This is a genomic window from Amphritea sp. (assembly GCF_016744155.1).
Classification (GTDB): Bacteria; Pseudomonadota; Gammaproteobacteria; order Pseudomonadales; family Balneatricaceae; genus Amphritea.
The window spans coordinates 1-44,690 of sequence record NZ_JADGEW010000031.1 but is presented as its reverse complement, the minus strand read 5'-3'; the positions used below and the strand labels follow the sequence as shown (position 1 = coordinate 44,690).

Sequence of the window (44,690 nt, the reverse complement as noted above, 5' to 3'; positions counted from 1 at the left end):
GGAATCGTTGAATTCGCCCAGGCACTGACCCAGCGCGGTGTTGAGATTCTTTCCACCGGCGGCACATACAAACTGTTAAAAGATAACGATGTACCGGCGATTGAAGTCTCCGATTACACCGGCTTCCCTGAAATGATGGATGGCCGGGTCAAAACCCTGCATCCAAAAATTCACGGTGGAATTCTTGGCCGTCGCGGAACCGATGATACGATCATGAACGAGCATGGCATTACGCCAATCGACATGGTGGTAGTAAATCTGTATCCATTCGAGCAAACCATCGCCCGTCCTGATTGCGATCTGCCTATGGCGATTGAAAATATCGATATCGGCGGCCCAACGATGGTTCGCTCTGCTGCTAAAAACCATAAAGATGTCGCCATCGTTGTTACAGCTAACAACTACGAACGCATTATCGCTGAATTAGATGAGAATAAAGGTCTTACCCATCCGACCCGTTTTGACCTTGCTGTTCAGGCGTTTGAGCACACCGCTGCCTATGACGGCATGATCGCCAACTATCTTGGCGCAATCACCGATGGTTCAGAAGAGGAACCTGCGGATTTCCCTCGTACTTTTAACACTCAGTTTGTTAAAGCACAGGAGATGCGTTATGGCGAAAACCCGCATCAAAAAGCAGCTTTCTACGTTGAAGCAAACCCTGCTGAAGCCAGTGTATCTACTGCCCGTCAACTCCAGGGAAAAGCGCTTTCGTTTAATAATGTTGCCGACACCGATGCAGCACTTGAATGTGTTAAGCCGTTCAAAGAGCCCGCTTGTGTCATCGTTAAGCACGCTAATCCATGCGGCGTAGCCATCGGTGCAGACATTCTGGAAGCGTATAACAAAGCATTCCAAACCGACCCTACTTCAGCCTTTGGCGGCATTATCGCTTTCAACCGTGAACTGGATGCAGCCACTGCTACAGCGATCGTTGCACGTCAGTTTGTTGAAGTCATTATTGCACCAAGTGTCACCCAGGAAGCATCGGATATCGTTGCTGCCAAGCCCAATGTTCGTCTACTGGCATGCGGCGAGTGGTCAACCGATCGTACCGCTCGATTCGATTACAAGCGGGTTAACGGCGGTCTGCTGGTTCAGGATCAGGACCTTGGCATGGTTGATGTCAGCGAACTAAAAGTTGTGACGACTATCCAGCCTACTGAACAGGAGATCCGTGATCTATTGTTTTGCTGGGAAGTTGCTAAGTTTGTTAAATCTAACGCTATTGTCTATGCCAAAAATGGCCAGACTATCGGTGTTGGTGCGGGTCAGATGAGTCGCGTATATAGCGCCAAGATTGCCGGTATCAAAGCCGCCGATGAAGGCCTCGAAGTTGAAGGCTCGGTGATGGCATCAGACGCATTCTTTCCGTTCCGTGATGGCATCGACTCCGCTGCGGCTGCAGGCATCAAAGCGATTATCCAACCGGGTGGTTCAATGCGTGATCAAGAAGTAATTGATGCGGCTAACGAACACGGTATGGCGATGGTATTCACCGGTATGCGTCACTTCCGCCACTAAACGCGGTACACACTGAATGAGCCAGTTAACCTGGCTCTTCTTTTGTCGGACGAAGTCAGGATAAAGGTAGAGATATGAACGTATTAGTAATTGGCTCCGGCGGTCGTGAACACGCATTAGCGTGGCAGGCTGCTCAGGACAGCAAAATCGCTAAAGTATTTGTCGCTCCGGGAAATGCCGGTACTGCGATCGAGCCGAAAGTAGAAAATATTGCCATCGATGTAATGGATCAGGATTCACTGGTCGCTTTTGCCAAAGATAACGATGTGGCTCTGACCATCGTTGGCCCCGAGGCCCCTTTGGTCGAAGGTATTGTTGATCGCTTTCAGAGTGAAGGCCTGCGCTGTTTCGGCCCCTCTAAAGGTGCCGCGCAACTAGAAGGTTCTAAAGCTTTTACTAAAGACTTTCTGGAACGCCAGCAGATTCCAACTGCCGATTACCAAAATTTCACCGAAGTTGAGCCGGCTCTGGCATATCTACAAAAAGTGGGTGCGCCAATTGTAGTAAAAGCAGATGGTCTTGCTGCAGGTAAAGGCGTTATCGTTGCGATGACACTGGAAGAAGCAGAAGAAGCCGTAAAAGACATGCTGGCTGGCAATGCCTTTGGCGAAGCTGGACACCGAGTCGTCATCGAAGAGTTCCTCGATGGCGAAGAAGCTAGCTTTATCGTCATGGTTGACGGCACCAATGTACTTCCTATGGCCACCAGCCAGGACCACAAGCGCATGGGCAACGGCGATACAGGGCTTAATACTGGCGGTATGGGTGCGTATTCTCCCGCCCCGGTGGTTACACCTGAAATCGATCAGCGCATTATGCAAGAGGTTATCCTGCCAACCGTTAAAGGTATGGCTGAGGAAGGTAATACCTATGTTGGATTCCTCTATGCCGGCCTGATGATAATGGCTGACAATACGCCTAAGGTTATTGAATATAACTGCCGCTTCGGTGATCCTGAAACACAGCCTATTATGCTGCGTCTGAAATCAAATATCGCTGAGCTTTGTAATGCAGCGTTGGATGGAAAACTGGATCAGACCACAGCTGACTGGGATTCCCGTTGCGCGGTTGGTGTCGTTCTTGCTGCCGGTGGTTACCCTGGCGACTATGACAAAGGGGATTCTATTAGTCTGCCAACCGAGGTTGCTGAAGGCACCAAAGTATTTCACGCAGGGACAGCTCAGAAAGATGGTCAGATCGTTACCAACGGCGGCCGGGTTCTTTGCGCTACCGCAATGGGAAATACCGTTACAGAAGCTCAACAGCGAGCCTACGACCTGGTTAAGCAGATCGACTGGAATGGCGTTTACTACCGCGATGATATTGCCTACCGGGCGATCGCTCGCGAACAGCAGTAATTAATCTGCCTACCCTTAAAAACAGCCACTTCCGAGTGGCTGTTTTTTTATATGAGGGTTTACCCCGTAAATACTTACGCAATACACGTTTCAAGTTATAATCGCCTCTGACTACAAACTTCAAAGCCTGAATACTCTTGAATGGACACGCCTTCGATGACTAACAACGGTAAAAACTACATGCGTACTGCCATAACCCGTAAACTGACGTTAGCTTTAGCTATCGGTCTGCTTACCGGATCTATGACTGTTAGTGCTGCTGGTCAGCCTGAGATTTTCTGTCAAAGCGCCGGTTCCAAAAATGATTATGACTGCACCAAGAAACCTGATTTTCAGGCAAACCAGGCGGACATTGATTCCAGGCTTAACGCATTGAATAACTGGTTAGAAGATGAAGAACGGGCTTTAAGTACACCATTAGTTTCAGCTGAAAACCCAGACTCGGAAAAACTGAGAAAAAAAATAGAATTTAATTCTCAGCTGTTAGCGACTGAGCTGAAACTGTCGAAAAAATTGCAGAGAAAAGGTGATCTGAAAGGCGCTTTCGATAAGGTAAATAGCTACCTGGCTAGCAATCCAAAAGATCCAAATGGGTGGCTACTGTACGGAATCTCACTGATTAACCAGAACAAACTAGATGAGGCAGCCGATGTATTCAGCCGACTGGTTCAACTCTATCCAGAATCACCTGAACCCTATAACAATCTCGCGGTGGTTCACGCTCGAAAAGGGGAAAATGATAAAGCGGTCGAAGTGCTGTTACAAGCATTTGAAACCCACCCCAGCTACGCCCAAGTGCAGACAAATCTGAAAGCAGTTTACGCAACCCTTGCCACGCAGGCTTACAATCGAGCTCTAAATCTGGATTCAACCACTCAAAGCCGCCGGGCTAATCTGGGCATTCTCGATCAGGTTTATAATCCCGCTCCAACACAAATTATCATAGCGTCTTCGGAACAAACCCCGGCGAAGCCGCCTTCTGTCGTGAGCTCTGAAGCAGCAATAAAAACCTTAGAGAAGCAACCGTCTGAACTTATTATCGAAGAGCGACAGGTATCAGAAGGCAGAGTACCTGCTTTCCAGGTAGTAACAACAGAAGCCAACACGACAATTGAAGCACCAAAGATTGAAACTGCTCCAGTTGCAGCACCTAAGATTGAAACCGCTCCAACGACAGCACCAGCAGTTGTTGCTTCAGCAGACACCCCAGAGCAAAGCGAAGTACAGACAACTTCTGCAACTGAGATTGGCGACACCCCCCTTTTATCTGACAAAGTCCGAAGCGAGCTCCAGCAATTGATCACTAACTGGGCGAGCTCCTGGTCTGCTCAAAATGTGGAAGCCTATCTGGATTTCTATACCGGCGAATACTCTCCCGACCCTCAAGTAACCCACAAACAATGGGAATGGGGTCGCCATAAACGTATAAGCAAGCCCGCTTTCATCAAGATAGAAGTTTCTGATATCTCCCTTGCAGAAGCCGGTAATGGCAGAGTACGCTCTGTCTTCAGTCAGACATATCAGTCTGATACCTATCAGGATAAGGTCTACAAAACGCTGATCCTGGCCCTGGAAAACGGCCAATGGAAAATCACGACTGAATCGACGCTTTAATACCGGCTGACAAGATATAAAAAAACCTCCAAAAGGAGGTTTTTTATATTTTTCTATCTATCACTTATGGCTTTCCTTTCTGCGGAAGCCCCTCATAGGCGATCCGCCAGTTACCCTCTTCATTCACCCAGTATTGCCGTTTAATATCGCTGCCACTGTAATTATCACTCTGATAGTTCTGAATGAAGGTGGCAATAAACATATCCTGGTTATCCGGGTGTTGATAAATACTCAAATTTTCTACATCAACATCAATAAACGACTTACTGCTATTAACGCGACGCTTATGGGTCGCAAACTTCTCAAAGCCCATGTCCCCATTTTTAAACTGCTTAGAATAATGACTCAGATAGTTATCGGTATTTTTACTTTCCCAATCACTGCGCCAATTATCAACAACTTGAGAAAACGCCGTTTTTTTCTGCTTCCAGCTATCCAGTTCGAGCCACTCAAACGAGGTTCCGATCAAAACAGGTGTCGCATTCAGATCGATGATGCCATCCAGCTCGGTAAAATGGTTATTGCTCAAAGACAAACAACCTTCACTCGCCTGAGGGGCTCGGCTAAAGGTATCTTTTGGTGAGCCGTGAACCCAGATTCCACTTCCAGTGTGACCCAATCGCTGATCCCAGGCATTAGGGTAGTTTATAGGCAGTGCCCCGGTACCGTAACGAGGTGGCAACTGATCATCAGTCAAGCGGCCGGTAGTAAAATAGACACCTAGAGGGGTTCTCAGGTCGCCACGCTTAGTCTTTTCAACACCACCCCGACCATAAGAGACGTAATAGTCCTTAATCAGTTTCGGTACACCGGCACTGTTTTCAAACAGGTATAAGCGGGACAGATTTGTATCCACAACAATCACATGCTTCTGCTCTGCAGACATCTGTATCAAACTACCAGGGATGGTATTCGGCTGTGGTGTATAGCGATCGACACTCATGCGAGCACGAGCTTCAGAAATAAGCCCCTGCAAGGTTTTTTTATCGCTTTGGCCATTGTTTCCAACAGCACTCAAAGTGCCGCCCTGAGCCGACATAAGATCCGCATAGATCAGTTGAGCCAACCTGAAATCTGGCTGCTCATCGATCAAAGTGCGTAGCTTAGACATTGCCCCATTCATCTGGTTCTGTTGTAGATCACCCAGGCTTGCCAGTAACAGAGTCTCCTGATCCAGACTCAGTTCGGTATCATCAGCCTGAACATTTAACGCTGTCACTGCACATACAGAAACCAGCAGCGCTCTTATCAACGGCTTTTTAAAGAATAAAAAAGGAGGAGTTTTCATAACTCGGATCGGTAACCTTTAACTACAACAGATTCAGTATGTTCGCCAAATTATACCTATACACTAAGGTTTTGCAGCTCTAATCTGCATTCGGCAACTCATTCTAACCAGATAATGGCCAAGTCACATTAGACTTTATGTTTTTTCCCCGACAAAAGCCTCTATATCAATCACGTTCATCGCTATTAACAACAAAACCTGCCTTTTTAGGCTGGGGCTAGCAAGAATCTGGCTTTATTCAAGGGCAATTTTTTTCACATTTATTTTTAGTGCATACCCCGTTCGGATAGACGTTTTTATCACTGGCCTTACACCCCTTGCAGTTACTGATGATAACGCACTGCAACACAATATATAGGTTACAGAATCGGCCATAATTTTATTTTCAGCCCTCAGAGACCAGCTGAACTTTCTTCAAAGCTGTGCTATCCAAAAGACAGGCTCAAGTAAAAAACTGATCCAAAAGGTCAGCCAAGATAGTAAGACATAGTTATCAGGTAGTTCCAAAGTTTGAAACGCGTACGGAGGATCCCGTCATGTTTAGACAGATGGAAAGCGCCGGTTTGCAGGATCTCCACTTTTGGCAAGATCCCTACTCCGGTTTGCAGGCGATTATCGCCATCCACGACACATTCCGCGGCCCAGCCATTGGCGGTTGCCGTTTTATCAACTATCCGGATACCGCAGCAGCGATCAACGATGCGATCCGTTTGGCAAAAGGAATGAGCTACAAAGCTGCTCTCGCCGGCTTACCCCATGGCGGCGGAAAATCCGTCATTATAAAACCTTCTGGATTGCATAACCGAGATCTATTGATGCAGAGCTTTGGCCGTTTTATTGAAAGCCTGGGTGGACGCTATATCACCGCTATGGATAGCGGCACTCAGATCAGCGACATGGATAACATCGCGCTTTCCACCCGCTACGTAACCTGCACTCAGGATATGGGCGACCCTTCACCTTCAACTGCCCGAGGGGTATTTGCGGGTATCCGAGCCAGCCTTCAATTTCGATTTGGCAGCAGCGAACTGGATAATATTCATATTGCCTTACAGGGACTAGGGCATGTCGGCTGGGCACTGGCAAAACTGCTACATACTGCAGGCGCCCGTCTCAGCGTCACCGACATTGACCCGGAAAAAACCGAACGGGCCAAAGCAGAGCTGGGTGCAGTCGTTGTTTCCCCTAATGAAATCTATGATGTCGATGCCGACATATTTTGCCCTTGCGGACTGGGCGCCATTATCAGCCCCGATACGATTAGTCGCCTTCAGTGCAGCATCGTCGCCGGTTCTGCCAACAATCAATTAGCTGATGACGCCATGGGGGAAGCACTCTATCAACGCGGAATTCTTTATGCACCCGATTATCTAATCAACTCTGGGGGACTGATATTCGTCGCCCTGCAACACGCTCAACACCCTGAGCAGGCGATTCAGCAGAAAGTATCAACGATCTATGATGCCCTGCTTGAGCTATATAAGCATGCCGAAGCAGATCAGCAATCCACCAGCCATATCGCCGATATTCGGGCTGAAGCCATTCTCAGCCAAGCCAGCCTGGAACCTCACCAGGTCGCCTAAGGAGTTCAGTTATGGAAACCGTATTTACCGCCGGAGTCACCTATAACAGCTACCTGTCAGAAACAGGAGAGCCATTACAGTCGTTGCCCAACTGGACAGAACAACCCGATACACTGGTACGTTACTACCGCAATATGGTACTGGCCCGCCAGCTAGACAATAAAATAATCGCCTTGCAACGTACTGGCCAGATAGGCACCTACGCATCACAACTCGGCGCTGAAGCGATTGATATAGTGCTTGGTGAGCTGATGCATAGCGATGATGTGCTGGTGCCCTACTATCGCAACCACGCCTTACAGATGCTCAGAGGCATGTCTATGGCAGATATGCTCAGTTACTGGGGAGGCGATGAACGCGGCAATGCTTCTGTAGCAGCAGGAGAAGATTTCCCTGTCGCCGTGCCTATTGCAACCCAGGCACTGCATGCAACAGGCGTTGCCACAGCATTTAAAATTCGCAATGAGAAACGCGCCGCTGTCACTATCTGTGGCGATGGCGGCACCTCCAAGGGCGATTTTATGGAAGCACTGAATGTAGCCGGCACCTGGCAGCTACCGGTTGTGTTTGTCATCAACAATAACCAGTGGGCGATCTCCGTTCCCCGAAGCTTGCAGTGTGGTGCCCCAACCCTTGCCCAGAAGGCGATCGGCGCGGGTATTCGTGGCGAGCAGGTCGATGGCAACGATGTTATCGCTCTGCATGAATCGATCAGCGAAGCACTTAAGCAGGCCCGGGAAGGGAAAGGAGCGACACTGATTGAAGCAATCAGCTATCGACTCTCAGATCATACAACTGCGGATGATGCGACTCGCTATCGCAGTAATGAAGAGTTGAAAGCGGCCTGGGAGCGAGAACCGATAAAACGACTGCAAACCTTCCTCCACAGCAAGGGATGGTGGGATGAGACACAGGAAACCGCTTGGCATAACGAAGTCGGTCAGATTATTCAGCTAGGGCTTAATGAATATCTCCAACGGCCACCCCAACCGGCATCAGACCTGATCGATTACCTCTACGCGACATTACCTGATGCACTAAAAGAGCAGCGGGAACGCCTGATCCGCAATGCTCAGCCGGGAGGAAATCATCATGAGTAATTCAATAACGATGGTTGAAGCAGTCAACCTTGCCCTGCACTCAGAGATGCAGCGGGACCCATCGGTTGTCATTCTGGGTGAAGATGTGGGTGTTAATGGCGGTGTTTTCCGGGCTACCGTGGGCCTGCGTGATGAGTTTGGCATCAAGCGGGTCTTAGACACACCTTTAGCAGAAACGATGATTGCGGGGCTCTCTGTTGGTATGGCTTCTCAGGGGCTAAAACCGGTGGCAGAGATACAGTTTATGGGCTTTATTCTTCCTGCAATGGAACATATTATCGCCCATGCAGCCCGATTACGTCACCGTACCCGCGGCCGATTAAACTGCCCAATGGTGCTACGTGTACCCTTCGGCGGAGGCATCCATGCGCCGGAGCACCATTCAGAAAGTACTGAAGCCCTGTTCGCTCATATTCCCGGCCTGCGAGTTGTTATTCCCTCCTCTCCCGCGCGGGCTTACGGCCTGTTATTAGCGGCCATTCGCAACCCTGATCCGGTCCTCTTTATGGAGCCCAAAAGGATCTATCGACTTAATGCCCAGCCAGTGGAAGACAGTGGTAAAGCACTGCCGCTGGATACCTGCTACACCCTGAGAGAGGGCGCTGACATTACGCTGATTAGCTGGGGAGCGATGATCAAGGAAACACTAGAGGCCGCCGACAAGCTGGCTGAACAGGCGATCAGTTGCGAGGTGATTGATCTAGTCACCCTTAACCCAATAGACCACAAAACCATCCTGGCGTCAGTAGCCAAAACCGGCCACTGCGTCATCATTCATGAAGCACCAAAAAGCTGTGCCGTCGGGGCCGAAATATCTGCCACTATCGCCGAGCGTGGATTACTCAACCTGCAGGCACCGGTCAACAGAGTGACCGGTTATGACACCGTTATGCCCTACTACCGAATGGAAAACCACTATATGCCCAATACCGCTGACATTATCGATGCGGTAACAAGTACTTTGGAGTTCTCATGAAATATTTCAAGCTACCTGATCTCGGCGAAGGCCTGCCCGAAGCTGAAATTGTTGAATGGATGATCAACGAAGGAGACGCAGTAACAACCGATCAAATCCTCGCTACCGTCGAGACCGCTAAAGCGATTATCGAGATACCCTCCCCCCAAGACGGTGTTATCGCCCACCTCTTCGGACAAGCCGGAGATACTATCCACACCGGAGAACCCCTGCTTGAGTTTGCCGGGGAAGAAGATGACAGCGGAACGGTTGTCGGCGAATTAAAAAAAACATCTGAAGCCACTACTGAAGACCATTTCTTTATCGGCGCCGCGCCCAGTACCCAGGCACACAGTCAGAAAATGACGCCAGCAGTGCGCTCGCTAGCCAATCGCCTTAATGTTGATACCGACAACCTCCAGGGCAGCGGAGGGAATGGCCAGCTAACCCCCGAGGATATTGAACGGCGAGCACGAACCGACCGTACCCATGGCAAGGCTGAACCATTACGAGGGGTACGCAAACAGATGGCACGAAATATGGCACGCGCCCATGCCGAAGTAGTACCTGTCACCCTCAATGAAGATGTTGATATTCACGATTGGGAAGCCAACGAAGATGTCACCATTCGCCTTATCCACGCTATTTCTGCCGGCTGCAAAGCCGAACCGGCGCTGAATACCTGGTTCGATGGGCAGCAGTTGGCGCGAAGAGTGCTATCTCAAATTAATCTGGGTGTCGCCGTTGATACAGAACAGGGGCTATTTGTCCCGGTGGTACGCGATATAGGCAACCGCAGCCTGAGCGACATTCGGGATGGCCTGAATCAACTCCGACAAGATGTTATCAACCGCACCATCCCACCCTCTGAGTTACAGGGCGGCACAATCACCCTGAGTAATTTTGGCACCATTGCCGGCCGATACGCCAGCCCAATCGTAGTGCCACCGACGGTGGCCATTCTGGGTGCGGGAGTGATCCGGGAGCAAGTGGTTCCCGTAGCAGGAGAGATAGCGATTCGAAGGATTTTACCTCTGTCTCTCAGCTTCGATCATCGTGCGACCACTGGCGGCGAAGCTGCACGGTTCATGCGTGCCGTAATAGACGATTTAGCCAGAGAATCAATCAGTTAATCATAATTAAGATCACCAAAGCGAGGATAAAAAAATTCTTAGATTTTCTACAAGCTAGTTAACCATGAACTAAACTTAAAATAGGAATAAAGAGAGAGTAGATGTTATGAGCCCTTAATTAGTTACGGGCACCGAATACAGGAAGCCCGATAGAGTCAGATATTGCAGGAAGGTGGCATATGAGTATTTTTGAAAAGTATAAGGCGCGTTACGACTCCAAGCAGGAAGAGGAATATAGCTTGCAGGAGTATCTGGAAATTTGTAAAAACGATCCCATGGCTTACGCCAGTTCAGCAGAGCGGCTGTTGGCCGCGATTGGTGAACCCGAGATGATCGACACTTCCCGCGACTCTCAACTCAGTAGAATTTTCTCCAACAAAATGATCCGCCGCTACCCTGCTTTCTTCGAATTCTACGGCATGGAAAATGCTATCGAGCAGATAGTTGATTACTTCAAACACGCGGCGCAGGGTCTGGAAGAACGTAAACAGATTCTCTATCTGCTGGGCCCCGTTGGCGGTGGTAAATCATCACTCGCAGAACGACTTAAAGCGTTAATGGAACACATCCCTTTTTATGCCATCAAGGGATCTCCCATTCATGAGTCACCACTGGGACTCTTCAATCCCATTGAGGACGGCACCATTCTCAACGAAGAATACAACATCCCCCTGCGTTATATTAAAGGGCTGATGTCTCCCTGGGCGGTTAAACGACTGCATGAATTTGGTGGCGATATCACCCGGTTTAAAGTGGTAAAACTCTACCCCTCTATTCTCAATCAGATAGCGGTGGCTAAAACGGAACCTGGTGACGAAAACAATCAGGACATATCCAGCCTGGTGGGTAAGGTCGATATCCGAATGTTGGAGGAATTTCCACAACACGATCCCGATGCCTATAGTTTCTCCGGTGCGCTATGCCACGCAAACCAAGGGATGATGGAATTCGTCGAGATGTTCAAGGCACCTATTAAGGTGTTGCACCCTCTACTGACTGCCACTCAGGAAGGCAACTACAACAGTACCGAAGGGATGGCAGCGATCCCCTTTGACGGAATCATCATGGCCCACTCCAACGAATCGGAGTGGCAAACATTTAAGAACAACAAAACCAACGAAGCTTTCATCGACCGGGTCTATATCGTCAAAGTACCTTATTGCATGCGGGTATCTGAAGAGGTCAAAATCTACGAAAAATTGTTGGAAAACAGTTCTCTGAATCAATCGCCCTGCGCACCCGACACACTGAGCATGCTAGCTCAGTTCACAGTGCTCTCACGCTTAAAAGACCCTGAAAACTCTAACATCTATTCAAAAATGCGGATCTACGACGGTGAGAACCTGAAAGATACTGATCCTAAAGCCAAGTCTATGCAGGAATATAAAGACAGCGCAGGTGTCGATGAGGGCATGGAAGGCATCTCAACCCGTTTTGCCTTTAAGATCCTATCTAAAGTATTCAACTTCGACTCAACCGAGATAGCCGCCAACCCAGTACACCTGATGTATGTGCTGGAGCAGCAGATAGAGCAGCAACAGTTCCCACAGGAAACCCACGAGAAGTTGATCGGTTATCTGAAGGAATTTATCTCGCCTAAATATATCGAGTATCTGGGTAAAGAGATTCAAACCGCGTATCTGGAATCCTATTCAGAGTACGGCCAAAACATCTTTGACCGCTATGTCACCTACGCTGATTTTTGGATTCAGGATCAGGAATATCGCGACCCGGATACCGGCGACATCCTCAACCGACAATCAATCAGTGAAGAACTGGAAAAGATAGAGAAGCCAGCCGGCATCAGTAACCCTAAAGACTTCCGTCATGAGATCGTTAACTTTGTGCTACGCGCCAGAGCTGACAATGATGGCAAAAACCCGGCCTGGAACAGCTATGAGAAGATGCGCACAGTGATTGAGAAAAAGATGTTCTCCAACACAGAGGACCTTCTTCCCGTTATCTCCTTCAACCCGAAAGCATCTGCTGAGGACCAGAACAAACACAGCGAGTTTGTGAAACGGATGACCGAACGCGGTTATACCGAGAAGCAGGTTCGATTGCTGTCTGAATGGTACATCAGAGTGCGCAAATCCCAGTAAGGGGTTTGCCAATGTCGGGCCGGAGCAGGAGAGCGCTGTATGAGCTACATCATCGACCGCCGCCTCAACGCAAAGAAAAAGAGCACCGTTAATCGGCAGCGTTTTCTGAGACGTTATAAGAAACATATCAAACGTGCTGTTGAAGAGGCGGTAAACACCCGTAGCATCCGTGATATTGATAAGGGTGGAGAAGTCAGCATCCCCAATAAGGATATTTCTGAACCAGTCTTTCACCACGGGAACGGCGGTATTCGCGAACGGGTCTTCCCCGGTAACAAAGACTTCGTCGTCGGTGATGAGATAAAACGCCCTGAAGGAGGCGGCGGAGGTGGTTCGGGGGAAGGACAAGCCAGTAACCAGGGCGAAGGTGAAGACGAATTTACTTTCCAGATTAATCAGGAAGAGTTTCTCGACTTTATGTTCGAGAATCTTGAGCTGCCAAACATGATCAAAAAGCAGCTAAAGGATGCCACCAGCTTTGAAGTTCGCCGGGCTGGCTTTACCAGTGTGGGTTCACCGGACAAACTTAATGTTGTCAGGTCTCTTAGAGCGGCCAATGCTCGTCGTATCGCTCTGTCAGGCAAAGAGCGACGCAAGATTCGTGAACTAAAGAAAGAGATCAAGACGCTGGAAGGCCTGCTGCCGAATCATGACGCAGTAATACAGATCGCAGCACTCAACGAGGAGATAAAAGCACTTAATAAACGGATCAAACGGATGCCGTTTATTGATGAGTTTGATCTTAAATATAACAATCTGGTACGTACTCCGGTTCCCAGTTCTAAAGCGGTAATGTTCTGTGTCATGGATGTTTCCGGCTCTATGACCCAATCGATCAAAGATATAGCCAAACGTTTCTTTATCCTGCTCTATCTGTTTCTCACCCGTAGCTATAAAAAAATTGAGGTGGTCTTTGTTCGCCATCACACCCACGCTAAAGAGGTCGATGAAGAGGAGTTTTTCTACTCCCGGGAAACCGGCGGCACCATTGTATCCAGTGCGCTAAACCTTAGTGCTGATATTATCCGCGACCGTTACCCCCCAGGAGACTGGAACGTCTATGTCGCTCAGGCATCAGACGGAGATAACTGGGATGGCGATTCCCACCATTGCCGCGAAATGCTTGAACAACGAATACTGCCGCTGGTGCAATACTTCGCCTATGTAGAGATAACTACCGGGCCACATCAAAACCTGTGGCTAGAGTATGAGCAGATCCGGGAAAAATTTGGTGAAACCTTTGCGATGCAAACAATCATTGAGCCATCCGATATCTATCCGGTATTCAGAAAGCTGTTCGAGAAAAAGGAGTGACTCTATGAAGAAGCGAGAGCCTATTTCCACCGGGTCAGAATGGACCTTCGAACTAATCCAGAAATACGATGAAGAGATCGCCCGCGTTGCTGAGCATTATGGGCTGGACACCTACCCCAATCAGATCGAAGTCATCACCTCCGAGCAGATGATGGATGCCTATTCTTCCGTAGGCATGCCACTGAATTACAACCACTGGTCTTTCGGCAAACAATTTGTTTCCACCGAGCAGCAATACAAGCGCGGACAGATGGGGCTGGCTTATGAAATCGTCATCAACTCAGACCCTTGTATCTCTTACCTGATGGAAGAGAACACCATGACCATGCAAGCATTGGTGATCGCCCACGCCTGCTATGGTCACAACTCATTTTTCAAGGGCAACTACCTGTTTCGCACCTGGACCGATGCCTCGGCCATTATCGATTACCTGCTGTTTGCCAAGAACTATATTGCTAAATGTGAAGAGCGCCACGGCGTTGATGCTGTCGAGCAGGTTCTGGATTCCTGCCATGCGCTGATGAATTATGGCGTGAACCGCTACCTGCGGCCTCAACCTATAACCCCTGAGGAAGAAAAAAATCGCTTGGAAGAACGGGAAGAATATATTCAACGGCACCTCAATCAGCTGTGGAATACCATTCCCAAAAAAGAGGAGATAAAAGAATCAAAAAGTATTCAGTTCCCCAAAGATCCGGAAGAAAATCTACTCTATTTTATTGAGAAAAATGCCCCCTTACTGGAATCCTGGCAAAGAGAGCTGGTACGGATAGTGCGAAAAATTGCTCAATACTACTATCCGCAACGTCAGACTCAGGTAATGAATGAGGGCTGGGCCTGCTTCTGGCACTACACCCTGCTAAACCACCTTCATGATGAAGGTCTGGTGACTGATGGTTTCATCATGGAGTTTCTTCACTCTCACACCAGTGTTGTGTTTCAGCCCCCTTTCGACGTGCCCTACTTCAACGGCATCAATCCCTACGCATTGGGTTACGGCATGATGCAAGACATTCGACGTATCTGTGAGCACCCCACCGAAGAAGATCACAAGTGGTTCCCCGATATCGCGGGCAGCGACTGGAATGAGACGTTGCACCATGCGATGCGCAACTACAAAGATGAAAGCTTTATCCTACAGTACCTGTCACCCCGCATGATCCGCGAGCTGAAGCTCTTTACTATTACCGATAACTCTACCCTCAGTACGATGCAGATAAGTGCTATACACAATGACGAGGGCTATCAAAAAGTCCGGGAAGACCTTGCCGCCAGTTATAACATCGGTAACCGGGAACCCAACATCCAGGTCTATAACGTCAATGTTCGGGGAGATCGTTCACTAACGCTTAGACATTACATGCATAATCTGCAGCCCCTGGGTGAAGATACCAATGAGGTGCTTAAACATGTCCACCGTCTATGGGGCTTTGAAGTGCATCTGGAATCAGTATCACCGAAGGGAGAGGTTATTGATGATCTCCACTGCCCACCCAAACCTGCTGTAGAAGAGGTGGCCTGATATCACTTTATTAGCCTAAAAAAACCGCCGTATGGCGGTTTTTTTTAAACTGGAGTTTTCAATTTATCCTGATAAGGAGGCCAGCCCATTGGCTTACCACCCAGAAGATGCAGGTGGATATGATAAACCGTCTGACCACCATGGCTGTTACAGTTGAATACGGTACGATACCCATCGGCGGCAAACCCCTGCTGCTCAGCAATCTTAGCCGCCACCATAGTCATATGACCCACTACCTCACAGTCCTCTGGCTCAATGTCATTCAATGTAGAGATATGCTTGCGCGGAATGATCAATGCATGGGTCGGCGCCTGTGGACTAATATCATTAAAAGCGATGACTTTATCGTCTTCATAGATAATATCCGCTGGAATTTCATTATTCAGAATCTTACAAAACAGACAATCCATAGCACTCATCCTTCTCTGATAAAACAGTTAACAAGATTACATCATCCCGACGGGACAGAGTTCAAGTAAAATATTTTTCGTGGCTCGTGGCTCGTGGCTCGTGGCTCGTGGCTCGTGGCTCGTGGCTCGTGGCTCGTGGCTCGTGGCTCACGAATTATCAGCCCCCGTACAAGCAACACAACAACCTCCTTACAAAGCTTTAATCTATCTGGTATTTCTACACTCAATAAAGAAGGCTTTTACCGAGCAACGAGCAAGTCACGTTCTTTGTGACGATCGAGCTACGAGTCACGCCTATTACGCACCTGCGTTATACAAAATAACCTTCACATACAACAATAAATCACCATTATGATGAGTCAAGTTGTTGCACTGCGTCATAAGAAGTTCATACTCTTGGCATAGAGTAAATACAAACGCTGATAGAGCGAAATGTATCGGTTGTAACGCGGTGATCCTGCGCTATTAACTACCGACCATCCGGAGTAGTAAGATGATCCTTTCAGAAAAACCCCCTATCCATAATCAACTCGAATTCTTTATTGAAGAAGCGGTTAAAGCGCGTCCGGTACGAACTGCCGTCGTGCATCCGGTTGAGCATAACGGCTTAATGGGCGCCGTAGAGGCTGCTGAACGCGGCCTGATAGTCCCTATTTTAATAGGTCCAGAGGCAAAAATACGTGCCACTGCCGATAAGTATCAGCTTAATATCGATGGCTATGAACTGATCGATGTCGAACACAGTCATGCCTCAGCAGAGATGTCAGTCCGCCTGATACGTGAAGCACGGGCCGAAACCCTGATGAAGGGTGATCTGGGTACTTCCGAACTCCTGAGTGCTGTTATCCACAAAACACTGGGTATTCGTACCGAACGTCGCCAGAGCCATATCTTTGTACTGGACGTTCCGAATTACCATAAACCCCTGATGATCACCGATGCCGCGATCAACGTCTCACCTGATATTATGGTAAAGCGGGATATTCTGCAGAACGCCATCGACTTCTGTCACGCGCTGGGCATCAACGAGCCAAAAGTCGCTATTCTGGCGGCCGTTGAGAAAGTAAAACCCTCGATGCAAAGCACCATTGACGCTGCAGCCCTATGTAAAATGTCAGATCGGGGACAGATCACCGGCGCCATTCTGGATGGCCCACTGGCCTTCGATAATGCCATCTCTCTACAGGCCGCTATCGATAAACATATCACTTCGCCGGTCTCCGGCGATGCTGATATCCTCTTAGCCCCCGATTTGGAATCCGCTAATATGCTGGCAAAGCAGCTGATCTATCTTGCCAACGCTAAGTCTGCGGGTATCGCACTGGGCGCCCGGGCACCTATAATTCTGAATAGCCGTTCTGATGGCACGCTGGCACGCCTGGCATCCTGTGCTCTGGCCTCACATATGGTTCTACACCCACAGGAAGCGAAATAATATGAGCCTGATTCTGACCGTAAATGGCGGCTCCTCCAGTCTGAAATGTGCACTCTTTTCACGTAACACTGGCAATGCCGAGTGCCTGTACCAATTTAAGCTGGCCAATATTCTTAATGCGCCAGTGATGAAGGTAATTTCTAACCAGGGCGAGACTCTGGATCAATATCAATTAGATATGGCCGAGATCGCAACCGAAAATCGCCATCAGGCCTGTCTTGACCGGGTTATTCAGTGGGTACATAAACAGCTGCCAGATAGCCGCATCAGCGCCTTTGGTCACCGAGTTGTACACGGTGGTGAAGCATTCACTGACCCGGTATTGATAACAGATCAGATTATGCAGCAGCTGGAAGAGTTTATCCCTCTGGCTCCCTTGCATCAGCCCTATAATCTGAAACTGATTCAGGCATGCCAGCAACTGGAACCGGAACTACCCCAAATCGCTTGCTTCGATACGATGTTCCATGTCGGCCAGCCAAATGTGGAACGCCATTACGCCATTCCCCGTAAGTACACTGAAGCGGGCATTCATAAGTACGGTTTCCACGGCTTATCTTACGAGTTTATCCAGCGTTCGCTAGAGAGCATCGGTCGCGGTGCTGAAAGTGCTAAAACCATCGTCTGTCACCTAGGTGCTGGCGCAAGTATGTGTGCTGTCAAAGAAGGCAGATCCATCGCTTCAACGATGGGCTTTACCGCGGTAGATGGTCTACCAATGGGCAGCCGTACCGGCAATATTGACCCCGGTGTTTTACTCTACCTACAGCGCCACTATCATATGGATGCCGATCAGCTGGAAAGCTTCCTCTATAAAGAGAGTGGCTGGCTGGGCGTTTCAGGTATCAGCGCCGATATGCTGGAACTAGAACAATCAGATAAGCCGGAAGCCGAAGAAGCGATCGCCATGTTTGCCTACCGCGCAGCACTTGAGATCGGCCGCCTTAGCGCCGCTCTGCAAGGCTTGGAACAACTGGTATTTACCGGTGGCGTGGGTGAAAACGATAACAAACTGCGCAAGCGCATCTGCGATCAGCTGGAATGGTTAGGCATCAAATTAAACAAAAGCGCCAACAAAGAGGGGGAGGCTATTATCAGCAAAGCTTCCAGCCCTGTTGTTGTGCGGGTGATACCGACTAATGAAGAGGCTATGATCGCGTTGCATGCCGAAGAGGTTTTAGCCGAAGGATAAAACGCCTTCGAGTAGCTAGACGTTGCTTCGCAACTTGCTCGTGGCTAGACGGAAAACTTCGTTTTCCTTGCTAGAAAAAGCAAAAGAAAAGAGAGCTATTGGCTCTCTTTTTTATGGGTGGGGGAGTAACCTAATCCAGAACAAGTAGAACCACGAAGAGATAATTTAAATGTACTCTGACCCTATTTACTCCTATTTACTCCTATTTACTCGCTACAGAAGGAACCGTTTTTTCTAGCAAGCCACGTAGTGGCGTTCGAGCAAGTGGCGAAACCACGTCTAGCAAGGGAAGCTTACTTCCCGTCTAGCGAGTATCGCGAAGCGATACGGTCTGATAAATAGCGTCTAATGCCCCTTTAGCGTCTATAGTTTTATTCGATAGTAGAAATCGACGAAAATAGGCTCATGTATGAGGTAGTTATGTCTTCAAAGGATAAGATTGGCAGTGTTGTTAAGGGCGCTGATAGTTACACCAGTCAACAGGGTTCTATCTACTCTCCGGGCATCAGTGCGGAAACCGTGGGATCAGAAGCCGTCTTTCTGGGCGTTGTCACTATACCTGAAGGCGCGCGTACTAAGGCGCATCTACATCAACATCATGAATCGGCTTTTTATCTTTTGAGCGGTGAAAATGTTGAACTCTGTACGGGGCCGCAACTTGAGAACAGAGCCTTGGCGCAGACCGGCGATTATCTATTTATTCCCGCTAATGTTGCCCATGTGGCGGTAAACAGAGGTGCTACGCCTGCGGTGTTTGTCGGCGTGCGCAATGAACCAACCGCTCAGGAAAGTGTAGTGATGCTACCCGAGCTGGATGAACTAGTGCCGTAATGGCAACGCCTATCTAGCCCCTTCTAATGACGCTCTTTAACCAGCCGTCGGTAGAGCGAGTCTTTGAGCTCTGAACGCTCATGCTTTAACTGATGCATAGTCAGATCATCGATGGGGGAGTTGTTCAGTTCCAACACCCGGATCTGTTTATCGATCGATTGGTAATATTTATTATCTAACGCAAACTTCTGATCGGCTTCAGAAAGCCGGACAATAGCATCCTGAAGATCAGGAAAGTCATGCACTAAAGAGTGGTCTTCGCCCAACATTACAATACCCTCCTGCCAGCTCGGTAAAGGAACTGGCTCCATTAACATTTAGTCAATTTAACGGAATATTGCCAATAAACTGGGCTATTACTCGATATTCTAATTATTTAGTACCAATGGGAACGATACCTATGTCGCGATTGATCGACACGATCAACCAAAGGCGTTTTTCCGACACATGCCGAAAGTACGTCAGAGTACAGTTTTCTCTAACGAGTGGAGGGAAGCGATACGATCCCTGGGTTAAGGCCGTTCTATATGATGGTGACATAGGTGGTTTATCGCCGCGGGACGCGGCTCCTACAGAGGGCCCGCTTTTTCTAGCAAGCCACGCAGTGGCGTTCGAGCAAGTGGCGCAGCCACGTCTAGCTACTACGAATTTAAAGGGTCAGAGCCCTTTTTAGCTGTTATTGTTATACCCGTATTGAAGAGTCCAAAAGGATAAAGCCCGTGTCATACCCCCCCTGCCCAAACTGTAACTCAGCGTTTGTCTACGAAGATCAGAATAATCTGGTTTGTCCCGAATGTGCGCACGAATGGAATCCGTCGGAAACGGCGCAGGAAGAAGAGATCTTTGCCGTAAAAGATGCGAACGGAACCCTGCTTGAAGCGGGCGATAAGGTCACACTGATTAAAGACCTTAAAGTTAAAGGCAGTTCGCAAGTTCTTAAAGTCGGCATAAAAGCCAGTATAAGAAGAATAGTAGAAGGCAAGGATCACGAGCTTGACTGCAAGCTGGCGGGTGCTGGTGAAATGATGGTTACGGCTAAGTTTGTAAAGAAAGCTTAGCGCGAATTCAATTCCCGAGTTACATCAATCATCATCTTGCATAGGTATTGAATACTTACCTGAATCAAGGCCAGATAGCCGCTCAGCAATACAGGATTGTTCCAGACTTGATAAGACGAGTGATTCATTATCAGGGCAGAATCTGTGCTCATCTTTATAGCCATCAAACTTTATCTTTCCGAGAATGCGCCCGCTACCACTAATGCAATCAAGTTCTTGTTGAATTGGCCAGAACAGCACCATCAGAACCTCCTTTTTAACCTATTTTTCAGTCGTTTATCGCCGCGGGACGCAGCTCCTACAGAAGGGCAGATTTTTCTAGCAAGCGACGCAGTCGCGTCTAGCAAGGGGAGATTGCTCCCCATCTAACTACTAGCGACGGCTTTTAAGCTTTCCTCTGCCGAACGGCTTCAAACAGGCAAACCCCGGTGGCTACTGATACGTTCAGTGAGGAAACCTCGCCCGCCATATCAATCTTTACCAGAAAGTCGCAGTTTTCACGGGTGAGACGGCGCATGCCCTGGCCTTCGGCGCCCATCACCAGCGCCATCGGCCCTTTCAGGTCGGCGTTATAAACCAGAGTTTCGGCTTCGCCAGCGGTTCCGGTAATCCAGACTCCCTTCTGCTGTAGGTCTTTCAGGGTACGCGCCAGATTGGTGACCAGTACGTAGGGCACAACTTCCGCGGCGCCACAGGCAACTTTACTCGCAACCGCATTCAGCGGTGCAGACTTGTCTTTTGGTGCAATCACCGCATGGACGCCCGCGGCATCAGCGGTACGCAGACAAGCACCCAGGTTGTGAGGGTCGGTTACGCCATCTAAAACCAATAGAAAAGCGGGCTCTTCAAGCTTTTCTAACATCGCATCGAGGAACTGTTCGTTCTTCGTTTGAATCGGCTCACAGGCAACAACGACGCCCTGGTGCACGCCCTCTTCCGCCATATCGTCCAGCTCTTTACGACTCACCCATTCCACTTGAATCTGTTTGGCTTTCGCCAGGTCCAGCAGTTTTTGCATCCGCGCGTCGGCACGGCCTTTCAACGCCCACATCCCTTTGACACGCTTACTATCTCGCTCCAGCGTGGTGGTCGCGGCATGTATTCCAAAAATATACTCAGGGCGCATCGTTTATCTCATTCTGTTCATTATTTGTACTGACCGGATTAAACCAGCCTGAACTATTCTGTTGTACCAGATCCACCAGCAGGCGAATCATACCCTTATCGGCATTCAATGCTGGAATATACTGGTACTGCTCGCCACCCGCTTCCATAAAAATATCGCGGTTTTCTACCGAGAGCTCTTCCAATGTTTCCAGACAATCGGCAGAGAACGCAGGAGAGATGATATCGACTTGTTTCACGCCGCTCTCAGGCAGTTTCTCTAGGGTTTTATCGGTATAGGGCTGTAGCCAGGCCTTAGGCCCGAAACGGGACTGAAAAGTGGTTTGCCACTGATCTGGAGCCAGCCCCAGTTCATGTGCTAGCAGTTCTGAGGTGCGGTGACAGTGATCAGGATAGGGGTCACCCCGTTCAGCATACTCTTGGGGTATACCGTGGTAAGAAAGAATTAACTTATCTCCCTGCCCCTGCTCAACGCGATAATCACGTACTGAATCCGCCAGCGCTCGGATATAGAGCGGGTGGTCATGGTAATCATGCAGCACCCGAATATCCGGTGGATTACGATTCTGTAACTGAAACCGGGCGATCTGATCATAGATCGGCGCAGTGGTGGTGTCGGAGTATTGCGGATATAGCGGTAATACTAAAATTTTCTGATAGCCCGCCTGTTTTAGCTCGGCTAACCGCGGCGTGAGACCCGGATTACCGTAAGTCATCGCCGAGAAAACCTGAATATCCTGCCCCGGCATCTGCTGCTGAAGCGCCAATTGCAGCGCGGCAACCTGCTGATTGAGTATCAACCGTAGTGGAGAGTCTTGATCCCAGATAGATGCGTAGAGCTTTGCCACTTTACGAGGTCGAAAGGTCAGAATAATACCGTTAAGCACCGTCAGCCAAACCAGACGCATGATGCCATCGCCTTCAACGACCCGACGATCTGAAAGAAATTCTTTCAGGTAACGGCGAACCGCTCCCGGGGTGGGTTGATCTGGCGACCCTAAATTAACAAGCAGTACCGCTGTTTTAGGCTGAGACATCCGTTTAATTCCGTTTGAAAGCAAAGCGCTATTATCCCGGAATTACAGGCAATAAAAAACCGCTGTTTTGACTCATACATCAAAGCAGCGGTTTTTTAACAATCAGTACAAAGCGTTACTTTTCCAGTGAGCTAAACACCGCATCACGGATATCTTCAACACCGCCAACACCTGGAATGTAGTTGTATTTGGGTGCACTAGCAGGTGACTCTTCAGCCCAACCTTTATAGTAGGTGATCAATGGCGCTGTCTGCTCATGGTATATATCCAGACGCTGACGCACGGTTTCTTCTGCGTCATCTGCACGCTGAATCAGATCTTCACCGGTTACATCGTCTTTACCTTCAGTCGCAGGTGGGTTGAAGGTAACATGATAAGTCCGGCCTGAACCCGGATGTACACGGCGACCCGCCATCCGTTTGATGATCTCTTCGTCTGCTACATCGATCTCAACAACCGCATCAATAGCAACGCCTGCGTCTTTCATCGCATCGGCCTGAGGAATGGTACGCGGGAAACCATCAAACAGCGCACCATTAGCACAATCTGCTTCAGTAATACGGTCTTTTACCAGACCGATGATAATCTCATCAGAAATCAAACCACCCGCATCCATCACTTTCTTCGCTTCGATACCCAGAGGTGTACCCGCTTTAACGGCTGCACGCAGCATGTCACCTGTTGAGATCTGTGGAATACTGTATTTATCGCAGAGATATTGAGCCTGAGTACCTTTGCCGGCGCCCGGTGCACCCAAAAGAATAATTCGCATGTAAGGATTGCTCCATTTTCTAATTATATAATTTTAAAACTGTCTGGCCGACCGCCATCTAAGGCTATCGACTGAAATTATTGCGAGCCGTAATCTTCGAACATTACAGCTATTCGCCTGCTACTCACAATTGGACATTCGATCTACTACCAATATCTAAGCCAGGGCCAATTGCAGGAGGCAAATTTCTCTGAATCGGTATAAAAAACCCTCGATTCATTCAAAACGAACGATCGAGAGTAGTCAAAACTGCCTGATGTATCAACCCCTAAGTGATTCCGCCGCCTTATGCAGAGATACGCAGGCACTCTGAAAAGCCCGCAATCAACCTGTGTTGCGCATACCCGCAGAGATCCCCGCCATGGTAATCATCAGGGCCTGTTCCAAGCGTTCATCTGGATGATTTCGGTCCCGATAGAGCAGCTCAGCCTGCAGAAAATGTAACGGATCGATATAAGGGTTACGGACATCGATCGATTGCCGGATAATCGGATTCTCTTCTAACAGTTCATCCTGTTGTTTAATCTTCTTTACCAGTTCAACCGTATTCGCTAAGCGGCAACGCAAATCAGCACCCAGCACTTTCAGTTCATCTGAAACCAGACGTTTCTCATAGTACGAAGCAATATTACCATCCGATTTAGCCACGACCATCTCGAGCATATCGATATAGGAACGGAAAAACGGCCAATCACGTCGCATCGTTTGAACCAGCTCGAACTGTCCCTTATCAAGAATATCCTGAAGCGCAACATCGCTCCCTAGCCAGGCCGGTAACATCAGGCGAATCTGCGTCCAGGCAAATATCCATGGGATCGCCCGCAAACTTTCGACACCACCATCCGCTTTACGCTTAGCAGGACGACTCCCAAGCGGCAACTTTGCCAACTCCTGTTCCGGCGTCGCAGAACGGAAATAAGGCACGAACTGAGGGTCAAAACGCACTACATCACGATAAGCGGTTAAGCCACTGGCTGACAAATCATCCATCAGCTGTCGCCATTCAGGTCTGGGGCCCGGTGCCGGCGCCAAAGTAGCCTCAAGCGTCGCTGAGGTATAAAGCTCTAAATTGCGTACCGCAATTTCCGGAATACCAAACTTAAAGCGGATCATCTCACCCTGCTCTGTCACCCTCAGGCTACCAGCGACCGACCCAGGGGGCTGAGCCAAAATAGCCGTATGACTTGGACCGCCACCCCGGCCAACAGTACCACCACGACCATGGAATAAAGTCAGATGGACACCGTTATCAACGCAGACCTTCGTTAGCGCTTCCTGGGCACGATATTGTCCCCAGGCGGCGGCCAGCTGGCCTGCATCCTTGGATGAGTCAGAGTAACCAATCATCACTTCCTGATGGCCTTCGGTATAAGCCTTATACCAGGGAATACCTAATAGCTGTCGAATACAGTCTTCTGCACCGTCCAGATCATCGAGGGTCTCAAATAGAGGCGCCACACGGATGTTATGGCGGATACCACTCTCTTTTAACAGCAGAATAACCGCCAAAACATCAGAAGGCTGACTGGCCATCGAGATAACATAGGAACCTAAAGAGCTAGGTTCCTCTTCTGCAACAACCCGGCAGGTCTCCAGCACTTCTTGAACATTCTCAGAGGGCTGCCAATCCCGTGGTAGCAGCGGACGCTTCTCCTGTAACTCTTTCAACAGAAACATCTGCTTATTAGTTTCACTCCACTCGCTGTAACAACCTATGCCATAAAAGCCTGTCAGCTCATCGAGCACTTCAGCGTGTCGATCTGCGTTCTGTCGGATATCCAGATTGACCAACGTCATGCCAAAGCAGGCAACCCGACGAATAGTATCGGTTAACAGACCCTCTGCAATGACTTCCATACCGCAGTCTCGCAGAGATTTTTCAATCAACATCAGAGGCTCAAGCAACTGCTGGGGTAAAATATAAACCCCCTCTTTATCCACAGGACGCCCATCCAGTCGCTCGGTGGTCCAATGCTTGGTGACGCGCAGATGATTGCGCACCTCACGCAGCAAAGCCCTATAGGGCTCTGGATGATCACCTACCAAGGCCCGTACTTCAGGGCTACAACGGTTCATTGATAGCTCACTGCGCAGCAGATCGATATCCTTCAGGTACAGATCAGCAGCAACCCAGCGCGACAGCAATAATACCTTTTCAGTGGTCACTGAGGTCACATTGGGGTTGCCGTCACGATCACCTCCCATCCAGGAAGCAAAACGGACCGGAGAGCGAGTCAGCGGCAGGTGCTCACCAGTCGCATCAAACAGTTGCTGATCAATTTGTCGCAAGAAGACGGGTACCGCTTCCCAGAGAGAATTTTCGATAACAGCAAAACCCCATTTTGCTTCATCCACTGGGGTTGGCCGCTGCTTACGAATCGTATCGGTATGCCAGGCTTGGCTGATCAGCTCATGCAGCCGATGACGCAGATCCTCACCCCGATCAATCCTCTGGAGACAGTCGGTTATGGAATCAAATTTCTGAATGAGTGTGCGACGGTTTACTTCGGTTGGATGGGCCGTTAGTACCAGCTCGACATCCATTTCGCTAACCGTTTTAGCGATCTGCTGTTTGGAGACCCCTTGCTGCTGTAAGCGCCCTACCAGACCGCAGAATGAGTCGCTGGTGCAGACATCCAATACTCCGGAACGGCGTCGAACCCGATGGTGTTCCTCAGCAACATTAGACAGATTAAGAAACTGGGTAAAAGCTCTGGCAACCGGTAGTAGCTCGTCATCTTCAAGCTCGCTAAGGGTTTTCAGCAGTTCATCATCCGCCCCTTTGACTGAGGAACGGCCCGCTTTAGACAAGGCCCGAATGGCTTCAATCTTATCGAGGAACTGCTGCCCTTTGTGAGCCGCAATAGTTTGCCCCAGACATTCACCGAGCATCCGGACATCATCGCGCAGGTCTTCATGAAGAGTTGTCATACCACGTCCCCTGTCAGATATTAAATACTTATAATTCAGACTATTGATACTACAGTTTTCGTGCGAAGCACAAATACTATCTTAGTATCAGAAGGAAAGTATGAGAGGGAGGGCCAGGCTTAAAACAGGCCCCTCATTTAAGAAAGCGGCCTGTTTAGACTTAGTGGCTGGTTAAATTTCTGAGCTTTTTAAAAGCGCTATCCGCCTGATGTTCATCTTGATAGCGGTTTTCAACTTCGGATTGAGATGCGCCGTTCAGTATCAGCGCTATGCGGTAGTTGCTGTCTTTTTCGCCCGATGCATCCTGGCGGATCTCACCGTGCTTTAACTGATCAAAACCAACACGCAGGTAGCCGGTGGGAATTAAAACCGCTATCTGTTGTTGCGTCGTACTGACTAACAGGCCGGGATTACCTTTAAGATCATCTGACACGACAAAACCTGCGCCTTCCAGAGCCTTGCGCTGCCCATCAATACGCTGATAATTCCAGTAACCCAGGCCAGCCATTACCACTACCGCCAGGATCACCCATTGTAATGTTCCCATTAGTCGCCTCCGTTTAATCGCTCTAATTATAACCCTTTGCGCTTTGCTTCATTCCACCAGCCATCTAACTCTTCAAGACTGAAGGTCTGCCAGTCTTTACCGGAACCTTTTACCTGGTCTTCGATATGCGCAAAACGATTAGTGAATTTCTGATTGGTATAGCGCAGCGCTGACTCTGGATTGATGCCCATGTGACGAGCCAGATTAACCTGAGCAAACATCAGATCGCCCAGTTCGTGCTCCATCTCAAGCTTATCCCCTGCTGCGATAGCCTCACGCAACTCAGCAATTTCCTCTTCAATCTTATCCAGAACCGGGCCAACATCACCCCAGTCAAACCCCACTCGCGCGGCGCGTTTCTGCAACTTTTCTGCCCGATTCAACGCAGGAAGCGCCATTGGAATATCGTCCAACACTCGCGATTCCTGTTGCGGTTTATCACCCCGCTCCTGTTCTTTAATCGCCTCCCAGGTAGCTTTAACATCCTTCTCATCAATGGATTCCGAGCCACGACGACTCTCCAGCGTCCCTTCGGGAAAAACGTGGGGGTGGCGGCGAAGCAGTTTTCTGACCAGGGTATCGACTATCTCGTCAAAACCAAAACGCTGCTCTTCCTGCCCCAGACGTGCATAAAAAACAACCTGAAATAGCAGATCGCCTAATTCACTCGGCAGATGCTCCCAGTCTTCCCGCTCAATGGTATCAGCCACTTCATAAGCTTCTTCCAACGTATGCGGTACGATACTGGCAAAACTCTGTTTCAGGTCCCAGGGGCAGCCATCGGTGGGATCTCGCAAGCGCACCATCAGATTGAGCAGGTCGTCCAGAGTATATTGAGCGTCCATCAGGAACCACTTCGCTGACGATGTACGTCGGTAACGTTTGGTATCTGATTGATCTTATCCATAATTTTACCTAGCAGCTCCAATCGACTGATCTCAATAGTCAGTGTCAACTGGGCAACATTACTCTTTTTATCCGACTGGGTATTAGCTGCAACCAGATTGACGCTCTCGTTTGACAGCACCATCATCAGGTCACGGAGCAAGCCAGCACGGTCAAAGGCTTCAACAAAGAGATCAACAGGATACGTTGATTCACTGTCTTCACCCCAGTTTACTTCAACAATTCTTTCACTTTCTTGCTGGCGCAACTGGAAAGCATTAGTACAGTCTTCCCGGTGAATCGATACGCCCCTGCCCTTAGTTATATAACCAATGATAGGGTCCCCCGGAACGGGCTTACAGCAGGGTGCGATAGAGGTAAGCAGGTTACCAACGCCACGGATTTTAATACCGTCATATACTGTTTGAGGTTTAAGACTGCTACCCGGCAATTCAAGATCTAACTGCTCGTCGTAATGAACTGTCTCAACCTGCTGCTGTGCAACATTGATAATCTGCGACAAACGAATATCACCAGCGCCCAGCGCGGCATACATATCTTCTGAGGATTTGTGATTAACAGACTCAGCCATCTGCGCAAAATTAAGTTCGGCATTATCAAGTGCCAGACGACGAAATTCGCGGTCGATAATTTTCTTACCTGCCGCCGCATTTTTGTCTTTATCCTGCAGCTTAAACCAATGCTGCACCTTAGCCCGGGAACGGGCACTGGTGATATAACCCAGGTTAGGGTTAAGCCAGTCACGTCGGGGATGTTCAGTGTTGGCGGTAAGAATCTCGACCTGGTCACCGGTCTGCAACTGACGGGTCAATGGCATTATCCGCCCGTTTACTTTAGCTCCACGACAGCGATGTCCAACTTCCGTGTGTACCCGATAGGCAAAATCCACCGGTGTAGAACCCACCGGCATATCGACAACATGGCCTTCCGGGGTAAATACATAAACCCGGTCATGGGTAATATCTGCACCAATAACATCAGAAAATTCTTCAGTGTCACTTAGATCTTCAGTCCACTCCAGGACCTGACGCAACCAAGCGATCTTATCTTCGTAACTTGAGCTCTGGGACTGAGTATCGGTACCTTTATAAAGCCAGTGAGCACAGACGCCAAGCTCAGCCTCCTCATGCATCGAAAAGGTTCTGATCTGAATCTCTAATACTTTACCGGAGGGGCCAAATACAGCAGTGTGCAGTGACCGGTAACCGTTCGGTTTTGGCGAAGCGATGTAATCATCAAACTCATGAGGAATATTACGCCACAGGCCATGGACTATACCTAAAACCGTATAGCAGTCCCTGATTTCCGGCACCAGAATCCGTACCGCACGAATATCATAGACCTGATTAAAGTCGATATTCTTGTTCTGCATTTTGCGCCAGATACTGTAAATATGCTTAGCCCGGCCCATCACCTCGCCGTCGATACTGACCTTGTCCAGCTCAGTATTAAGAAGACTCACAGAGTCTTTAATAAATTGCTGCCGATCGAGGCGCTTCTCGTCCAACAGTTTAGCAATCTGCTTATAATCGTTGGGCTTTAGATAGCGAAAGGAAAGATCTTCCAGTTCCCATTTAATATGACCGATACCCAGACGGTGAGCCAACGGGGCATAAACATCAAAGACCTCTCTGGCAACGAGGAAACGTTTTTTGCGGGAGCCCTCTTTTACCCCACGGATAGCACAGGTACGCTCAGCAATTTTAATCAGCACAACCCGCACGTCGTCGATCATCGACACCAACATCTTACGTACGTTGTCTAGGGGATTACCACTCTGGCCCAGTACATTTTCGCGACGGGGATTTTGACGACTGCCGATTGCAGCCATCTGAAGTACACCTTCGATAAGAGAGGTTATCGTCTGACCAAAACGACGGCGGATATCTTCCAGCGTCGCGCGTTTCTCACGTACGCTGCGATAAAGGATTGCAGCAACCAGTGCATCCTGATCTTGATTCAACTCAATCAATATCTGGGCCATCTCCAGCCCGGTGAGGTAGCTGTCAGTATTTTCCCAGGAATCTTCTGAGGGCTCAGCCTCTTCCTTAAGTTGCTTGGCATAAAGGCATGCCTGACGAATCGTGTCTATATTCTTAACTTCAACCTGTTCCTGCAGCCGTTCAAGCCACAATTCCAGATCGACACTGCCATCAGCATGTATTGGATGATCTTCGCGTACTTTTACCACGGCTTCGCGCCACTCCCGATTAACCTGATGTCCATTTCAACTACGCCATGGATCTTTTATGTAATTACAGCTTTAAAATAGAAGCAGAAAGTAGGTAGCTTTCTTCACTTCACAGCACATATAGCGGCACATTCTATTATCTCAGACCGTCAATAGCGAGTAAGTTCATTATGGTTAGCAACCAAATCAGGTTAATCCAAACTCGGGAAAAGGAGCATTTTAACCATAAAAAAAGGAGCCTAGGCTCCTTCAGTTAAATCAATAAGGCGATACAACTCTAACTAAAGACTCCGGTCGACAGGTAGCGGTCGCCCCGGTCACAGATAATGCAGACTATAATGGAGTTTTCTACCTCCTGCGCCAAACGTAAAGCTCCAGCAACGGCCCCACCAGATGAAACCCCACAGAAGATACCCTCCTGTTGAGCTAAAGCACGCATGGTATTTTCAGCCTCTTCCTGAGTTATATCCAGTACCGAATCAACCCGGGATGCTTCGAAGATTTTAGGTAAGTACTCTTCAGGCCAGCGACGAATACCCGGGATAGAGGCTCCTTCAGCAGGCTGAAGACCCACAATCTGAACATCAGGATTCTGCTCTTTCAGGTACCGGGAGGTACCCATGATAGTTCCCGTTGTCCCCATAGCACTGACAAAGTGAGTTATTCTGCCATCTGTCTGTTGCCACAGTTCTGGACCGGTACCGCGATAATGTGCTTCTGGATTATCCATGTTGGCAAACTGGTCGAGTACAATGCCCTTACCATCCGCCTGCATCTGCAGCGCCAGATCACGGGCTCCCTCCATGCCCTCTTCTTTAGTCACAGGAATCAGTTCTGCGCCATAAGCGGTCATTGAAGTTTTGCGCTCTTCACTGCTGTTATCCGGCATAATCAGCTTCATATTGTAGCCTTTAATTGCCGCCGCCATCGCTAGCGCGATACCGGTATTTCCAGAAGTAGCTTCTATCAGGGTGTCTCCAGGCTTTATCAACCCTCGCTGCTCAGCCAACTGAATCATGCTCATCGCTGGACGATCTTTTACCGAGCCCGCCGGATTATTGCCTTCTAGTTTACAAAGCACCGTATTGCCCCGCCCCACAGACAACCGCTGCAGGCGCACCAATGGTGTATTACCCACATAATCTTCGATGGTTGGAAACTGCACGCTCATAACTTATTACCAGTGATCGTCCTGAATATATAAAAATATAACCAGAAGAAATTAAAAATGTATTTGATATAACTTAAATATAGATCGCGATCATACCGAGCCTACCGATAAAGCTCAATACAGAATAATTCATGCTCTAATGAATACACTCGCCAGAGGCACACTCCGACTACGGAAGGACCAGTACCGGTCGTTGCGACTGTTTAACAACTTTATGAACGAGATCATCTCCGAGAACTGTTGAGCTGCGTTTACCAACCCCGCCCAGAACAATCAGGTCAGCACTTAATCGATCAGCCTCTTCAAGAATTGCCACCGGAGCAATTCCTTCCAGCAAGAGCGCATGGGTTTCAATACCCTGATGCCGCAATTGCTGAGCCTGCTTATTAAGCGCTGATGACTCTTCGGCAAACTCCTGCCCCATCTCCTTCTTATCCCGATAACTGATATCTTCGTTCGGCAAAACCACATGCAACAGATAAACAGTGCTGGTAAAAACCTGAGCTAGATCGATAAGCTTTTCATTGAGCGGTGAAAAATTGGTAGCAACCATAATAGTGTTCATCGCACCACCTCCTAGAACTCTCTGATGTCTGCTTTCAGTTTAGTCTATAAAAATAGTCGAACACGACTTTCAGGAATAACGCTTAATCAGAGCTGTTCTGCCACAACAAATGCGATAACTTGATCCTGCTCATCGCTATAGGAAAGGTGGAAGGTAGCGATCCCCAGATCCTCCGCTCGCTGTCGCGCATTGCCAGTAAGAGTCATTATCGGTCGGCCCAGTTCATTATGACCAACTTCAAAATGCTGCCAACTAATACCTCGTCCAATACCGGTACCCAACGCTTTCACAGCCGCTTCCTTTGCTGCAAAACGTTTGGCCAGAAACCGGGGTTGTTGATTAGATTGCTGATATTGCGACAATTCGGTGGGGGTCAGAATCCGCTCTGACAGACGTGGCGTACGCGCCAATGCCATCTCTATACGCCGGATATCAAGTAGATCTGTCCCCACACCAAAAATCATCGGCGTACCGCATCCCTTAGCGGCTGTATCCGCCCCTGGGTTTCCATCATCAATCGGCGCATCTCAGCAATCGCCTTTTTAAGACCGACAAACACTGCCCGGGCGATAATACCGTGACCGATATTCAGTTCACTTATCTCAGGAATTTCAGCAATCTGCTCTACGTTTTGGTAGTTCAGACCGTGGCCTGCATTAACAATTAACCCTTTACTAAACGCATAGGTCGCGGCTGATCTAATTCGTTCCAACTCGGTCTTCTGCTCTGCCGCCGTTTCTGCATCAGCATAAGCACCGGTGTGTAATTCAATCACAGGCGCTCCACAACTAAGAGTTGCATCAATCTGGGCATTATCCGGATCAATAAACAGTGAGGCTTCCACCCCTGCAGCAGCTAACCTGTCACAGGCCGCCTTTACTTTCGTAAGCTGGCCCACCACGTCCAAGCCTCCCTCAGTAGTCAGCTCTTCACGCTTTTCCGGTACCAGACAGGCGTGGGCAGGTTTAACTTTCTCAGCGATGCTTAGCATCTCATCGGTCACCGCCATCTCAAAATTCATCCGCGTTTGCAAAGTTTCTGCAAGCAGGTAGATATCACGATCCTGAATATGGCGACGATCTTCCCGCAGGTGAACGGTAATACCATCAGCTCCGGCTTCTTCGGCTAAGGCAGCTGCCTGAACCGGATCAGGGTAACGAGTCCCCCGAGCCTGACGCAAGGTCGCAATATGATCGATATTCACACCCAGCAGTAATCGACTTGGCTCTACCACAGTTAACCTCTTCTCAAACAAAAATATAATAAAACAGAGCTTACTAGAATCGCACTCTGAGCAACAGTCTGGCTATACCTTATGAGGGTTATAGCCCTGTAGCAATTCTCGGCTGCGCAGCGGCCGATTCCCCAGCTGTTGCTCTAAGGCCAGTCGCATTAGCCTTTTCGCAGCCCGACGGATCTCAGGGCGCTGATATTGCTCGCCTACAATGCCCACTAACTGCTCACCGGTGAAGCAGAAAGGTCTGATCTTCTCACTTAACAGAGTGACAGGAATAAAACCCTGAGTAGGGTCATATCGATAGACAACTTCTGGCTGACAGCCTTGCACATCAAACTGAAAGCCCAGCTGCTGTAACAGATGCTGCTCAAAGGTGCGCAGCGCCAATTCAACATCCCTAGTCTCTCTCAACTCATTCAATACATACTGATAATATACGAAGAGTTGGGGATGAGAATCCGAAGGCTGTAACAGGCGTTCCAGAAGTTCATTAACATAAAGCCCACAGATCAGTGAGTCGCCTGTAAGGAACAGTGGCGCTGCAACAGCTTCAGCCTGAGTCAGTGTTTTCAGTTCATGGCGCCCCCGCCAACTGATCTGCAAGGGCGTAAAGGGCTGCATCATAGCTCGCATGCGGGAACGGGGACTGCGCGCGCCTTTTACGACGGCACTGATTTTACCCTGCTCTAGGGTAAACAGATCGACCAGCAGACTAGTTTCTCTGTAAGGTCGGGTATGCAGGACATAAGCAGCCTGAGCGTCTACCTGATAACTCATCGGCTGCCATCACTCAATCTATATCGTTGTAACCCAGGCTTCGCAGCGCCCGCTCGTCATCAGACCAGTTACTGCGCACCTTAACCCAAAGGTTAAGCATCACTTTGGAATCAAACATTTTTTCCATATCAAGACGGGCATCACGGCCAATACCTTTGATTTTATCGCCTTTATCACCGATAACGATACGCTTCTGCCCTTCACGTTCAACCAGAATCAGCGCACTGATAATAAGAATACCCCGTTCGTTGCGCTTGAACTCTTCAATCTCGACAGTGGTACCATAAGGAACTTCATCCCCAAGGTTACGCATCAACTTCTCTCTCACCAACTCAGCTGCAAGAAAGCGAGAACTACGATCTGTAATCTGATCATCCGGGTAGAAATGCACACTCTTTGGCAATTGCTCATTGATCACCGATTCAAGGCGATCAACACTAGTGCCATTTTTCGCTGAGATAGGAATAATTTCCAGAAATTCCATTTTCTTAGAAAGTTCTTCCAGATGAGGCAGCAGTGACTCTTTATCATCCAGTTGATCAATCTTATTAATCACCAGAATAACAGGACACTTAATCCCACCAAATTTTTCAAAAACGATTTCGTCTTCTTCAGTCCAGGCGGTACGATCAATAACAAACACCACCACATCAACATCACGAAGTGCTGAACTGGCCGCCTTGTTCATATAGCGGTTAATCGCTTTGTCCTGATCTTTATGCAGCCCGGGGGTATCGACATATACAGCCTGAACATCCCCCTCGGTTTTAATTCCAACGATCTGATGACGGGTCGTCTGCGGTTTACGCGAGGTAATACTCAACTTCTGGCCCAGAATATTATTCATCAGGGTAGACTTACCCACATTCGGACGGCCAACGATTGCGACAAAACCGCAATGCTGATCTTCACTGGGCTGATCCAGTAGATAACTCAGATCGCGACTCATACTTTACTACCTACTTTCATAAGTTTAAGTGCAGCTCCAGCAGCATTCTGCTCCGCCTGACGACGACTACTGCCTTTGCCTACTGTGGGTTCATCTAAAAGACTCACCTGACAACTAATTTCAAACGTCTGTTTGTGCGCTTCGCCGGTGACTGAAAGCAAGTCATACTCGGGCAGCGGTGCCCGCCGAGATTGCAGAAATTCCTGCAGTCGGGTTTTTGAATCTTTCTGGTTATCTTCAAGAGAAGTCTGCTCAAGGCGAGACTGGTACCATTTGAGGATATAAGGACGGCAACATTCCATATCGCTATCAAGATAGATAGCACCAATAATAGCTTCAACGGTATCGGCCAAAATCGAATCGCGGCGAAAGCCACCACTTTTCAATTCGCCGGAGCCCAATCGAAGGTAGTCTCCCAGCTTCATCTCTCGGGCGAGTTCAGCCAGGGTTTCACCTTTGACCAATAGAGCCCGCAGTCGACTAAGCTGCCCTTCTTTCGCTTCAGGAAAACGAAGATACAGCGCTTCGGCGATGACAAAGTTGAGAATCGAATCACCCAGAAACTCCAGGCGTTCATTATTACGTTTTCCGTGACTACGGTGGGTGAGAGCCAGCTCTATCATGCTCTCATCATTAAACTTATAACCCAGCTTTTTTGCCAGGTCTGTGGCAGGTTTTATAATCAACGGATAATCACTTCATATTGCTCATTAAACTTCACAACAGCATCTACATTGTAAAACATCGGCACGATAATATCGTATTTCAGCGTCAGGGTTTTAATACCCTCTTTCACATCAATGGTTATTGAATCCTGTGACGGCAGCTTTACTTGATTGATTCGCAGACGTTTATTTATTTTTGTGCGGGTATCTCTTGGAGAATCGGTCTTAGTTTCTGGCTGTTCAACTAACTCCTCCATCATAGAGGTGACAAGGCTATGATCCCAGTAAGGAGGCATCAGCTTCATACCGACAGCAAGAAAAACACCTGCGACAATCAAAATTATCATCAGCGAAAAAAACGACATCCCCCGCTGTGTTTTATACATCGACATAACGTACCCCTTTTCCCCTGTTAATGGATAGTTCTTACATCACTGAAATCAGGCAGTGTGAAAAACTCTGGCCAATGCATCCAGACAGCAAATGCTTTACCTACCAGTAGATCATCCGGCACATAACCCCAGAAGCGACTGTCATTACTATTATCACGATTATCGCCCATAACAAAGTAGTGACCTTCAGGGACTACCCATTCTGCGGCAATTCGCGGCGGTGTCACATCACGATAAAGCTGATGACTAACATCACCCAACTGTTCTTCTGTTAGCAACAGTCGTGGTTTCTGTGGCGGCAACTGGGCCAGCAATGTTTGAACCTGCGGCTTACCATTAATAAAGATAGTCTTATTCTGGTAGCCTATCCGGTCACCCGGTAAACCAACGACACGTTTAATGTAGTTGATCCTCGGATCATCCGGAAATTTAAATACAGCTACATCGCCTCGCTGCGGATCATTCATTGGCACAACCTTAGTACCAAGTACCGGCAGGCGGAAGCCGTAATGCCACTTATTCACCAAAATGAAATCACCAACTTCTAGCGTTGGCCTCATAGAGCCCGATGGGATCTGAAAAGGTTCTACAACAAAAGAGCGAAGAATAAGCACTACCAGTAAGACAGGGAATAGAGAACGACACAGATCTATCAGGCCATTTTCCTTGTTCAATTGTTCTAATGCATTTTCCGGCAGAGCGCCATTCACTTGCTCCTCTGCCGCGGCAATCCTGAGCTTACGTGCCCCGGCCAGTATAACCCGGTCATAAACCCAACCCAGAGCGGCAATAAAGGTCAGTACAACGAGTACCAGAGCGAAATCAAAATCCATGTTAACGAGTCCTAATTATCTATTTTCAGTACAGCCAGGAATGCATCCTGCGGAATATCAACGCTACCCACCTGCTTCATCCGCTTCTTGCCCTCTTTCTGCTTCTGCAACAGTTTCTTCTTACGACTCACATCACCGCCATAACACTTGGCAGTCACGTTTTTACGCAGAGCTTTTACCGAGGTACGGGCGATAATTTTACCACCAAGAGCAGCCTGAATAGCCACATCAAACATCTGACGTGGAATCAACTCTTTCATCTTTTCACACAACTGACGACCACGATGCTGCGCATTGTCACGGTGAAGAATTAACGCCAACGCATCCACTTTTTCACTATTAATCAAGATATCAAGACGCACAAGCTGTGCAACTTCAAAGCGGACAAAATTATATTCCAGAGAAGCGTAACCCCGGCTAACCGACTTAAGTCGATCAAAGAAGTCCAATACAACCTCAGCCATCGGCAGTTCATAGGAAACCTGCACCTGATTGCCGACGAAGTTCATATCTTTCTGAACACCCCTTTTTTCTACACAGAGCCCGATAACCTGCCCAAGATATTCCTGAGGTACCAGAATATTCGCTTCAACAATCGGTTCACGCATCTCTTTGATCGATGTTGGATCAGGCATTTTTGACGGGCTATCAATATGAACTACATCGCCATTATTGAGTTCAAGTTCATAGACAACAGTTGGGGCTGAAGTGATCAGATCAAGGTCATATTCCCGCTCCAAACGCTCCTGAATAATCTCCATGTGTAGCATGCCGAGAAAACCACAACGGAAACCAAACCCCAGGGCATCTGATGATTCAGGTTCAAAGAACAGCGAAGCATCATTCAGAGTAAGTTTATTCAACGCTTCACGGAAATCTTCATAATCATCGGAGCTGGTAGGGAAAAGACCGGCATAGACTTGCGGCTGAATCTTTTGAAAACCCGGCAACCGCTCAACGTCCGGCGTTTTAGCATGGGTGATAGTGTCACCTACTGGCGCTCCATGGATATCCTTAATCCCCGCAACCACATATCCTACTTCACCAGCTTTTAGCACGCCGGTTTCCTTTCGCTTGGGTGTGAAGATACCCACGCCATCGACCGGATGTAACTGACCGGTGGACATCATCTTAATCTTGTCTTTTTTGCGCAGAGTTCCATGTTTCACACGGACCAGAGAAACGACGCCAAGATAGTTATCAAACCATGAGTCGATAATCAGCGCTTGAAGAGGGCCATCAACATCGCCTTCCGGCGCGGGGATATCTTGTACTAGCTGCTCTAAAACATCGTTGATCCCCAGGCCGCTTTTAGCACTACATTGCACAGCATGACTAGCTTCAATGCCGATAACCTCTTCAATCTCTTTACGCACTCGCTCCGGGTCAGCCTGAGGTAAGTCCATCTTATTGAGGACGGGCAATACTTCTAGCCCCTGCTCCAAAGCAGTATAACAATTCGCTACTGACTGAGCTTCTACGCCTTGGGCAGCATCAACGACCAACAATGCGCCTTCACAAGCCGCCAGCGAACGGGATACTTCATAACTGAAGTCTACATGCCCCGGTGTGTCGATAAAGTTCAGTTGATAAGTTTCACCATCTTCAGCGGTGTAATTAAGCGTTACACTCTGCGCTTTGATGGTGATTCCACGCTCCCGCTCCAGATCCATTGAATCAAGAACCTGTTGCTCCATTTCACGCTCAGCCAGGCCACCACAGGTCTGGATAAAACGATCCGCCAGCGTGGATTTACCATGATCTATATGGGCAATAATCGAAAAATTACGGATGTGGTCGAGCTTAGTCACTACGGAATCACCAGCTAATAAATTTAAGCATGCAACCCCAATATGAGGGAGCAAATCTGAAGCGGGCAAGTGTACCGTATTTCATCAGTTACGACCATCAAAGAGAATGCCATCGGATAATAAACAGAGGGGCATATAGCCCCTCTTATGATCAGAAGAATTGAAACCTGGTCATTTAAGTTTGAGCGGCACAAACATCGGACTTCCCCGACGAACGATACGCATTGGTACGGCTTTCTTGTCCGGAAGCTCTGCAACCACTCCGGCAAAGGTCTCAACTGAGTCAACTTCCTCGCCATTCAACATGGTTATAACATCACCCACCATCAAACCTGATTCAGCCCCAGCACCCTCTTCAACCCTACGTACTACAACACCGTCAGTAACACTTAAACGCTCGCGTAACTGATCATCCAATGCACTAATCTGGATATTCAAGCGATTAGCTGATGACTGTTTACTTTTACTATTAGCTGCTTTCAACTCTTCACCGGGAGCCGGTAAAAGGCCAATAGTAACCGTGATAAATTGCTTCTTGCCACTCCGTACAACACCCACTTTAGCGTCTGTCTCAGGGGGAATCCGGCCAACCTGATGCGGCAGATCACCTGAACGATCAATCGGCTGACCGTTAAAGCTATAGATAATATCGCCTTCACGTAGTCCAGCCGCTTCGGCAGGGCTATCTGGTAGCACTTTAGCTACCAAGGCACCTTCTGGCTTATCCAAACCGAAAGATTCAGCCAGATCACGACTTACTTCCTGAATAATGACACCCAACCAGCCACGACTTACTGAACCTTTCTCCTTGAGTTGCTCAACCACTTCCATAGCAACGCTCATCGGAATAGAGAACGACAAGCCCATAAAGCCACCCGAGCGCGTGTAGATCTGGGAATTAATACCGATCACTTCCCCACTCAGGTTAAACAAAGGGCCTCCGGAGTTACCCGGATTGATCGCCACGTCGGTCTGAATAAAAGGAACATAAGTTTCATTCGCCAGACTGCGGTCTGTTGCACTGATAATCCCGGCGGTTACCGAATGGTCAAAACCAAAAGGAGAGCCTATAGCAAGTACCCACTCACCCACCTCAGCTTTATCTGAATCGCCAATTTTGACCACTGGAAGGTCGGTGGCATCGATTTTCAGCAAGGCGACATCAGAACGCTTATCAGAACCAACCACTTCAGCTTCAAGCTCCCGACGATCACTCAATCTAACAATAACTTTGTCAGCTTCAGCAACCACATGGTGGTTAGTCAGGATATAGCCATCCTCAGATATAATGAAACCTGAGCCCAAAGACTGTGGCGCTTTTCGCCGGGGAGCATTTCCTCCTGGCCCCTGAGGAAAGCGGAAGAAGTGTTTAAAGATTTCAGGAATTTCCTGTCCCTCAGGCAACTGAAATTCCGGCACTGCCTGAGCCTGGGTTTGCACCTGCTGAACTGTACTAATATTCACTACCGCAGGGGACGTCTGTTTAACCAGGTCCCTGAATTCAGGCAATGCCGCTTGGGCGCTACTTATACACAAACAGAAAAGAACCAGACTAAAAGTCGCTCTGACCAGTTTCATATCTTTTATCCTGTATTCAGCTATTTAAATATAAATCAGATTTTACGAAGCAGTACCGGTCGGTAGCTGCAGTTCCGGCTTATGCGACCGGAGATATAATGGGTTAACAGAAAACCACCCGCTAACCCAACTAACGCACTCAATATAACCGTTGGCTCGGTAAAGCCAGACAGCTGTACTGACACAGCCACAATAAACATCACAATCAGAGGTAACAGATAAACCAGAAACGATGCCGTCAAAAAAGATCGTTCACCGACACCTAAAGTGACCTGATCATTTACAAGCGCTGCGATATGGTGCGGATTATCGACCTGAATCTCCATCCGTTTTCCATCACCTATTTTAGCTATCAAGCTTTGCCCACAACCTTTTTGCGCAGTACAACTTGAACAGGCGCTCTGCTTTATCGTTTCAACCCAGACAAAATCTGACTCAACCCGAACAACACGCCCATTTTCTTCAATCATAAATTATTGAATTCTTTTAACAGAGTTTGCTACCCGATCAGCAACCATAAGCGGCACATCGCCTACAACAGTAACAAAAAACTGATCCATTTTTTTACCCACAGCAACCAGATCACCCATCTGGGTAGCACCTTCCGGTACTGAGGCATTGCCTGTTCGCTCAATACTCAAAGTAAAGGAGTGTTCACCGTTACTAAACACCGTCAACTCAGCCCCAGGAGCAAGCGCATTCTTAATCGGTGTAAAACCCTCAGGTAACCAACCAGGATTAGAGCTGACTAAAACACCATCACTTAGAATATTATGCTGCTTGATATAGCTATTAAGACCTGAATTCAATCGAATAATATTTTCGTTATTATCAGCTTGTTGTGTAATACGCGGTGCGCCAAACTGCGCCTGCATAAAATCGCGGGGAACAGTAAAACCAGGCTGAGAAAGCGTTTTTTCAGGGGCCGGAGCCTGTGCAAGATCAGGAGTCACGGTGACAGGCTGACCTACACCAAAGTTCTGCCCACCCAAGATCACAACTGCTGTGACCGATGCCGCTACAGCCATACTGGCAAGAGGTTTCCAAAAGCTAATACTTGATGATTTTTCTTTAACCACCACATCCTCAGAAGAAGCAATAGTAAGCACAGGTTCGTCTTCAAGCGCCGCCATAACGGAAGCACTAATATCACCTCCAGCAAGTTGCTCCTGTTTTAGCACTGAACTAGCAACATGATAACGTTGCCACTGCCCTGACAGCTCATTGTTATCAGCACTCTGTTTCAGAAGACTACGTAACTCAAAGTCACCAACTTCATTATCCATCAATGCAGAAAGAGCTTCTCTGGGTTGTTCGCTCATTAGCCAACTCCTAACGGATTAAGTATTTATATTGAGCCACCGGACAATTACCCGCTCAGCTCTTTATTCTATGAGTTGAATTCGACAATCTAGTTCAACATCAAATTCAGTTATCTAACCTAACAAAGGAGCAATCTCTTTATCGATCGCTTCCCGTGCCCTGAAAATACGCGAACGCACTGTGCCTACAGGACAATCCATAATCTGTGCAATATCTTCATAACTCAGCCCCTCAAACTCACGTAGAGAGATTGCTGCTCGTAGATCTTCAGGTAGCTTATCCATCGCATTTCTCACGACCTTGGCCAGCTCATCCCGATATAAACTATTTTCAGGGGTTTCAATATCTTTCAATCCCCTATCACCTTCTAAGTGATGCGCATCATCTACATCAATATCCATATCAGGTGGTCTGCGGCTTTTGGCGACCAGATGGTTCTTCGCTGTATTGATAGCAATTCGGTACAACCATGTATAAAAAGCACTGTCACCACGAAAATTGGGTAGCGCACGATACGCTTTTATAAAAGCTTCCTGAGAAACATCCATCGCCTCATGGTGGTCATAAACATAACGACCAATCAGCCCAATAATCTTGTGCTGGTATTTTTTTACCAACAGATCAAAAGCAGTTTTATCACCTTCCTGAACACGTTTTACCAGCTTCTGGTCTATCGATGCTTGGCTTTCGTCGGACATTCTATTCCTTAATATGTATGAACAACCCCTAACTTACATGACTGAAAAACAGTCTCAAGGAAGTATGAATGCCACCCCTTGCTCTATGCAACCCCGTTTCAATACAGGTATTAAGTTATAACCTATGAGCCCTTTACTTTAAGTAAGTTCCCTTACAACAAAAAAAAATAACTATTTGACCATACAGACTGGCTCATGGCGCCAGTTCAGGCAATAATTGCCGCCTAGGTTGTAGTTAATAGAGAGTCCGCTAATGAGCAAAAAGTTTGAATATGATGTACTAATCATTGGCAGTGGCGCGTCCGGCCTTGGCCTTGCTTTGCAGCTACCTGAGACCTACAAAATTGCCGTGCTCAGCAAAGCCAGCCTAACAAGCGGCTCGACCTATCAAGCACAGGGCGGTGTAGCTGCGGTCATTGACGGCACAGATAGCACCAAAGCACACATACAAGACACTATCAGCGCAGGCGCAAATTTGAGTCGAATGGACGCTGTTGCCTTTACCATAGAGCATGGTAAAGAGAGCATCGACTGGCTAATTCAGCAGGGAGTACCTTTTACACGGGAAGGCGATGAATACCATCTAACCAAAGAGGGTGGACACAGTCATCGCCGCATTATTCATTCAGCCGATGCTACCGGCCAGGCAATTCAGCAAACATTAATAGAACAAGCTCGCACGCGAACCAATATCGACCTTTTTGAAGATCATCTTGCTGTAGACCTTATTACTCGACATAAACTAAACCTACCAAACAATAGCTGTATCGGCGCCTACGTATTGGATAACCGCAGCGGCCATGTAGATGTATTCAAAGCGGGTTCGACTGTCTTAGCGACAGGAGGAGTCAGTAAAGCCTATCTCTATACCAGCAATCCAGACGGCGCTTCCGGAGACGGCATCGCAATGGCCTGGCGTGCTGGGTGTAGGGTCGGTAATTTGGAATTCAATCAGTTTCACCCCACCTGCCTGTATCATCCCCAGGCAAAGTCTTTCCTCATCTCTGAAGCTGTACGCGGAGAAGGCGGAAAACTACTGCTGCCAGACGGCAGCCGATTTATGGATAAATTTGATAAGCGTGGTGAACTGGCTCCCCGTGACATAGTGGCCAGAGCGATAGACCATGAGATGAAACGACTGGGTCACGACTGCCTGTTTCTGGATATATCCCATAAACCAGAAGAATTTGTCAAACAACACTTTCCAACAATCTATGAACGCTGCTTGGAATACGGTATTGATATCACGAAAGAGCCTATCCCCGTAGTCCCAGCTGCTCATTACACCTGCGGCGGCATCATGACCAACAAGCATGGCATGACCGATGTTGAAAGCCTGTACGCTATCGGCGAAACAGCATTTACCGGTCTCCACGGTGCCAACCGGCTGGCCAGCAACTCATTGCTCGAATGCATCGTCTATGCCTCATCTGCTGCTCGGCATATGGCGGCACACAACCGGCCTCTAGGGGAACTACCGGAAATCCCCTTCTGGGATGAGAGCCAGGTCACAGATTCTGATGAAGACGTCATCATCGCCCACAACTGGGATGAGCTTCGTCGCTTCATGTGGGATTACGTCGGGATAGTAAGAACCGATAAGCGACTACAGCGAGCCAAACACAGAGTAGACCTTTTACAGCAGGAAATTAGTGAGTACTACAGCAACTATAAAGTTAGCAGTGACCTTTTGGAACTGAGGAATCTAGCCGTAGTTGCCGACCTGATTATTCGTTCAGCTATGTTGCGAAAAGAGAGCCGGGGACTGCATTACACACTTGATTATCCCGACAGCAACATTGAAGCCAGAGACACCATACTCACACCGGTTAACTATGAGTGGCGCTAACCGGTGGTGGCGCAAAACGAGATAAAACACGAAGCTTACGGAAATCATCCTCAACCACACTATCCCGCCAGATAAGCACAGCGACAGAGCGGTCTTCAGTACATAATTTCAGTTTAAGCCCAATTAGAAAGGGAAAAGCAAATTTCTGTTCAATACGATCAACATGAACCCAGCTACCTTTATTAAGGCAGACTACAATCCCTTTTCGCTCAACGAGCCAGCGTAAACCGGTGACCGAATAAGGGTTATTTAACCAGATAAAACGGGACCAACAGAAACAACTATAGCCAAGACAGGCCAGGGAAAGCAGTAATTTATATATTAATACTAAGTCCGCTGCCCAAACCGAGAACAGCGAAAACAAGGTAAGTAATACTATGCATGCTCTGCCATAGACAGAGGCGTTAATCTCAACTTGCAGTGGGCTGAACACGATCCAGTATGATCCGAACGATACGCTTCATCTCAGGGTCTTCAGGCTCCTCTCTCTCCATCAACCAGACAAACAGATCAACGTCCTCGCAGGCAAGCAACTTAACAAACCGATCCTGATCTTCCGAATCAAGCCCTGAAAAAGCCTCTTCAACGAACGGCACAAACAATACATCCAGCTCCAGCATGCCTCTTCGGCTCTGCCAGCGTAAACGACGAACATCTTCTTCGGTATACATTATCTACCTGCTTATAATTTAGATTCAGTTATCGCGACAATCACTGCACGCCTGAAACAAGGTAGGCAATATATAAATTATTTCGCCTGCTAGCAAGCCAAACAATAAGCCGATCAAGTTAATGGTGACGAGGGTCACGTAATATCGTTGCTCGTTGCTCGTTGCTCGTTGCTCGTTGCTCGTTGCTCGTTGCTCGTTGCTCGTTGCTCGTTGCTCGTTGCTCGTTGCTCGTTGCTCGTTGCT

Annotated in this window: 42 protein-coding genes; 15 read left to right on the top strand and 27 right to left on the bottom strand. The window is 48.3% G+C overall.

The genetic code is table 11. The features are described from left to right. From purH to QZZ54_RS17550, 3 genes are all read left to right on the top strand, one after another. A partial coding sequence (gene purH, locus QZZ54_RS17560) for a bifunctional phosphoribosylaminoimidazolecarboxamide formyltransferase/IMP cyclohydrolase (protein WP_290705045.1) occupies positions 1-1,524 on the top strand: 1,524 nt, incomplete at its 5' end. 74 nt (positions 1,525-1,598) lie between these two features. Then, on the top strand, positions 1,599-2,882 hold the full coding sequence (gene purD / locus QZZ54_RS17555) for a phosphoribosylamine--glycine ligase (RefSeq protein ID WP_290705042.1): 1,284 nt from the start codon (positions 1,599-1,601) through the stop codon (positions 2,880-2,882). Positions 2,883-3,038: 156 nt separating this feature from the next. Further along, positions 3,039-4,496: a tetratricopeptide repeat protein gene (locus QZZ54_RS17550; protein ID WP_290705039.1), complete on the top strand. Its 1,458-nt coding sequence runs from the start codon at positions 3,039-3,041 to the stop codon at positions 4,494-4,496. 64 nt (positions 4,497-4,560) lie between these two features. On the opposite strand, the gene QZZ54_RS17545 is transcribed toward QZZ54_RS17550, so the two are convergent. Beyond that, a complete protein-coding gene (locus QZZ54_RS17545; RefSeq protein ID WP_290705036.1) occupies positions 4,561-5,784 on the bottom strand; it encodes a L,D-transpeptidase family protein in 1,224 nt (407 codons plus the stop codon). A gap of 536 nt (positions 5,785-6,320) precedes the next feature. Between QZZ54_RS17545 and QZZ54_RS17540 the strand changes: the two genes are divergently transcribed. The 7 genes from QZZ54_RS17540 (at position 6,321) to QZZ54_RS17510 (ending at position 15,493) form a co-directional block, all read left to right on the top strand. Further along, positions 6,321-7,367, top strand: a complete 1,047-nt coding sequence (locus QZZ54_RS17540) for an amino acid dehydrogenase (protein ID WP_290705033.1) — start codon at positions 6,321-6,323, stop codon at positions 7,365-7,367. A gap of 11 nt (positions 7,368-7,378) precedes the next feature. Beyond that, complete coding sequence (gene pdhA / locus QZZ54_RS17535; protein ID WP_290705030.1) at positions 7,379-8,467, top strand: pyruvate dehydrogenase (acetyl-transferring) E1 component subunit alpha; 1,089 nt, start codon at positions 7,379-7,381, stop codon at positions 8,465-8,467. After that, positions 8,460-9,443 (top strand): alpha-ketoacid dehydrogenase subunit beta, encoded by a 984-nt coding sequence (locus tag QZZ54_RS17530; protein ID WP_290705027.1) that lies wholly within the window; start codon positions 8,460-8,462, stop codon positions 9,441-9,443. The genes pdhA and QZZ54_RS17530 overlap by 8 nt, the downstream gene beginning before the upstream one ends. Continuing rightward, entirely contained in the window at positions 9,440-10,555 is a 1,116-nt protein-coding gene (locus tag QZZ54_RS17525) for a dihydrolipoamide acetyltransferase family protein (protein WP_290705025.1), read from the top strand. The genes QZZ54_RS17530 and QZZ54_RS17525 overlap by 4 nt, the downstream gene beginning before the upstream one ends. Positions 10,556-10,734: 179 nt before the next feature. Then, positions 10,735-12,657 (top strand): PrkA family serine protein kinase, encoded by a 1,923-nt coding sequence (locus tag QZZ54_RS17520; RefSeq protein WP_290705022.1) that lies wholly within the window; start codon positions 10,735-10,737, stop codon positions 12,655-12,657. A 39-nt stretch (positions 12,658-12,696) separates the two neighbouring features. Continuing rightward, on the top strand, positions 12,697-13,971 hold the full coding sequence (locus QZZ54_RS17515; protein WP_290705019.1) for a YeaH/YhbH family protein: 1,275 nt from the start codon (positions 12,697-12,699) through the stop codon (positions 13,969-13,971). A gap of 4 nt (positions 13,972-13,975) precedes the next feature. Then, the gene (locus QZZ54_RS17510) at positions 13,976-15,493 is read left to right on the top strand and encodes a SpoVR family protein (protein WP_290705016.1); all 1,518 of its coding nucleotides are present in this window, start codon (positions 13,976-13,978) and stop codon (positions 15,491-15,493) included. Positions 15,494-15,537: 44 nt separating this feature from the next. On the opposite strand, the gene QZZ54_RS17505 is transcribed toward QZZ54_RS17510, so the two are convergent. Then, complete coding sequence (locus tag QZZ54_RS17505) at positions 15,538-15,903, bottom strand: histidine triad nucleotide-binding protein (RefSeq protein ID WP_290705013.1); 366 nt, start codon at positions 15,901-15,903, stop codon at positions 15,538-15,540. 493 nt (positions 15,904-16,396) lie between these two features. Between QZZ54_RS17505 and QZZ54_RS17500 the strand changes: the two genes are divergently transcribed. From QZZ54_RS17500 to QZZ54_RS17490, 3 genes are all read left to right on the top strand, one after another. After that, a complete protein-coding gene (locus tag QZZ54_RS17500; protein WP_290705010.1) occupies positions 16,397-17,338 on the top strand; it encodes a bifunctional enoyl-CoA hydratase/phosphate acetyltransferase in 942 nt (313 codons plus the stop codon). A gap of 1 nt (position 17,339) precedes the next feature. Further along, positions 17,340-18,530, top strand: a complete 1,191-nt coding sequence (locus QZZ54_RS17495) for an acetate/propionate family kinase (RefSeq protein WP_290705007.1) — start codon at positions 17,340-17,342, stop codon at positions 18,528-18,530. Positions 18,531-18,950: 420 nt separating this feature from the next. Further along, positions 18,951-19,361, top strand: coding sequence for a cupin domain-containing protein (locus QZZ54_RS17490; RefSeq protein ID WP_290705004.1), 411 nt, complete (start codon positions 18,951-18,953; stop codon positions 19,359-19,361). Between the two features lie 23 nt (positions 19,362-19,384). On the opposite strand, the gene QZZ54_RS17485 is transcribed toward QZZ54_RS17490, so the two are convergent. Further along, on the bottom strand, positions 19,385-19,630 hold the full coding sequence (locus QZZ54_RS17485) for a YdcH family protein (protein ID WP_290705002.1): 246 nt from the start codon (positions 19,628-19,630) through the stop codon (positions 19,385-19,387). A 450-nt stretch (positions 19,631-20,080) separates the two neighbouring features. Between QZZ54_RS17485 and QZZ54_RS17480 the strand changes: the two genes are divergently transcribed. Further along, positions 20,081-20,419, top strand: a complete 339-nt coding sequence (locus tag QZZ54_RS17480; protein WP_290704999.1) for a zinc ribbon domain-containing protein YjdM — start codon at positions 20,081-20,083, stop codon at positions 20,417-20,419. Between the two features lie 24 nt (positions 20,420-20,443). Here QZZ54_RS17480 and QZZ54_RS17475 read toward each other — a convergent pair whose 3' ends face one another. The 22 genes from QZZ54_RS17475 to rpoE all read right to left on the bottom strand — a co-directional run bounded on the left by QZZ54_RS17475 (position 20,444) and on the right by rpoE (position 41,927). Further along, entirely contained in the window at positions 20,444-20,662 is a 219-nt protein-coding gene (locus QZZ54_RS17475; protein ID WP_290704996.1) for a hypothetical protein, read from the bottom strand. Between the two features lie 142 nt (positions 20,663-20,804). Next, positions 20,805-21,545 (bottom strand): 23S rRNA (guanosine(2251)-2'-O)-methyltransferase RlmB, encoded by a 741-nt coding sequence (gene rlmB, locus QZZ54_RS17470; protein WP_290704993.1) that lies wholly within the window; start codon positions 21,543-21,545, stop codon positions 20,805-20,807. After that, positions 21,535-22,581, bottom strand: a complete 1,047-nt coding sequence (gene hemH / locus QZZ54_RS17465) for a ferrochelatase (RefSeq protein WP_290704991.1) — start codon at positions 22,579-22,581, stop codon at positions 21,535-21,537. The genes rlmB and hemH overlap by 11 nt, the downstream gene beginning before the upstream one ends. A gap of 115 nt (positions 22,582-22,696) precedes the next feature. After that, positions 22,697-23,353, bottom strand: a complete 657-nt coding sequence (gene adk / locus QZZ54_RS17460; protein ID WP_290704987.1) for an adenylate kinase — start codon at positions 23,351-23,353, stop codon at positions 22,697-22,699. A 324-nt stretch (positions 23,354-23,677) separates the two neighbouring features. Beyond that, positions 23,678-26,284, bottom strand: coding sequence for a phosphoenolpyruvate carboxylase (ppc, locus tag QZZ54_RS17455; protein WP_290704985.1), 2,607 nt, complete (start codon positions 26,282-26,284; stop codon positions 23,678-23,680). A 160-nt stretch (positions 26,285-26,444) separates the two neighbouring features. Then, positions 26,445-26,831: a hypothetical protein gene (locus QZZ54_RS17450; RefSeq protein ID WP_290704982.1), complete on the bottom strand. Its 387-nt coding sequence runs from the start codon at positions 26,829-26,831 to the stop codon at positions 26,445-26,447. 26 nt (positions 26,832-26,857) lie between these two features. Continuing rightward, entirely contained in the window at positions 26,858-27,676 is an 819-nt protein-coding gene (gene mazG, locus QZZ54_RS17445) for a nucleoside triphosphate pyrophosphohydrolase (protein WP_290704979.1), read from the bottom strand. Further along, complete coding sequence (relA, locus tag QZZ54_RS17440; protein ID WP_290704976.1) at positions 27,676-29,928, bottom strand: GTP diphosphokinase; 2,253 nt, start codon at positions 29,926-29,928, stop codon at positions 27,676-27,678. Before relA ends, mazG begins: the two co-directional genes overlap by 1 nt. Positions 29,929-30,205: 277 nt before the next feature. Then, complete coding sequence (cysM, locus tag QZZ54_RS17435) at positions 30,206-31,099, bottom strand: cysteine synthase CysM (RefSeq protein WP_290704973.1); 894 nt, start codon at positions 31,097-31,099, stop codon at positions 30,206-30,208. A gap of 169 nt (positions 31,100-31,268) precedes the next feature. Then, on the bottom strand, positions 31,269-31,664 hold the full coding sequence (locus tag QZZ54_RS17430; protein ID WP_290704970.1) for a universal stress protein: 396 nt from the start codon (positions 31,662-31,664) through the stop codon (positions 31,269-31,271). An 86-nt stretch (positions 31,665-31,750) separates the two neighbouring features. Then, positions 31,751-32,128, bottom strand: a complete 378-nt coding sequence (gene acpS / locus QZZ54_RS17425; RefSeq protein ID WP_290704967.1) for a holo-ACP synthase — start codon at positions 32,126-32,128, stop codon at positions 31,751-31,753. Beyond that, complete coding sequence (gene pdxJ / locus QZZ54_RS17420) at positions 32,125-32,898, bottom strand: pyridoxine 5'-phosphate synthase (RefSeq protein ID WP_290704964.1); 774 nt, start codon at positions 32,896-32,898, stop codon at positions 32,125-32,127. The genes acpS and pdxJ overlap by 4 nt, the downstream gene beginning before the upstream one ends. Positions 32,899-32,970: 72 nt before the next feature. Then, a complete protein-coding gene (gene recO / locus QZZ54_RS17415; RefSeq protein WP_290704961.1) occupies positions 32,971-33,678 on the bottom strand; it encodes a DNA repair protein RecO in 708 nt (235 codons plus the stop codon). 13 nt (positions 33,679-33,691) lie between these two features. After that, the gene (gene era, locus QZZ54_RS17410; protein ID WP_290704958.1) at positions 33,692-34,627 is read right to left on the bottom strand and encodes a GTPase Era; all 936 of its coding nucleotides are present in this window, start codon (positions 34,625-34,627) and stop codon (positions 33,692-33,694) included. Continuing rightward, complete coding sequence (rnc, locus tag QZZ54_RS17405; protein ID WP_290704955.1) at positions 34,624-35,313, bottom strand: ribonuclease III; 690 nt, start codon at positions 35,311-35,313, stop codon at positions 34,624-34,626. Before rnc ends, era begins: the two co-directional genes overlap by 4 nt. Beyond that, positions 35,310-35,684, bottom strand: a complete 375-nt coding sequence (locus QZZ54_RS17400) for a DUF4845 domain-containing protein (RefSeq protein ID WP_290704952.1) — start codon at positions 35,682-35,684, stop codon at positions 35,310-35,312. Before QZZ54_RS17400 ends, rnc begins: the two co-directional genes overlap by 4 nt. Positions 35,685-35,704: 20 nt before the next feature. Further along, on the bottom strand, positions 35,705-36,517 hold the full coding sequence (lepB, locus tag QZZ54_RS17395) for a signal peptidase I (protein WP_290704949.1): 813 nt from the start codon (positions 36,515-36,517) through the stop codon (positions 35,705-35,707). Between the two features lie 11 nt (positions 36,518-36,528). Next, positions 36,529-38,328: a translation elongation factor 4 gene (gene lepA, locus QZZ54_RS17390; RefSeq protein ID WP_290704946.1), complete on the bottom strand. Its 1,800-nt coding sequence runs from the start codon at positions 38,326-38,328 to the stop codon at positions 36,529-36,531. 171 nt (positions 38,329-38,499) lie between these two features. Then, complete coding sequence (locus QZZ54_RS17385; RefSeq protein ID WP_290704943.1) at positions 38,500-39,906, bottom strand: DegQ family serine endoprotease; 1,407 nt, start codon at positions 39,904-39,906, stop codon at positions 38,500-38,502. A gap of 35 nt (positions 39,907-39,941) precedes the next feature. After that, entirely contained in the window at positions 39,942-40,376 is a 435-nt protein-coding gene (locus tag QZZ54_RS17380; RefSeq protein WP_290704940.1) for a SoxR reducing system RseC family protein, read from the bottom strand. A 3-nt stretch (positions 40,377-40,379) separates the two neighbouring features. After that, complete coding sequence (locus QZZ54_RS17375; protein ID WP_290704938.1) at positions 40,380-41,228, bottom strand: MucB/RseB C-terminal domain-containing protein; 849 nt, start codon at positions 41,226-41,228, stop codon at positions 40,380-40,382. Positions 41,229-41,342: 114 nt separating this feature from the next. Then, on the bottom strand, positions 41,343-41,927 hold the full coding sequence (rpoE, locus tag QZZ54_RS17370) for an RNA polymerase sigma factor RpoE (protein WP_290704935.1): 585 nt from the start codon (positions 41,925-41,927) through the stop codon (positions 41,343-41,345). 253 nt (positions 41,928-42,180) lie between these two features. Between rpoE and nadB the strand changes: the two genes are divergently transcribed. Continuing rightward, complete coding sequence (gene nadB / locus QZZ54_RS17365) at positions 42,181-43,776, top strand: L-aspartate oxidase (RefSeq protein WP_290704932.1); 1,596 nt, start codon at positions 42,181-42,183, stop codon at positions 43,774-43,776. Here the strand turns inward: nadB and QZZ54_RS17360 are convergent. Then, positions 43,757-44,209, bottom strand: a complete 453-nt coding sequence (locus tag QZZ54_RS17360) for a protein YgfX (RefSeq protein WP_290704929.1) — start codon at positions 44,207-44,209, stop codon at positions 43,757-43,759. The two genes, nadB and QZZ54_RS17360, sit on opposite strands and share 20 nt — an antisense overlap. Then, the gene (locus QZZ54_RS17355; protein ID WP_290704926.1) at positions 44,187-44,447 is read right to left on the bottom strand and encodes a succinate dehydrogenase assembly factor 2; all 261 of its coding nucleotides are present in this window, start codon (positions 44,445-44,447) and stop codon (positions 44,187-44,189) included. Before QZZ54_RS17355 ends, QZZ54_RS17360 begins: the two co-directional genes overlap by 23 nt. Positions 44,448-44,690 lie beyond the last annotated feature (243 nt).

Coding starts and splice junctions, on each gene's coding strand:
- purD (WP_290705042.1), top strand. CDS start 1,599: ATGAACGTATTAGTAATTGGCTCCGGCGGTCGTGAACACGCATTAGCG.
- QZZ54_RS17550 (WP_290705039.1), top strand. CDS start 3,039: ATGACTAACAACGGTAAAAACTACATGCGTACTGCCATAACCCGTAAA.
- QZZ54_RS17545 (WP_290705036.1), bottom strand. CDS start 5,784: ATGAAAACTCCTCCTTTTTTATTCTTTAAAAAGCCGTTGATAAGAGCG.
- QZZ54_RS17540 (WP_290705033.1), top strand. CDS start 6,321: ATGTTTAGACAGATGGAAAGCGCCGGTTTGCAGGATCTCCACTTTTGG.
- pdhA (WP_290705030.1), top strand. CDS start 7,379: ATGGAAACCGTATTTACCGCCGGAGTCACCTATAACAGCTACCTGTCA.
- QZZ54_RS17530 (WP_290705027.1), top strand. CDS start 8,460: ATGAGTAATTCAATAACGATGGTTGAAGCAGTCAACCTTGCCCTGCAC.
- QZZ54_RS17525 (WP_290705025.1), top strand. CDS start 9,440: ATGAAATATTTCAAGCTACCTGATCTCGGCGAAGGCCTGCCCGAAGCT.
- QZZ54_RS17520 (WP_290705022.1), top strand. CDS start 10,735: ATGAGTATTTTTGAAAAGTATAAGGCGCGTTACGACTCCAAGCAGGAA.
- QZZ54_RS17515 (WP_290705019.1), top strand. CDS start 12,697: ATGAGCTACATCATCGACCGCCGCCTCAACGCAAAGAAAAAGAGCACC.
- QZZ54_RS17510 (WP_290705016.1), top strand. CDS start 13,976: ATGAAGAAGCGAGAGCCTATTTCCACCGGGTCAGAATGGACCTTCGAA.
- QZZ54_RS17505 (WP_290705013.1), bottom strand. CDS start 15,903: ATGGATTGTCTGTTTTGTAAGATTCTGAATAATGAAATTCCAGCGGAT.
- QZZ54_RS17500 (WP_290705010.1), top strand. CDS start 16,397: ATGATCCTTTCAGAAAAACCCCCTATCCATAATCAACTCGAATTCTTT.
- QZZ54_RS17495 (WP_290705007.1), top strand. CDS start 17,340: ATGAGCCTGATTCTGACCGTAAATGGCGGCTCCTCCAGTCTGAAATGT.
- QZZ54_RS17490 (WP_290705004.1), top strand. CDS start 18,951: ATGTCTTCAAAGGATAAGATTGGCAGTGTTGTTAAGGGCGCTGATAGT.
- QZZ54_RS17485 (WP_290705002.1), bottom strand. CDS start 19,630: ATGTTGGGCGAAGACCACTCTTTAGTGCATGACTTTCCTGATCTTCAG.
- QZZ54_RS17475 (WP_290704996.1), bottom strand. CDS start 20,662: ATGGTGCTGTTCTGGCCAATTCAACAAGAACTTGATTGCATTAGTGGT.
- rlmB (WP_290704993.1), bottom strand. CDS start 21,545: ATGCGCCCTGAGTATATTTTTGGAATACATGCCGCGACCACCACGCTG.
- hemH (WP_290704991.1), bottom strand. CDS start 22,581: ATGTCTCAGCCTAAAACAGCGGTACTGCTTGTTAATTTAGGGTCGCCA.
- adk (WP_290704987.1), bottom strand. CDS start 23,353: ATGCGAATTATTCTTTTGGGTGCACCGGGCGCCGGCAAAGGTACTCAG.
- ppc (WP_290704985.1), bottom strand. CDS start 26,284: ATGACAACTCTTCATGAAGACCTGCGCGATGATGTCCGGATGCTCGGT.
- QZZ54_RS17450 (WP_290704982.1), bottom strand. CDS start 26,831: ATGGGAACATTACAATGGGTGATCCTGGCGGTAGTGGTAATGGCTGGC.
- mazG (WP_290704979.1), bottom strand. CDS start 27,676: ATGGACGCTCAATATACTCTGGACGACCTGCTCAATCTGATGGTGCGC.
- cysM (WP_290704973.1), bottom strand. CDS start 31,099: ATGAGCGTGCAGTTTCCAACCATCGAAGATTATGTGGGTAATACACCA.
- QZZ54_RS17430 (WP_290704970.1), bottom strand. CDS start 31,664: ATGAACACTATTATGGTTGCTACCAATTTTTCACCGCTCAATGAAAAG.
- acpS (WP_290704967.1), bottom strand. CDS start 32,128: ATGATTTTTGGTGTGGGGACAGATCTACTTGATATCCGGCGTATAGAG.
- recO (WP_290704961.1), bottom strand. CDS start 33,678: ATGAGTTATCAGGTAGACGCTCAGGCTGCTTATGTCCTGCATACCCGA.
- era (WP_290704958.1), bottom strand. CDS start 34,627: ATGAGTCGCGATCTGAGTTATCTACTGGATCAGCCCAGTGAAGATCAG.
- QZZ54_RS17400 (WP_290704952.1), bottom strand. CDS start 35,684: ATGTCGATGTATAAAACACAGCGGGGGATGTCGTTTTTTTCGCTGATG.
- lepB (WP_290704949.1), bottom strand. CDS start 36,517: ATGGATTTTGATTTCGCTCTGGTACTCGTTGTACTGACCTTTATTGCC.
- QZZ54_RS17385 (WP_290704943.1), bottom strand. CDS start 39,906: ATGAAACTGGTCAGAGCGACTTTTAGTCTGGTTCTTTTCTGTTTGTGT.
- QZZ54_RS17380 (WP_290704940.1), bottom strand. CDS start 40,376: ATGATTGAAGAAAATGGGCGTGTTGTTCGGGTTGAGTCAGATTTTGTC.
- QZZ54_RS17375 (WP_290704938.1), bottom strand. CDS start 41,228: ATGAGCGAACAACCCAGAGAAGCTCTTTCTGCATTGATGGATAATGAA.
- rpoE (WP_290704935.1), bottom strand. CDS start 41,927: ATGTCCGACGAAAGCCAAGCATCGATAGACCAGAAGCTGGTAAAACGT.
- nadB (WP_290704932.1), top strand. CDS start 42,181: ATGAGCAAAAAGTTTGAATATGATGTACTAATCATTGGCAGTGGCGCG.
- QZZ54_RS17355 (WP_290704926.1), bottom strand. CDS start 44,447: ATGTATACCGAAGAAGATGTTCGTCGTTTACGCTGGCAGAGCCGAAGA.